Source organism: Streptomyces tuirus (genome assembly GCF_014701095.1).
Taxonomy (GTDB): domain Bacteria; phylum Actinomycetota; class Actinomycetes; order Streptomycetales; family Streptomycetaceae; genus Streptomyces; species Streptomyces tuirus.
The window spans coordinates 4903957-4961627 of sequence record NZ_AP023439.1; the positions used below are offsets into that span (position 1 = coordinate 4903957).

Consider the following 57671-nt stretch of genomic DNA (forward strand, 5'->3'; position numbering starts at 1 on the left):
CAGCACGTCCGTGCGCAGCAGACGCAGCGTCACCGGCCGCGAGGCGTACCGCACCGCGTTGGTGACGACCTCGCTGACGAGCAGCTCGACGGAGTCGCTGAGCTCCTCCAGACCCCAGCGCTGCAAGGCACGCCGGGCCAGCCGGCGGGCACGGCCCGGGGCGGCGTCCTCCGGCTCCAGGAACCAGTAGGCCACGTCGCTGGGCGCGATCCCGTCGAACCGGGCGGCGAGCAGCGCGATGTCGTCGTCCCGGTCGCCCGGGCCGAGCATGTCGAGCACCTCGTCGCACAGGGCTTCCAGGGGCGGCGGATGGTCCGGCCCGGTGAGCTGCGCCACCGCGGCCAGCTTCTCCCGCAGCTGCTCGATGCCGGTCCACACATCGCGCAGCCGCGACTCGACGAGGCCGTCGGTGTAGAGCAGCAGGGTCGCACCGGCGGGCGCGTCCAGCTCCACGGCCTCGAAGTCCACGCCGCCGACCCCGATCGGGGCACCGGCGGGCACGCGCAGCACCTCGGCACGGCCGCCCAGATGGAGCAGGACGGGCGGCGGATGACCGGCGTTGGCGATGGTGATGCGGTGCGATACCGGGTCGTACACGGCGTAGAGGCAGGTCGCCATGCGGTCCACGCCGAGGCGCTGGGCCTGTTCGTCGAGGTGGTGCAGGACCTCCTGCGGCGGCAGGTCGAGGCCGGCGAGGGTCTGGGCCGTGGTGCGCAGCTGGCCCATGATGGCGGCCGACGTCATGGAGTGGCCCATCACGTCACCGACGACCAGGGCGACCCGGCTGCCGGGCAGCGGGATCGCGTCGTACCAGTCGCCGCCGACCCGGGCCGTCTCCGCGGCCGGCAGATAGCGGGAGGCCAGCCGCACTCCCGTCGGGCGGGGCAGCGTCTCGGGCAGCATGGTGCGCTGCAGCTCGTCCGCGATGTAGGCCTCGCGGCCGTACAGCACGGCCTTGTCGATGCCGAGGGCGCTGTGCGTGGCGAGCTGGGCGGCCACCAGGAGATCGTCCGGCTCGAACGCGATGCGCTCGGGGCGGCGCAGGAACAGGGCGGCACCGATGACCCGGCGCCGGCCGCGCAGCGGGGCGAGGATCGCGCGCTGCCCGTCCGGCACGGCGAACTCGCCGCCGTCACCCAGCAGTTCCGGCAGTGCCGCGCGGGCCGCGGGGGCGTCGGTGAACACCGGGCGCACCCCGCGCAGCACCTCGGCGAGCGCGCTGCCGGGCCGCACTTCGCACAGCTCCGCGCCGACCGTGTCCAGCTCGCTCGGTTCGGGCTGGGCGGCCGGCTGGAAGCCGTTCTCGGTGTCACGCTCCGCCGGTATCCGGTCGGTGCGGCGCAGCCGCAGCAGCAGCGGGCCGGTCGGCCGCTCGTCGCCGACGGGCAGCGGGTCGCGCAGATAGACCAGAATCGCGTCGGAGAAGGTGGGCACGGTGGCCCGGCACAGCCCCATCACGATCTCGTCGAGGTCGATGCCGCGGGCGATCCGCCGGGTGGCGGCCCCCACGAACCTGAGCCGGTCGCCGTCCCGCCGCATGGGTGTGGGCCGGCCGGGCGGCAGGCTCTGGCCGCTGCGACGCTCCTGCCCGTCGGTGTTCATCCCGGGCCGGTCCTGTTCGTCGGCCGGCTGGACCGGAATGCCCTCGGGGGCGGGGCGCGGCCGAGGCGTGTCGCGCTCGGCAGTCTGCTCGGCACCCGGCTGGGAGTGCTCGAAGGCGGGGTCGCTCACGGTGTCCTTGCCCTTGCCGAACGGCGTGGAGGTGCCCGGCTCCGACGTGCCCGGCGTGCTGTGTGCCGTCGTGACCGGGACGGTGACATCGCCGCCGGGGCGGCCCTGTACCGGTAAGGCGCCGGGCGCACGCGCCGGTACCGGGGTATGCACGAACGCCCCGCGGGGATCCACGGGGTCGACGCCCGCCTGGGGGCGTTCGAAGGTCGGCTGCTCCGTCACGCGTGTCGAATCCATCCGTCCGGGGCTGCGCGCCGCGCACGCAGTTGGTCCCGCCGAAACTCCGATACCCGGATTACGTGCCCCAGGAACGGAATTCCCGCGTGGTCAGAGGTTGTTCCTGTGCCACCGGCGGACCGTCTGTGGCCCCCAGGGGCCGTCTGACGGCCCCTGGGGCCCGTGGCGCAGGCCCTGCCGGTGTTGCCCTCGTACCCCTCGCTCACGTCCTGCCGCCCCTCGGTGACGATCGGTCAAGCCCAGCGCGTGGTCGGGCAGTTGCCGCCGCGCGCACTTGCGGAGGACGATCCTACGTTTCTTGCCCGGGGGCGCATCAAGGGTCTCATGAGGACACATGCGCGGGCGTGCGATCCCAGTCCTCCGGGAGTGACGGTACCGCCCAGGACGGATCCGGGCGCCAGTGCTGCCAGCCTTCCGAGAACGGCGGCCCCCAGGCACGGATCACCTGCACCGCGTCCCGCCCCGCGGCCCGTACCCTTTCGGCCAGCCGGTCGTCCATCAGCCCGTCCCGCCGGGCCTGGGCGAACTCGTCCTCGTCCCGCCAGTGCCAACTGCGGTCGGGATGGACGGAGATGTCCAGGAAGTGGTCGACGGAGTCGACGCCGCCCTCCCAACGGGCCAGCGGCTCCTCCAGGTTCACGTACCAGTTCTTGAACTGCCAGCCCGGCTCCCAGAACAGCCACACCGACCAGGGCTCGCCGGGCCGGGCCAGCTTCAGCACACCCGTGCCGAACCACCGGTCGCGCTGCACGGTCCGCGGCCTGGTGTAGCGCGACTCCAGCGGCTCCAGATGCACGGGCGTGCCGTCGGCGAGCACGGGCTTCACACACTCGGTGCCGGGCGCCAGCCACACGGCGAGCAGATCGGCGTCGTCCCGGACGACGGTGACGGGGCGCGCGATGTGCACATGTGTGCCGCCGTTCTCCCGGTACCGCCACAGGATCCGGCTCCCGGGCGCCCAGAAGCCCGCCGCACCACCCGTTTCCACGCGTCTCATCGCTCCACCGTCTGCCATGAACAGATATTAGGTGCCGTAGGCATACGACGCTGCGGCGCGTGTCACGGTTCACGCGCCGGGCACACGAACGCGACCCTCCGTCACGGGTGTGTCATCCGCAGGACATCCAGCGCCTCGTCGAGCTGCTCCGCGGTCAGGTCCCCGCGCTCCACGTACCCGCCCTCCAGCACGACCTGACGGATGGTCTTCCGCTCGGCCAGGGCCTTCTTGGCGACCTTCGCGGCCTCCTCGTAGCCGATGTACTTGTTGAGCGGGGTGACGACGGAGGGGGAGGACTCGGCGTACTCCCGCGCCCGCTCGCGGTTCGCGGTGACGCCGTCGACGGTCCGGTCGGCGAGCAGCCGTGTCACGTTGGCGAGCAGCCGGACCGACTCCAGCACATTCTTCGCGATGACGGGCAGCATCACGTTGAGCTCGAAGTTTCCGGCGGCGCCGGCCGTGGCGACGGTGGCGTCGTTGCCGACGACCTGGGCGGCGACCATCAGCACGGCCTCCGGGATGACCGGGTTCACCTTGCCCGGCATGATCGACGAGCCGGGCTGGAGGTCGGGCAGGGCGATCTCGGCCAGGCCCGTGCGCGGCCCGGAGGACATCCAGCGCAGATCGTTGGCGATCTTCGTCAGTCCGACCGCGATGGTCCGCAGCTGCCCGCTGGTCTCGACGATGCCGTCCCGGGCGCCCTGCGCCTCGAAGTGGTTCCGTGCCTCGGTGAGGGGCAGCCCGGTCGTGCGGGCGACCTCCTCGATGACGGCGGCCGAGAAGCCGGGCGGGGTGTTGATGCCGGTGCCGACGGCCGTGCCGCCGAGGGGCAGTTCGGCGAGCCGGGGGAGCGAGGCCTCGAGACGCTCGATGCCGTACCGCACCTGGGCCGCGTACCCGCCGAACTCCTGGCCCAGCGTCACAGGCGTGGCGTCCATGAGGTGCGTCCGCCCGGACTTCACGACGTCGGCGAACTCCTCGGCCTTGCGCTCCAGGGAGGCGGCGAGGTGCTCCAGCGCCGGGACGAGGTCGCGCGTCACGGCGGCCGTGGCGGCGATGTGGATCGAGGAGGGGAAGACGTCGTTGGACGACTGGGAGGCGTTGACGTGGTCGTTCGGGTGCACGCCGCTGCCCAGGCGCTCGCTCGCGAGGGTGGCGATGACCTCGTTGGTGTTCATGTTGGACGAGGTGCCGGACCCGGTCTGGAACACGTCGACCGGGAAGTGCGCGTCCCACTTCCCCTCGGCGACCTCCCCGGCCGCCTCCTGGATCGCCCCGGCGATGTCCTTGTCCAGGACCCCCAGCTCGGCGTTGACCTTGGCCGCGGCCCCCTTGATGCGGGCCAGCGCCTCGATGTGCGCGCGCTCGAGGCGCTGCCCGGAGACGGGGAAGTTCTCCACGGCCCGCTGGGTCTGCGCCCGCCACTTGGCGTGCGCGGGCACCCGCACCTCGCCCATGGAGTCGTGCTCGGTGCGGTACTCGGTCCTGTCCTGCTCGTCGGTCATCGACGATCACCTCCACGTGTCACAGCGTCCGCGCCGCGACCACTGTTCCCCGTGGAGACGAATCATCACCCCCGCCGCCGGGCGAGTCGGGCCCGCGTACCGGAATGGACGTGAAGGGGGGAGGGGGGAACGAGCAGGGGCGGCGGGGGCGAAATCCTCCCGCCGCTCCGCCGCGCCCGCCGCGTCACGCCAGCCCGGGCCCCCTCACCGGGATCGAGGTGAACGTCGGCGCCGGCGCCGGGTTTTGGAAGAAGTCGTTGCCCTTGTCGTCGACCACGATGAAGGCCGGGAAGTCCTCCACCTCGATCTTCCACACGGCCTCCATGCCGAGCTCCTCGTACTCGACGACCTCGACCTTCTTGATGCAGTCCTGGGCGAGGCGGGCGGCCGGGCCGCCGATCGAGCCGAGGTAGAAGCCGCCGTGGGCGTCGCACGCGGCCGTGACCTGCTTGCTGCGGTTGCCCTTGGCCAGCATCACCTTGGAGCCGCCCGCCGCCTGGAACTGCTCCACGTAGGAGTCCATCCGGCCGGCCGTGGTCGGGCCGAAGGAGCCCGACGCGTAGCCCTCGGGCGTCTTGGCCGGACCCGCGTAGTACACCGGGTGGTCCTTCAGGTACTGCGGCATCTCCTCACCCGCGTCCAGCCGCTCCTTGATCTTGGCGTGCGCGATGTCGCGGGCCACGACCAGCGGGCCGGTCAGCGACAGACGGGTCTTCACCGGGTACTTGGTCAGCTCGGCGAGGATCGTGTCCATCGGCTGGTTGAGGTCGATCTTCACCACGTTGTCCTCGCCCGCGGAGAGGTGCTCGTCCGTGGTGTCGGGCAGGAAGCGCGCCGGGTCGGTCTCCAGCTGCTCCAGGAAGACGCCCTCGGCGGTGATCTTCGCGACGGCCTGGCGGTCGGCGGAGCAGGACACGGCGATCGCGACCGGGCAGGACGCGCCGTGCCGCGGCAGGCGCACCACGCGCACGTCGTGGCAGAAGTACTTGCCGCCGAACTGCGCGCCGATGCCGATCTTCTGCGTCAGCTCGAAGACCTTCTCCTCCAGCTCCTTGTCCCGGAACCCGTGCCCGAGCTCGGAACCCTCGGCCGGGATCTCGTCCAGGTAGTGCGCGGAGGCGTACTTGGCGGTCTTCAGCGCGTACTCGGCGGACGTGCCGCCCACCACGATCGCCAGGTGGTAGGGCGGGCAGGCCGCCGTGCCCAGCGAACGGATCTTCTCCTCCAGGAACTTCATCATGGAGGACTCGTTCAGCACGGCCTTCGTCTCCTGGTACAGGAACGACTTGTTGGCCGAGCCGCCGCCCTTCGCCATGAAGAGGAACTTGTAGGCGCCGCCGTCGGCCGCGTACAGCTCGATCTGGGCGGGGAGGTTGGAGCCGGTGTTCTTCTCGTCCCACATGGTGAGCGGGGCCATCTGCGAGTAGCGCAGGTTCAGGTTCTTGTACGCGTCGTAGATGCCGCGGCTGAGCGCCTCCTCGTCGCGGCCGGCCGTCAGCACGTTCTGCCCGCGCTTGCCCATCACGATCGCCGTGCCCGTGTCCTGGCACATCGGCAGCACGCCCGCCGCCGCGATGTTCGCGTTCTTCAGCAGGTCCAGCGCCACGAACTTGTCGTTGCCCGACGCCTCGGGGTCGTCGATGATGCGGCGCAGCTGCGCGAGGTGGGCCGGGCGCAGGTAGTGCTGGATGTCGTGGATGGCCTCCTCGGCGAGCTTGCGCAGCGCCTCCGGCTCCACCTGGAGGAAGGTCCGCCCGTCCGGCCCCTCGACCGTGGAGACACCCTCGGAGGTCACCAGCCGGTACGGGGTGGTGTCCTCTCCCTGGGGGAGCAGATCGGTGTACGCGAACTCAGGCATCTCGCCCATTCCTCACTCGACAGACGCGGCCCGCCTCCTTTGGCGGGCGCCAACCAGCGTAGAACCTGCCACTGAGGGCGAGCTTGTGAGGTAAGGCTCAGTTCGCCGCACCCGGTGCGGTTCAAGGGGGCGCGGCCGAGGGGTGTCGCGATCTATCGTGTTTCGGTACGCTGCTGCCGTGGACCTCTCGAAGCAGGACCTTCACAAGCAGGAGCCCGCCGGCGCCGCGCTCCGCGCCTCCGACGCGGCGCTGCGCGCCTCCGACGCCGAGCGCGACCGCATCGCCGACATCCTGCACGACGCCCTGGCCGAGGGCCGCCTCACCGCGGAGGAGCACGCCGAGCGCGTCGAGGGCGTGCTGCGCGCCAAGACCGTCGGCGAGCTGGAGGTCTTCATCCGGGATCTGCCCGCGGCCCACCGCCAGGGCCCCGGCCCCGCCCACGCCCCGGCCCCCCTGCGCCCCACGGCCGGCGCCCTCCCCATCGACCCTGACGACAACGTGGTCGCGGTCTTCAGCAGTGCCGTCCGCAAGGGCCGCTGGCGCGCGGGCCGCCGGATCCACGCGTACGCGATCTTCGGCAGTGTCGAGATAGACCTCAGCGAGGCCCTGTTCGACCACCAGCAGGTCGTCGTCAAGTCCTTCGCGGTCTTCGGCAGCGTCGACATCCGCGTCCCGGAGAACGTGTCGCTGCGCGGCACGGGCGGCGGCGTCCTCGGCAGCTTCGAGGTGGCCACCCTCGACTCGGGCGACCCGCAGGCCCCCATCGTCTACGTCGACGGCTGGGCCGTCCTCGGCAGCGTCGAGGCGCGGCCGAAGCGGGGCAAGGTCGTGGCGGACATCCTGGACCGGGTGCACCGCACGGTCGACAGGACTTTGCGCAAGCACCTGGGGCATTGACAGTCGCGAATCCCCCGAATCCGGCGGTTCGGAACTCAGTGCATAGGCGCGCGTACAGCGGGTAGGCCTTGCTGCATCGTCTCTCGCTCGCGAAGCCGTCGTCAGGAGTAGACCGTGCTGCAACCGCCGCATACGTCCGTGCAGGTAGCTGCCGTTCCGGCCCCGCGGGTGCCAGCGCGAGACAGGGACCAAGACGCCCCGTGGCACACCGAGGCGGTGTGCCGGCGTGACGAGGCCGGACTGTTCTTCGCCCCCTCCAAGGAGCCGACCGCCGCGCGGCTGTCCCGGGAGGAAGCGGCGAAACGGGTCTGTGCCCGCTGCCCGGTGATGGTCGAGTGCCGCGAACACGCCCTGCTCCAGCCCGAGCCGTACGGCGTCTGGGGCGGCCTCACCGCCGCCGAGCGCCGCGTGGTCCTGGCCCGGCGCCGCCGCCGCGACATGGAGCTGAAGAAGACCGCCCGCCCGGCGAACCGGATAGCGGCGGCAGGCTGACGGCCGAGCATGACGAAAAGGGCGCCCCCACCGCACCGGGGGCGCCCTTTCGTTGTGTCGGCCCGCTCCGCCCCGGGGCTACTTGCCCTTGTCGAAGTCGATCGCGCTGTAGGCCCGCAGCTTGCTCAGCCGGTGCTCGGAGGAGATCCGGCGGACCGTGCCCGACCGCGACCGCATCACGATCGAGTCGGTGGTGGCGGTCTCCGCACGGTAGCGGACCCCGCGCAGCAGCTCACCGTCGGTGATGCCCGTGGCCACGAAGAACACGTTCTCCCCGGTGACGAGGTCCTCGGTGGTGAGCACGCGGTCGAGGTCGTGCCCCGCGTCGATCGCCCGCTGCCGCTCCTCGTCGTCCTTGGGCCACAGCTTGCCCTGGATGGTGCCGCCCAGGCACTTCACGGCACAGGCCGAGATGATGCCCTCCGGCGTACCGCCGATGCCGAGCAGCAGGTCGACGCCCGTGCCCTCGCGCAGCGCCAGGATCGAGCCGGCCACGTCGCCGTCGGAGATCAGTTTGATGCGCGCCCCCGTCTCCCGGATCTCCTTGATGATGCCCTCGTGCCGCGGCCGGTCGAGGATCACCACCGTCACGTCCTCGGGCGCGGACCGCTTGGCCTTGGCGACCCGGCGGATGTTCACCGACACCGGGGCGTTGATGTCGACGAAGTCGGCCGCCTCCGGTCCGGTGACGAGCTTGTCCATGTAGAACACGGCGGACGGGTCGAACATGGACCCGCGCTCGGCGGCGGCCAGCACCGCGATCGCGTTGGTCATGCCCTTCGCGGTCAGCGTGGTGCCGTCGATCGGGTCGACGGCGATGTCGCACTCGGGCCCGGTGCCGTCGCCCACGCGTTCCCCGTTGAACAGCATCGGGGCTTCGTCCTTCTCGCCCTCGCCGATGACGACGACGCCGTTCATCGACACGGTGGAGACGAGGGTGCGCATGGCGCGCACCGCGGCGCCGTCGGCGCCGTTCTTGTCACCCCGGCCGACCCAACGGCCCGCGGCCATCGCCGCGGCCTCGGTGACCCGGACGAGCTCCAGGGCGAGGTTGCGGTCGGGAGCCTCGGAGGGCACATCGAGCTCGGACGGCAAGTGATGGTGCTCGGTCATCGGAGCGCACCTTTCTGTACGACGACGGCCGGATGAGGGTGTGTCGCCCGAATATATCTCCGAGTCGGCAAAATGAGCAGGGGCCCCCACGGATGAGCGCGGCAGGGACCTGCGACGATAGGGGGCGTGGCAGGCAAGAACGGCAAGCAGAAGACAGCGCGGGACATGGTCCTCTCCATGGGAGTCATTGTCCTCGTCGCGGGCTTCGTGTACCTCTTCATCCCGCACGACGACAGCGCGCCCGACGTGAAGGCGGTCGACTACCGGGTCGAGCTGCTCACGGCGCGCCGTGCGGCCTCCTACCCCGTGGCCGCGCCCGAGGGCCTGTCCGACGCGTGGAAGGCCACCTCCGTCCGCTTCCAGGGCGACAAGTCCGACGCCTGGCACCTCGGCTTCCACGATCCCGAGGGGGAGTACGTGGCGGTCGAGCAGTCCACTCAGCGGCGGCCCGTCTTCCTCGACGAGGCGACGCAGGGCGCTCGGGAGACCGGGAAGACCGAGAAGATCGGCGACGGCACCTGGACCCGCTACGAGGGCGGCCGGTACGACGCGCTGGTCCTGGAGGGCACCAAGGGCTCCACGACGGTCGTGACGGGCACCGCGTCGTTCGCGCAGCTGACGAAGATGGCCGAGGCGCTCCGGACGAAGTAGGCGCGTACGAGGAAGGCCCCCGGCAACTGCCGGGGGCCTTCGTCATGCGTGTGGGTCAGACGGTGGTGACGACCTGGTCGAAGTCCAGGCGCGGGGAGCGCGGGTACCAGGCGTCCGGGCCGGGGCGGCCGATGTTGACGACCATCAGCGGGGTGTGGTCGTCGTCCAGGAACTCCTTGCGGACGCCCTCGAAGTCGAAGCCGGTCATCGGCCCGGCGGCGAGACCGGCGGCACGGACACCGACGATGAAGTACGCGGCCTGGAGGGCGGCGTTCAGCGCGGCGGCGTTCTCGCGGACCGGGCGCTCGGCGAAGAAGATGTCCTTGATCTGCGGGGCCGCCGGGAACAGCTGCGGCAGCTCCTCGTGGAACTCGTTGTCCGCGGAGAGGATCGCCACCAGCGGGGCGCTCGCCGTCTTGGGCCGGTTGCCCTCGGCCATGTGCGCCACCAGGCGCTCGCGGGCCTCGGGGGAGCGGACCAGCGTGATGCGCAGCGGGGTCTGGTTGAAGGCGGTCGGGCCGTACTTGACCAGGTCGTAGATCGCCCGCACCTGCTCGTCGGTCACCGGTTCGTCGGTGAAGGTGTTGGCGCTGCGGGCCTCGCGGAACAGCAGGTCCTGGGCGGCGGGGTCAAGAACGAGGGACATGAATGCACTTTCTCGCGACGGTCGGTCCGGAAGATCGGCTGACGTCTCCGACCGTACGCGAGTGAAGTTCAACGTTCAACTAGTGCAAACGGGCTGGATCACCCGAACCGAACGGTCCCGGTCGGTCACTCCTCCTCCGCGTCCTCCGCGGCCTCCTGCGCCAGCGCCGCGTCCAGCCGCGCCCGGGCCCCGTCCAGCCAGCGCCGGCACACCTTGGCCAGCTCCTCGCCGCGCTCCCAGAGCGCCAGGGACTCCTCCAGCGTCGTACCGCCCGCCTCCAGACGCCGGACGACCTCGATCAGCTCGTCCCGCGCCTGCTCGTACCCGAGCGCCTCGCCGGTGCCCGGCGTCTCCTCAACCTCGCTGGTCATCCACCCACCCTATGTGTCCACTCGTACGGAGAACTCACCCTCGGAGACCCGCGCGCGCAGCGCCTCGCCGGCCTCCACCTCGCCCGGGTCGCGGACCGCGTGCCCGTCCGCCCTCTGCAGCACGGCGTACCCGCGCTTCAGGGTCGCGGCGGGAGAGAGGGCCACCACGCGCGCGTGCGTGTGCGTCAGCTCGGAGTCGGCGCGGTCCAGCTGGTGCCGCAGACAGCGCCGGCCCCGGTCGAGCAGGTCCGTCACCTGGTCGGCCCGCACGTCGATCATCCGGTGCGGATCCTCTATCGACGGCCGCGCGAGCGCGTGCGCCAGCCCGCGCTCCTCCCGCTCCACCAGCGCCGCCACACAGCGCCGCGCCCGGTCCCGCAGCAGCCGCACCCGCTCGTACTCCTCGCCGACGTCCGGCACGACCTTCTTCGCGGCGTCGGTGGGGGTCGAGGCGCGCACGTCGGCGACCTGGTCCAGCAGCGGGTTGTCCGGCTCGTGCCCGATGGCGGACACCACGGGCGTACGGCACTGCGCGACCGTCCGGATCAACTGCTCGTCGGAGAACGGCAGCAGGTCCTCCACACTGCCACCGCCCCGGGCGACGATGATCACGTCCACGTCGTCGATCGCGTCGAGCTCCTTCACGGCCTGCACCACCTGAGGCACGGCGTGCACGCCCTGCACGGCGACGTTGCGCACCTCGAAGCGGACGGCGGGCCAGCGGTGCCGGGCGTTCTCCAGGACGTCCCGCTCGGCGGCCGAGGCCCGTCCGCAGACCAGCCCGATCAGCTGCGGCAGGAACGGCAGCGGCTTCTTGCGCTCCGGCGCGAACAGCCCCTCGCGCGCGAGGGCCTTCTTCAGCTGCTCCAGGCGTGCGAGCAGCTCACCGACCCCGACGGGCCGGATCTCGGCGGCCCGCAGCGACAGCTGGCCGCGCGGGGCGTACCACTCGGGCTTCGCCAGGACGACGACCCGGGCGCCCTCGCTCACCACGTCCGCGACGGCGTCGAACACCTGCCGGTAGCAGGTGACGCCGACGGAGATGTCGTACGACGGGTCCCGCAGCGTCAGGAACACCACACCCGCGCCCGGCCGCCGCGACAACTGGGTGATCTGCCCCTCGACCCACACCGCCCCGAGCCGGTCGATCCAGCCCCCGATGAGCCGCGACACCTCGCCGACGGGCAGCGGTGCTTCCGGAGTCGTGTTCACAGCCATGCCGCGAGGGTAGTGGGCACCACCGACAACCCGGTTCAGCCGCCCTGGCCGGCACCGGCACGTCATGGGGGTGGCGGCGCGGCTCGCGGGCTTCCGGGGGCCGGCTTCTGTGCGCCGGCCCCTCACGAGAGCGGCGCGCCGCTCGCCGGGTCGGCTCCGCTCCCGCTGTAGGTCACTCGCGCCGCCCGATGTCAGTCTTCCCGGGGACTCCACACGGACGCGATCTTTGACCCGCCGAACGCGGCCTTACGATGGGACGCATGTCTGCTTCGCCTGGCCGCCGTGTCCTGCTCGCCGCCCCCCGTGGCTACTGCGCGGGTGTGGACCGCGCCGTGATCGCCGTCGAGAAAGCCCTGGAGCAGTACGGCGCTCCGGTGTACGTCCGGCACGAGATCGTCCACAACAAGTACGTCGTGCAGACCCTGGAGAAGAAGGGCGCGATCTTCGTCGAGCAGACGGAGGAAGTGCCCCCGGGCAACATCGTCATGTTCTCCGCGCACGGCGTGGCCCCCGTCGTCCACGAGGAGGCCGAGCGCGGCAAGCTCGCCACCATCGACGCCACCTGCCCGCTCGTCACCAAGGTCCACAAGGAAGCCGTCCGCTTCGCGAACGAGGACTACGACATCCTCCTGATCGGCCACGAGGGCCACGAGGAGGTCATCGGCACCTCCGGCGAGGCCCCCGACCACATCCAGCTCGTCGACGGCCCGGGCGACGTGGCGAAGGTCCAGGTCCGCGACCCGTCCAAGGTCGTCTGGCTCTCCCAGACCACGCTGTCCGTCGACGAGACCATGGAGACCGTCGACGCGCTGAAGGACAAGTTCCCGCAGCTCATCTCCCCGCCCAGCGACGACATCTGCTACGCCACGCAGAACCGCCAGCTGGCCGTGAAGCAGATGGGCGCCGAGTCGGAGCTGGTCATCGTCGTCGGCTCGCGCAACTCCTCCAACTCCAAGCGGCTCGTCGAGGTCGCCAAGCTCGCCGGTGCCCGCGAGGCCTACCTCGTGGACTTCGCCGACGAGATCGACGAGGCCTGGCTGGAGGGCGTGACCACGGTCGGCGTCACCTCGGGCGCCTCCGTCCCGGAGATCCTGGTCGAGCAGGTCCTGGAGTACCTCTCCACGCGCGGCTTCGAGGACGTCGAGATCGTCAAGGCGGCCGAGGAGTCCATCACGTTCTCCCTCCCCAAGGAGCTCCGCCGCGACCTGCGCGAGGAGGCCGCGGCCCTGACTTCCGAGCGGGGCGGCGCCGGGACCGGTGAAAATTCCGGGGAGTGATCGGGGACAGGCCGGGCAGCACCGCTGTCCGGCCTGTGACCGTCAGTCGTTCGTCGTAGCGTAGGGCCATGCAGATCTTCGGAGTGGACATCGGCGGATCCGGGATCAAGGGTGCCCCGGTGGACCTGGACAAGGGCGACCTCGCCCAGGAGCGCCACAAGGTCCTCACCCCGCACCCGGCCACGCCCGACGCGGTGGCCGACGGCGTCAAGCAGGTCGTCGACCACTTCGGCTGGACGGGCCCGATCGGGGTCACGTTCCCGGGCGTGGTCACCGACGGAGCCACGATCCGCACGGCGGCGAACGTCGACGACAGCTGGATCGACACCGACGCCCGCGCGCTGCTCGGCGAGCGGCTGGGCGGCGTGCCGGTGACGGTGATCAACGACGCCGACGCGGCGGGCGTCGCCGAGATGCACTTCGGCGCCGGCCGCGACCGCCGGGGCACGGTGATCCTGCTGACCCTCGGCACCGGCATCGGCAGCGCGGTCTTCGTCGATGGCGTGCTCGTCCCCAACACCGAGCTGGGCCACCTGGAGCTCGACGGGCACGACGCGGAGAAGCGGGCCTCCAGCAAGGCCCGCGAGGACCACGACATGACGTGGGAGCACTGGGCGGTGCACCGCGTGAGCAAGTACCTCGCCCACGTCGAGATGCTGTTCTCGCCGGAGCTGTTCATCATCGGCGGCGGCGTCAGCCGCAAGGCCCACAAGTTCCTGCCCCACATCCAGGGCATCAAGGCCGAGATCGTCCCGGCGCAGCTGCAGAACAACGCGGGGATCGTCGGCGCGGCGATGCGGGCGGCCGGACACTAGCCGCCTCGGACCGGGACAGGGGCGAGAGCTCAGACCGGCGGCCGGGCCCCTGCCGTCCGCCGCCGGTGCACCAGCCGGATCCGCCGCACGATCACGATCAGCCCGGCGATGAGAGTGCCGCCGTACAGCCAGCCGGCCTGCGTGGCGAGCGCCGTCACCAGGCCCATCAGCGTGCCGCCGGTCCCGTCCTCGCTGTCGGCCACCGGCAGCAGCCCCACGGCGAACGCGATCGGCACCACGACGGGCGCGGTCATCAGGTCCCCCCGGCGCACCCAGAGGGCGGTCAGCGCACTCACCGGCAGGAACAGCACGCCGTACGCCGTCAGGGACGCCCCGAACAGCGCGGAGCAGAGCGCGCCGAGCAGGAACATCGCCACCGCGCAGAACAGTCCGCTGCCCAGGCCGGTCAGCCGTGGGTTCGGCAGCCCTCTCGCGGCGGGCGCCGGAGCGGGCGCGGGCCGTCGTACCGGCGCGGGGCGGCGTCGCGGCCCAGGCGGGCGGGCCGCGCGCACGGGCTCGCCCCCCGCTCCCCGTCCCGCCTGCGACGGCACGGGTTGGCGGGGCGGCCTGGGCCGGTCCCGTCGCGGTCCGTACTGGGGAGATCGCGTCCTGTATTGCTCCACCGGACCAACTTAGGTCGTTCTATATGCCGAATAGGCCTTCAGACACGCCGTCGGCCACGGCTTGGCCAAGCGTTCGATACGTCGCCCGGGTGGTTCCGGACACGCCGTAGACTGGTGGATCGGCCGGTCCCCTGGCCCCCTGGCCCTCCACTCACGGGAAGTCGCAACGTGTCGCTCACGATCGGAATCGTCGGTCTGCCGAATGTCGGCAAGTCGACCCTGTTCAACGCCCTGACCAAGAACGACGTGCTGGCGGCCAACTACCCGTTCGCCACGATCGAGCCCAACGTGGGCGTGGTCGGCGTCCCGGACCCCCGCCTGACGAAACTGGCGGAGATCTTCTCCTCGCAGCGGGTCCTTCCGGCCACGGTCGACTTCGTCGACATCGCCGGCATCGTGCGCGGCGCCTCCGAGGGCGAGGGCCTGGGCAACAAGTTCCTCGCGAACATCCGCGAGTCCGACGCCATCTGCCAGGTCATCCGCGCCTTCAAGGACGAGAACGTCGTGCACGTGGACGGCAAGGTCTCGCCGAAGGACGACATCGAGACGATCAACACCGAGCTGATCCTCGCGGACCTGCAGACCATCGAGAAGGTCCTGCCGCGCCTCCAGAAGGAGTCGCGCATCAAGAAGGACATCGCACCGAAGGTCAAGGCCGTCGAGGAGGCCAAGGAGATCCTGGAGAAGGGCGACACGCTGTTCTCCGCGGGCATCGTCCAGGGCTCCGGCAACGAGGAGCTCCTGCACGACCTGCACCTGCTCACCACCAAGCCGTTCCTCTACGTCTTCAACGTCGACGAGGACGAGCTGACCGACGAGGACTTCAAGAACGAGCAGCGGGCCCTGGTCGCCCCGGCCGAGGCGATCTTCCTCAACGCCAAGCTGGAGGCGGACCTCGCCGAGCTCGACGAGGACGAGGCGCTGGAACTCCTTCAGTCCGTCGGCCAGGAGGAGCCGGGCCTCGCGACCCTGGCCCACGTCGGCTTCCGCACGCTGGGTCTCCAGACGTACCTCACCGCCGGTCCCAAGGAATCCCGCGCCTGGACCATCAAGAAGGGCGCCACGGCCCCCGAGGCCGCCGGCGTCATCCACACCGACTTCCAGAAGGGCTTCATCAAGGCGGAGGTCATCTCCTTCGACGACCTGGTGGAGACGGGTTCGGTGGCGGAGGCCCGCGCGAAGGGGAAGGCGCGGATGGAGGGCAAGGAGTATGTGATGCAGGACGGGGATGTGGTGGAGTTCCGGTTCAATGTGTGACCGCTGACCTGTCGCCACGTCGCTGATCCGGCAAACATGCAGGTCAGGGAGTGCCCGTCTCTTCGGAGGCGGGCTCTTCGTCTTCCAGTGCCGGGTTGGTGTGCGGCGCGCCCGGGCCGCGTCGTGTTGCCCTGGTGCTCAGGTGTCGTAGACGCGGGAGCGGTGCCCGACGTGCACGGCCCAGACCACCAGCTCCCCGTTGTCGATCGTGTAGATCACGCGGTAGTCGCCTACCCGCAGGCGGCGTCGGTCGGGCTGGGAGACGAGGGCCGTGGTGTTGAACCCCAATGGGTCGCTCTCCAGCTCGGCCAGCTTGGCCAGAATGCGGAGGGCCGTGTCCCGCGGCACCTTGCGGAGCTCGGCCTGAGCCTCGGGACGGAAGACGGTGCGGTACTCACTCACTGCGTGCCCGCGTCTCCCTCATGATCTCTTCGATCGGGATGCCGGGTGCCGGGTTGGCCATGCGCTCGTCGATGATCCGGTTGATCTCGCGCTCTTCCCACTCCTGGTACTTCCGGAGCACGTCGATGGACACCACGGCAGCCACCTCCTTGCCTCTGCGCGTGATCACCGTGGGTACGTCGTCGCGGTCAGCCCGCTCCACGACCTCGGCCAGGTGTGCCCGGACATCGCGGATTGACTCTGTGGGCAGCGGCTGTGTCATGCGCCCAAGAGTACCGAGTGGCGCATGTGTACACAACGGCGAGGGTGCTCGGGGCGTCGGTGTCCCTTCGGCCCCGAGCGCGTCATTCGCGGCTACCGGGGCGGTCCTGGCGGCGAGCCCTGGGGTGCACGAGCTTCGAGCGCTCGGGCAGGTACCGGTGGGCGATGCCGGCGGCGGCAGCGAGTGCGAGCAGGGCGAGAAGGGCCCGCTTGCGGTGGTCCGGGGTGCCGGTGTGCGGCCCGGGTGGTGCCGTTTCCGTGGAGAGGCCGCGGTCGATCCGCTTCCAGACCCGTGCCGGGGGCGTCGTCGGCAGGTCCGCGAGCTGTGCGGTGCGGGCCGCCGTCACCAGGCGGGTCAGCATGCCGAGCTCGTCGCGGCAGCGTGCGCAGTGTTCGATGTGGCGCAGGGCCTCCGCGTCGGCGTCGGTCGGGGAGGCGTTGTGCAGTGCCAGTTCCACCAGGTGTGCGGACTCTACGTGGGCCACTGCGTCCTCCCGACGGGTTCCGCCGTGACGACGAGGTTGGATACGTAGCCGCCCCGCTCGGGGTCGTACGGGGGCGCGCAGGTGATGAGGGTGAGGGTCGGGGGGCCGGCGCGGCGGAACGTCGAGGGGGGTAGGGCTTCTTTCGGCACCGTGAAGCGGGTGGCGACCTGGTAGGTCACCGGCTCGGCCCCGGCGCGGCGCACCTCGATCCGGTCTCCGCGCCGCATGCCGTACAGCGCCAGGAACTCGCCGAGGGCGCCGGTCTCGGTGTCGACGTGACCGACGACGACGGCCGAACCACGGGCGCTGCCGGGTGCGGGGCCGTGGCGGTACCAGCCGGCCACGGACGGGTCGTCGGGGACGGTCATGGTCCCTCGGGCCGTCACGCCCACCGGGCTGATCCGGGCGTCGAGGCCGGTGCGGGGGGCGAGCACGCGGCGGGGTGGTGGAGGATCCTGCCCCGCGCGCGGGGCCGCAGCGCCGGGGGGTGTCGTCGGGGCCGCCGCCGGCCCGTGTTCCGGCGGCTCCGACGTGAAGCCGGGTGGAGGTACGGCCCGGTCCGACGGCGTGGGCGGAAAGCCGAGGACGGCTGCCAGAGCGGCAGCCGCCACCATCGGGCCCGTCAGCCGTCGTGTGCCGTCAGCCACGCCGGCGGGCGAAGCGGCGGGCCACCAGCACGCCGGTCACCGCGACCGCTCCGGCCCCGGCGGCGAAAGCCGGCCCCAGGTCGGAGGAGTTCGTCGCGGCGGCGGCACCGCTGCCGCCCGCGGGGACGCCACGGGGCGACGACTCCATGCCGCTGAACGACTGGGTCGCCAGGGCCAGGTTCTTGTCGTCGGCGCTGCCCCAGGCGTAGACGACGTTGCTGGTGCCCTCACTGAGCTTCAGGTCGGCCGGACCGATCGCCACGGTGTCCGTACCGGCCAGCACCACATCGGTGTTGAGGGTGCCCGCGTCGACCTCGGCGGTGTCCTCCTTGGGGTTGGTCAGGTCGTTGAAGACCGGCTGTCCGCCGGCCCGGACGTCGACGGCGGGCGCGGCGGCGACATGGCGGACCGTCAGACGGGCCTTGCCCGCGTCGACCTGGGAGACGTCGTTGGTGAAGGCCGTCAACTCCGGTTTGCCGTCGGCCGAGAGATGGGCGGCGACCGTGGCGTTCCCGCCCTCGGGCACCTCGATCTTCTTCTCCAGGGCCGGAGTTCCGTCAGGACTCCGGCCCGCTTCGAAGATCTGGATCTCGTAGGTCCCGGCGTCGAGGGACTGGGGGTCCGTCACGGTGCCGGGCTTGAAGTCGCCGATCAGTTCGTCGCCGTTGGCGTACACGTCCACGGTCATGCCGGGGATGCCGTGGAAGACGGACACCATGGCCTTGTCCTGCTGGTCGGCCAGGGCGGGCGCGCAGACGCCGAGGGCCAGGCCGCAGGCACCGGCCGAGGCGGCGAGGGCGAGGCGGGTGTGAGAGGTCATGGGAATCATCCCTTCGAACGGAGTCTCCGTACGGTGCGGAGCCTCGGTCCTGTTTTCGGGTGTGGGGGCCGTCGCGGATGCGCGTACGGCGTCACCGCTAAAGGCCCGCGTCGGGGACCGGGGGCTGCTCGATCACCAGGCGCAGCCGGTGCAGGCCGCGGCGGGCGTGGCTCTTGACCGTCCCCAGGGGCATGCCGGTCCGCTCCGCGATCTGCGCCTGGGTCAGGTCCTCGTAGAAGGCCATGCACAGCACCTCGCGCTGGTGCCGCGGCAGCCGTGCCAGGGCGTCGATCAGCAGCACCCGGTCCAGGACCCGGTCCGGGGCCGCCTCGTCGGGCCCGGTGGTGTCCGCGTCGCGGCCGGCCGAGTCGATCAGCGTCAGCCGCCGCGTCCGCGCCGCCAGCGCGTCGACGATCTTGCGGCGCGTGATGCCGACCAGCCAGGCGCCGAGCGGGCCCCGTTCGGGACGGAACCCGGCACGGCCGTGCCAGGCGCCGAGGAAGACCTGCTGGGTCACGTCCTCCGCCTCGTGGGTGTCACCGAGCAGTCGGGTGGCCATGGTGTGGACGAGCGAGCCCCAGCGCCGGTAGATCGCGGCGAACGCCTCCTCGTCGGCGGCGACGAGGCCACGGGCCAGCTCCTCCTCGTACCGCGTTTCCTCCGCCGGAACGGTGGGGGCGGCGGGCGCGGCGGGGGTGGTGAGTCGCGTGTTCGTGATCATGGCCTGGTTCCTCCTGCAGTGCGTCGTGCGGGGACGGAAGGCCGTCTGCCGAACCGCACCGGTCGCGCTGTGCGGAGCCGCGACCATGCGCTCGGAGCCAGTGTTCGGCGCACAAACGACGCGACTCAACATGCGTCGTTTGTGCGTCGTACAGTCGGAGGTATGGGTACACACGAACGGGACGATGAGGACCGCGGACGCGGGGGCGTGCCGCTCGGTGGCGGGCTGACCACCGGCGAGGTGGCCAGGCGGCTGGGGGTCGCGCCCACCACGGTCCGCACCTGGGACCGCCGCTACGGCCTCGGTCCCGACGCCCACACCGGTGGCCGGCACCGGCGGTGGACGGCGATGGACGTGGCACGGCTGGAGCGGATGTGCGCCCTGACGGCGACCGGGATACCGCCCGCCGAGGCGGCCCGCACGGTGCTCGGCGAAGCGACGCAGGAGGCGGGGCCTGACGCGGGGCCTGACGCGGGCCCTGATGCGGGCCTGGTCGGACGGACCGCCCCGGCATCACCGGACACGCCCCCGCGGGCGCACGTCCCAGCCCGTCGACCCTCCGAGACGCCACCGCTACCGCCCGCCCGCCCCCGCAGCCGCGCGGGCAGCGGGCTGCGTCTCGGTGACGTCCGTCAGGAGTGCAAGGGCATCGCTCGTGCCGCTCTGCGCCTCGACGCCGTCGCGCTCGACGAGCTGCTCGAGGCCGCGATCGTCGAGCACGGGCTGGTGGCCGCCTGGACCGAGGTGATCATGCCGACCCTCCAGGCGGTCGGCCGCAAGTGGGAGAGCTCGGGCGAGAAGTACGTCGAGGTCGAGCACTTCCTGTCCTGGCACGTCTCCGGCGCGCTGCGGCGCGGTGCCCCGCCCTCGGCCGCCGACCGACCGGGCGCGACCGTCGTGCTCGCCTGTGTGCCTGGGGAGAACCACACGCTGCCCCTGGAGGTGCTGGCCGCCGCGCTGGCCGAACGCGGTCTGCCCGTGCGCATGTTCGGCGGCGCCCTGCCCGTGGAGTCCCTGGTCACGGCCGTACGCCGGACCGGGCCTGCGGCCGTGGCGCTGTGGGCCCAGTCCCGGACGACCGCCAGCCGGCCGCTGGCCCAGCACGTGGCGGCGATGGAGTGGGGGGTGCGGGGCGCCCGCCGCAAGCCGGTGGTCCTGACGATCGGGCCCGGCTGGAGCGGCCGGACCGTGACCGGTCTGCCGCGTCCGACGGGGCTGGCCGAGGCCGTCGCGGTTCTGGAGTCGGTGGTGTCGCGTTAGGGGGACGCCGCATCGCGCCCGGGCGCTGCTGCATCCGAACACGCTCATCCGCCGGAAGCGTTGAACGGACAGAACACGACGGGCGGGGAACAGCCGACCGGGTGGCCGGGAGCGGAGTACGGAGATGAGCGGCGCGTGGTGGGCCCGGTGAGCGGGGAACCCGGCGGCACGTCGGACGTGGTGGTCGTCGGAGGCGGTGCCGCCGGCCTCAGCCTCGCGTACCGGCTGGTCGAGACGGGCGTCGCGACCGTGACCGTGGTGGAGCCGCCGGACGGTCCCGCGCGCCCCGCCGAGCGGACCTGGTGCTACTGGGATCAGCGCGAAGGCGACGGCCACAGCGGAGCGGACGACGATTTCGAGGAGGCCGTCACCGCCACCTGGCCCCTGCTGCGGGTGCACGGCCCCGACGGCAGCCCGCTCACCGTCGACCCGGCCCCCTCGCGCTACCGCATGGTGCGTTCCACGGCGTTCGAGCGGCTGGTGCACGCCCGGCTGGAGCGTTCGCCCGGCGGGCGGGTCCTTCGGGCCACGGCGGACTCGGTGCGCGACGTACCCGGAGGCGCGGAGGTCCGCTGCACCGCACCGGACGGCCGCACACTGACGCTGCGCTCCCGGTACGTGTTCGACTCGCGGCCCCTGCGCGCCCTGCCCCCGGCCCGGACGCGGTTGTCGCAGCACTTCCGTGGCTGGTTCGTGCGCACCCGCACCGACCGGTTCGCCCCGGCGGTGGCCGACCTCATGGACTTCCGGGTCCCCCAGCCGGGGCACGGGCTCGCCTTCGGCTACGTCCTGCCGCTGGCCCCGGACCGGGCGCTGGTCGAGTACACCGAGTTCTCCCGCACCCCGCTGACCACCGCCGCCTACGAGGCGGCGCTCCGCCACTACGCCCACCAGGTGCTGCGCCTGGGCGAGTTCACCGTGGACGCGGCCGAGCAGGGCGTCATCCCCATGACCGACGCCCGCTTCCCGCGCAGGGCCGGAGCGGCCGTCTTCCGTATCGGGACCGCGGGCGGTGCGACCCGCCCCGCCACCGGCTACACCTTCGCGGCCGTCCAGCGGCACAGCCGGGCCATCGCCACCGCCCTGCGGGACGGCCGCGGGAGTGTGCCCGCACCGCACGGGCGCCGGGCGCTCGCCATGGACGCCGTGCTGCTGCGGGCCCTGGACACCGGGCGGATCGACGGCCCCGCGTTCTTCACCGGGCTTTTCCGCCGTACGCCCCCACAACGCCTGCTGCGCTTCCTCGACGGCGCCACCTCGGTCCGGGAGGAGTGGGGCATCGGACTGCGCACCCCCGTGGGCCCGATGCTCCGCACCGCACTCGAACTGCCCTTCCTGCCCCGCCGCCCCCACCCCGCCCCAGGAACCGGAGAGAGCCCCCGATGACCCTGCTGCGCGACCGCGACCTGGCCCACGCCTTCGACCACGCGTCCCGCACCTACGACCGCCTGACCGGCCTGAACCCGGGCTACCGCGCCGACCTGCTGCGCTCGGCCCGCCGGCTGAGGCTCTCCGGGGAGGGGGCCGGACTGCACCTGCTCGACCTCGGCTGCGGCACCGGTGCCTCCACCCGGGCCCTGCTGCGGGCCGCACCCCGGGCGCGGATCACGGCGGTGGACGCCTCCGCGGGCATGCTGCAGCGGGCGCTGGCCAAGCCGTGGCCCGACAGCGTGCGGTTCCTGCACCTGAGCGCCGAGGAGCTCGACGCGGCCGGCGAAGGCCCCTTCGACGCGGTCTTCGCCGCCTACCTGTTCCGCAACGTCTCCGACCCGGACGCGGTCCTCGCCACCGTGCGGACCCTGCTGCGGCCGGGCGGGCGCCTCGCCGTCCACGAGTACAGCCTCGGCGGCTCGCCCGCGCACCGGGCGCTGTGGACGGCCGTCTGCCAGGGAGTGATCATCCCGGCGGGCACGCTCACCGGGGACCGGGCCCTGTACCGGCACCTGTGGCACAGCGTCCTCGACTTCGACACCGCCGCCGACTTCACCGGGCGGCTGACGCGCGCCGGATTCACGGGTGCCCGCGCCCTTCCCCTCGCCGGGTGGCAGACCGGCATCACCCACACGTTCGTGGCCACGGCGGGGGAGGCCGGCCGATGAGCCGTCCGACACCCGCGCGAACCGCCGCCCGCCGCGGCCGGGACCGCAAGGCCGAGGTCCTGATGCCCGCGCCCGGCCGGGACCGGTTCGCGCCCGGGGACGCACCCTCCGTCGCCGTGGTGGGCGGCGGCATCGCCGGACTCGCCGCGGCCACCGGACTCGCCGAGCGCGGCGCCCGGGTGACCCTCTACGAACGCGAGGAGTCCCTGGGCGGTCGCCTCGCCGGGCACCCCACCCGGCTGGCCGACGGCTCCGAGGTGACCATGAGCCGTGGCTTCCACGCCTTCTTCCGCCAGTACTACAACCTGCGCGGCCTGCTGCGGCGCACCGACCCGGCCCTCAGCCGCCTCGTCCCGCTGCCCGACTACCCCCTGCGGCACAGCGGCGGACTGACCGACAGCTTCGCCCGCGTCCCGCGCACCCCGCCCCTCAGCGCCCTCGGCTTCGCCGTCCTCAGCCCCACCTTCGGCCGCCGCGACCTCGCCGCCCTGAACGCGCGGGCGGCGCTGCCCCTGATGGACGTGCGCGTGCCCGACGTGTACGCGCGCTTCGACCGGGTCGGCGCGACCGCGTTCCTGGAGCGCGTCCGCTTCCCCGAGGCCGCCCACCACCTGGCCTTCGAGGTGTTCTCGCGCAGCTTCTTCGCCGACCCGCGCGAACTGTCCGCCGCGGAACTGATGCTGATGTTCCACATCTACTTCCTCGGCTCCTCGGAGGGGCTGCTCTTCGACGTGCCCGACGAGCCCTTCCCCCAGGCCCTGTGGGAGCCGCTCGGCGACTACCTCCAGCGCCTCGGCGCCACCGTCCGCACCGGCACGGCCGTAGGGAGCGTGGAGCCCGACGGCGGCGCCGGAGCCGAGGTACGCACCGCCGGCGGCACCGACCGGCACGACGCGGTGGTGCTCGCCCTCGACACCGGCGGACTGCGCGGGGTCGTCGCCGCCTCGCCCGGCCTGGGCACCGCCCCCTGGCGCGACGGCATCGCCGCCCTGCGCACCGCCCCGCCGTTCCTCGTCTCGCGGCTCTGGCTCGACCGGCCGGTGAACGCCGACCGCCCCGGCTTCCTCGGCACCAGCGGCTACGACGGCCTCGACAACATCAGCGTCCTGGAACGCTACGAGGGGGAGGCAGCCCGCTGGGCCGCCAAGAACACCGGCTCGGTCGTGGAACTGCACGCCTACGCCGTCGGCCCCGGCGCGGACCGGGAGGGCGTGCAGGACGCGCTGCTCGGGCAGTTGCGGCGGATCTACCCGGAGACCCGGGAGGCGCGCGTGGTCGACGCCCGGCACGAGTGGCGCGCGGACTGCCCGCTCTTCCCGGCCGGCACCCACCACCGGCGCCCGACCGTGAAGACCCCGCACCCGTGGCTGACGCTGGCCGGCGACGGGCTGCGCTGCGACCTGCCCGTGGCCCTGATGGAACGCGCCGCCACCACCGGCTTCCTGGCGTCCAACGCGTTGCTCGCCCGGTGGGGTGTGCGTGGCCAGGTGCTGTGGACCGTGCCACGGGCGGGCCGCTCCCGGGTGCTGCGGGCACTCGCCGGGCTCGCCGGGCGTCGGGTACGCCGGTGACGCGGGGCCGCCGGACGGGCCCGGGCCGCTCCGCGCAGGCCCGTCCGGCGGGGTCGGGTCAGCCGGGGAACCGCCCGCTGCTGCGCAACTCCCAGCGCCTCTCGGCGTAGGCGAGGTCGTCGCGCCACAGGCGCCCGGCGGTGCGCCGCATCAGGGGGCGCAGCACGGGGGCGGCGGCCCGGGCCAGGGCGAAGCCGCGCCGGTCCGAAGCGGCGACGACCGCCTCGATCACGGCGGTCCGCGGCCGCTCGGCGTCCGCGGCGGTCAGGGGCGTGGCATGGGTCTCCACCACGGACGTGGCGCCCTCGCCGTCGGTGATGCGCATGACGACGGTGCGCGGCTCCGGCGCGGTGAACTCGGCCCGCACGGGCACCACCAGACGGCCCGCCACCCGGAAGGAGACGTCCACCTCGAAAGCGTCGCCCTGGCCGTCCTCGTCGCCCCGCGGCTCCCTCACGACCGTCAGATCGACGAAGGAGTACGGGTGGAACCAGGACCCGTGCCACGGATCGAGCCGGTTGGCCACCACGTCCTGCGGCTCGCACCGCCCGACGGCCGTGTACACGGCGTCCACCCCGCTGCCCGGTGCGGGACGGTCCGGGATCACGGGCCGCTCCGCCGGCTCCTCACCGCCGACCGCGTCCAGCCGTACCCACACCAGCACCCCGTCGTCGTGCGCGGGGTACGGCTGCCAGCCGGCGAACGCGGAGCCGTCCAGGGCCAGTCCGTGCCAGTGGCACACCAGCGTGCCGCACACCACCCGGCTGTCCCGCAGCGGTGCGCCGAGGTGCGGGCATGCCCCGGGACCGGCCCGGAGGTCGCCCGACCGCGAGCGCCACAGCACCACTTCGGCACCGCCGACGGTCCTGCCGCAGGGGCTGCCCGGGCGCACCTCCCGGGAGGCACCGGCCACGAACCAGTTGCCGGAGGGCCGGGCGGACGCGCGTTTGAGGGCGTCGGCGATCAGCGGCGGCCGGGCCGCACGCCAGGTCGGTGTCTGCTCCGCCCAGCCGGGGCCGCGGCGCCGCCGCAGGGGTGAGGTCCAGCGTGCCTTGTCCGCCCGGTCAGCCACGGCCCGGTCCTTTCCGTCCAAGTGCGGGGTGGGCCGCCGCGGGCGGCGCCTGCCACCGGGCGCGGGCCACCTTGAGGACACCGGCCGCGGCGATGGCCGCCCGGCGCCGGCGGGGCACCACAGCCCGGCGGTGCAGCACGGTGTAGTCCTGCCGGGCGATCGCGTCGAGGATGCCGCCGTACAGCGTGAACGCGGTCCTGACACAGGGGCGTACCCGCGGGTCGAGCATCGCGATGCCCGGTTCCGCATCCCGGTACACGTCCCTGGTCAGGGCCTCGGCGGCGACGAGCGCCGCCCGGATGCGCGGGTCGCCGCGGCCGCTGCGCCTGCTCCACTCCAGGAGCGGCCGGTCCACGCCGTGGGCGGCGAGCAGGTCGGCGGGCAGGTAGACGCGTCCGCGGTCGAGGTCCTCGCCCACGTCCCGCAGGAAGTTGGTCAGCTGGAACGCCACGCCGAGGGCCGCCGCGTGCGGGGCCGCCTCCTCGCGCGGGACGACCGTGCCGAGCACGGGCAGCATCTGCAGACCGATCACCGCGGCCGAGCCGTGCATGTAGGCCCGCAGATCGGCGTAGGCCGGGTAGTCCGTGACGGTCAGGTCGGCGCGCATCGAGGCGAGGAAGTCGGCGAACAGGTCCACCTCGATGCCGTGCCGGTCGGCGGTGTCGGCCACGGCCCGGACCACCGGCTCGGCCCCGCCGCCGGTGCGCAGCGCGTGCGTGAGATCGCCCTCCAGCCGCTTCAGCAGCAGGTCCCGCTCGTCGGGGGTCAGGCGCCGGTCCAGGTCGTCGACGATGTCGTCGGCCCAGCGGGCGAAGCCGTACAGCGCGTGCACCGCGCAGCGGCGTTCCAGCGGCAGCAGGCGCGTGGCCAGGAAGTAGGTCCGGCCGTGCCGGGCGTTGAGCCGCCGGCACACGCCGTAGTCGCCGCGCAGGCCGGGGTCGGTGATCCCGGCGGCGTCCAGTTCACGACGGGTCATGGGCACCTGCTCCGGTCGGCGTGGTCGGGCGGCGGTCCGGGGGGCGGCTCGCCCGGGCCGCCCGGGTGCGGTCGCCGGTGACGCGGGCGGCGGCGAGTTTCCCGCTGATGAGCACGGTCGGTACGCCGACTCCGGGGGTGGTTCCGCAGCCGGCGAGCACCACGTTGTCCACACCGCGGACGAGGTTGCGCGGCCGGAAGGGACCGGTCTGGGCGAAGGTGTGGGAGACGGAGAAGGGGCTGCCCGCCGCGTGGCCCTGGGCCGTCCAGTCGAGCGGGGTCACCAGCAGCTCCTCCTGGACACTGTCGCCGAACCCGTCGAGGCCGCGGCGTTCCAGCTCGGCGACCAGGGTGTCGCGGTAGCGCGGGCCGAGGTCGCGCCAGGCGGTGGCGGAGGGGCCGACGGCGGTGTTGGGGCAGGGCGCCAGGACGTAGTGGAGGTGGCGGCCCGGCGGCGCCAGGGAGGCGTCGTGCGTGGTCGGGCGGGTGATCAGCAGGGACGGGTCGCTCATCAGCGTGCCCGAGCGGGTCAGTTCGTCGAAGGTGCGCTCCCACGCGGCGCCGAACGACAGGGTGTGGTGGGCGAGGTGGGGCCAGGTGCGGTCGGTCCCCGCGTGCAGGACCACCGCGGAGGGCGAGTGCCGCAGCCGCACCGGGCGGCGGGGTGCCCGGCCCAGCAGCCGGTGCGCGGCGGGCAGTTCGCAGGTCAGTACCACCGCGTCGCACGGGATCCGCTCGCCCGAGGCGAGGCGGACGGCCCGCACCCGGCCCGCCGGGCGTTCCAGCGCGCTCACCTCGGCCGACCAGCGCAGCTCGGCACCGGCCCCGGCGGCCACGTCCGCCATCGCACGCGGCAGCGCGTGCATGCCGCCCTTGGGGAACCAGACGCCGGCGACGGTGTCCATGTAGGCGATCACCGCGTAGGCCGCCAGCGCCCGGGCCGGTGCCACCCCGGCGTACAGGGCCTGGAAGGAGAAGACGCGGCGCAGGCGGGCGTCGGAGAGGAAACGGCCGATCGCGCCGTCGAGGCGCCCGAAACCGCCGAGGGCCGCCAGCCGGGCCAGATCGGGGTGCGCCAGCCGCAGCGGCGAGTCGAAGTTGGTGTCGATGAAGCGGCGCATCTGCGCCCGGTACAGCCGCTCCAGCCACTTCCGCAGCCTGCGGTAGCCCGCGGCCTCCGCCGGTCCGGCGAAGCGCCGCACCTCCGCCTCCATGGCGTCGCCGTCGGTGTGCACGTCGAGCGAGGTCCCGTCCGCGAAGCCCGCCCGGTAGGCGGGATGCAGGGGCAGCAGCCCGACGTGCCGGTCGAGGCTCTCCCCGACGGCCGCGAACGCCTCGTCGGCCAGATGGGGCATGGTCAGCACGGTGGGACCGGTGTCCACCAGGTAGTCGCCGAGCTCCAGCCGCCCGGCCCTGCCGCCCGGTCCGGTGTCCCGCTCGACGAGGGTGACCCGGCGGCCCGCGCCCAGCAGATGCAGGGCGCAGGCGAGCCCGGACAGGCCGGCGCCCACCACGACGACATGGTCCGTGGGCCCCGTCACCGTCCTCATACCAGCTCCTCCGCCTGCTGCGGGGCGACGCCCGAGGCCCGCTCGACCAGCGCGGCGAACTCCCGCCGTACGCCGGGCGCGGCGCCGGTCGCCTCGAAATGCCGCAGACCGGAGGCCGCCAGGCCGGCGATCCTCGCCTCCACCTCGGCCCGGGCGCCCGTCCGCTCCATCGCCGCCCGCATCCGCTCGACGGTGTGCCCGGGCCGGGCGTCCGCGCCGGGGGCGAGCACGGCGGCGGCGTCCCGGTCGCCGGTGGTCCGCGCGAGCCGGACGGCGACGGCGAGCAGAGGGGTGAGCTTGCGGGCGCTCAGGTCCTCGTCGGCCGGTTTGCCGGTCAGCGCCGGGTCCCCGAACGCGCCGAGGAGGTCGTCGCGCAGCTGGAAGGCCAGCCCCGCGCACCGGCCCGCGGCCCGCAGCGCGCCCAGGGTGCGGGCGTCGGCACCGGCCAGCGACGCGCCCAGCGCCAGGGGCCGCGCGACCGTGTACCGGGCGCTCTTCAGGACGGCGATGGTCAGCGCCTCCTCGGCGCCGGACGAGCCGCTCGCCTGCGCGCGCAGGTCGCGGTACTGCCCGGCGACCATCTCGGTGCGCATGGCCCGCCACTCCTCGAACAGCCGCGGGCCGTGCGGCGAGGCGAGCGCCGTCTCGGTGAGCAGGTCGTCCGCCCACGCCAGCGCCAGATCGCCCGCGAGGACGGCCGCCGACGTCCCGAACGACTCGGCGGACCCACCGGTGCGGCCGGCCCGGTCTCCGCGGGCGAAGTCCACGTGCATCGCGGGAGCGCCCCGGCGCAGCGGTGACCCGTCCATCACGTCGTCGTGGATGAGGGCGCAGGCCTGGAGCAGTTCGAGGGCGGCCCCCGTGCGCAGGACCGCGCTCGCGTCACCCGAGCCGCCCGCGGCCCGCCAGCCGCACCACACGAACGCCGTCCGCAGCCGCTTGCCGCCCCGCCGGACGTACGCGGCGAGACGGTCGGCCATGTCCAGGGCGAACACCGCGTCGGTGTCGCGGGCCTGCCGCAACCGCGCCTCCAGCACCCGCTCCAGGACCGCCTCCATGGCGCGGGTGGCCCCGGCAGCGGTGAGCGGGGCGTGGTTCGTCTCCGCCGGTCCGGCCACCGTCGGCCGCCGTCCAAGCATGCGCAACCCCTTCTCGCTTCCGGTCATCCGCACATCAGTGCTTCCGCGCACGGGGCCGTTTCGGATGCGCCGGATGGCTGGCTCTCAGTCGCGGCCCCTGGCCTGCCGGAAGCGGGCCAGGCCCTCGCCGAGGTCGAGCAGCGGCGCCGGATAGCGCAGCCGGGCCCGCTCGTCCTCCGGCAGCCGCCAGGGCTCGTGCACCGCGGCGCCGCTCACGTCGGCCAGTTCGGGCACCCAGCGGCGTACGTAGGCGCCGTCCGGGTCGTAGCGCTTGCCCTGGAGGACGGGGTTGAGGACGCGGTGGGGGCGGGTGTCGGTGCCGGTGCCGGCGACCCACTGCCAGTTGAGCTGGTTGTTGACGAGGTCGCCGTCGACCAGGAACCGCAGGAAGTGCCGGGCGCCGATCCGCCAGTCCACGTACAGCGTCTTGGTCAGGAAGCTCGCCACCAGCAGCCGGGCCCGGTTGTGCATCCAGCCCTCGTGGCGCAGCTGGCGCATGCCCGCGTCGACGACCGGGTAGCCGGTGCGGCCCTCCCGCCACGCGGCGATCTCCTCGGCGGCGTCCTCCTCGCCCCGCCACCGGTCGTCCCGGGAGCGGTAGTCCCGCACCGACGCCTCGGGCCGGGCCGCGAGGACCTGGTGGTGGAAGTCGCGCCAGCACAGCTGACGGACGAACGCCTCCGCCCCGGCGCCGCCCTTCGCCCGGGCCCGCCGGACCACCTCCACCGGCGACAGCGCCCCGAAGTGGAGGTAGGGCGACAGGCGTGAGGTCGCGTCACCGGCCAGGTCGTCGTGCCCGTCCTCGTACCGGGCCAGGCCGGTGTCCGCCCACCGGGCGAACCTGTCGCGCCCCGCCGACTCGCCGCCGGCCGGGAGATCCGCCGACACGTCCGCCACCCCGGCGCGGGACGGCAGCTCCTCCCCGCGTACCGCCTCGGGGACCCGCACGGCACGCGGGGCGGGCAGGGGGTCGCGCAGCGGCTCCTTCGACCAGCGGCGCATGTACGGCGTGAACACGGCGAAGTGGTCCGAGCCCTGCGGGGTCACGGCCCCCGGCGCGACGGCGGTGACCACCCGGTCGTGCACGCGCAGCGCGACACCGTCCGCGTCCAGTTCCTTGCGCAGCCGCTCCTCACGGCGGTGGGCGAAGCCGGTGACCCCCGCGGCCATGTGCACCTCGGCGGCACCGCACGCGGCGGCGACCGCGCGGACCTCCCGGGCGACCGGCCCGGTGCGCACGACCAGCCGCCCGCCGCGCCGGCGCAGCGAGGAGTCGAGGTCGGCCAGGCAGTCGGCGAGGAACGCGGCCCGGTTCGGCACGTCGAATCCGACGGCGTGGACGGCCGGGTCGCGGACGAACAGGGGCACCACCTCGTCCGCCGCCTTCGGCGCCGCGTGCAGGGGCGGATGGTCGTGCAGACGCAGGTCCGAGGTGAACAGGACGACCGCGACGGTCATGGCGTCACTCCTGGTGCGGTGGTGCGGATTGCGTTCGTTGCTCCCGGACACTTCGCCGCTCACGGGCCCGTCGGATGCGCGAGGCGCTCCGGCGTCCGCTCGTGCCCTCGGACGCCGCCCGCGCGATGTTGCGCGCCATGCCGCCGAACACGGCGGAGTGGAACGGGGCGACGCTCCACCAGTAGGCGTGGCCCAGCAGGCCGCGCGGGTGGAACAGGGCGCGCTGCCGGTAGCGGGTGCGGCCCGCCTCGTCGGTCTCGGCGTACATCTCCAGCCAGGCGAGGCCGGGCAGCCGCATCTCGGCGCGCAGCCGCAGCAGGTGACCCGGTTCGATCTCCTCGACCCGCCAGAAGTCCAGCGAGTCGCCGACCCTCAGCCGCTCGGTGTCCCGCCGTCCGCGGCGCAGCCCGACCCCACCCGCGAACCGGTCGAGCCAGCCCCGGACCGCCCAGGCCGGCGGGGAGGAGTACCAGCCGTTGTCGCCGCCGATGCCCTCGACCACCTTCCACAGCTCGGCCCGGGACGCGTCGACCGACCGCTGCCGTTCGTCCTGGTAGAGACTGCCGCCCGCCCAGTCGGGGTCGGTGGGCAGCGGGTCGCTGGGCGCCCCGGGCACCGAGGCGGAGGACCAGCGCGTGGAGACCTGCGCCTGGCGCACCCGGCGCAGCGCCAGGGCCAGCGCCTCGTCGAACGGCAGCGGCCGGCCCGGGAGGTCGGGCACGTACCGGGCGATGTCGTGCTCGTGGCAGACGACCTCGTGCCGCAGCGACTCCGTCAGCGGACGGGCGAGCGAGGCGGGCACCGGCGTGACCAGGCCGACCCAGTGGCTGGACAGCCGTGGCGTGAGGACCGGCACCGGCACGATGAACCGCCGCGGCAGCCCGGCGACGGCGGCGTAGCGCAGCATCATGTCCCGGTAGGTGAGGACGTCCGGGCCGCCGATGTCGAAGGCCCGGTCGACGTCGTCCGGCATGGTGGCCGACCCGACGAGATAGCGCAGCACGTCCCGTACGCCGATGGGCTGGGTGCGGGTGTGCACCCAGCTGGGGGTGACCATGACGGGCAGGCGTTCGGTGAGGTAGCGCAGCATCTCGAACGACGCCGAGCCCGAGCCGATGACGACGGCCGCGCGCAGCACGGTCGCGGGCACGGGCGAGTCGAGGAAGATCTCCCCCACCTCGGCCCGGGACCGCAGGTGCGGGGAGAGCTCCCCCTCGGGGACGTCACGCGGCGTCAGTCCGCCGAGGTACACGATCCGCCGTACGCCGGCCGCCCGGGCCTGCTCGGCGAAGATCCGGGCGGCGGCGCGGTCGGTGTCCTCGAACCGGGAGCCGGAGCCCAGGGCGTGCACCAGGTAGTAGGCGACATCCACCCCGCGCATCGCCGAGGCGACCGACTCCGGGTCCGTGACGTCCCCCCGGACCGCCTCGGCGTGCGCGGCCCAGGGGTGGTCGCGGAGCTTGCCGGGGGAGCGGGCGAGGCACCGGACGCGGTGGCCCTCCTGAAGCAGTTCCGGCACCAGGCGCCCGCCGATGTAGCCGGACGCCCCGGTGACCAGGCAGTGCAGCCGCCGCCCGTCCGTCGTCATGGTCGTGCCTCCGTCCTCCGACACCGTCGCCGTGCTGTCGGATCACGGCCGGCCCTGACGCGAACACTTCCCGCCCGGGCCCCTCGGCGGATGCACGACACCCGGCAGCACCGGCACGATGACCGTCCGGTCCCGGGCGGCTGGGTGCCCGTACGGGCAGGGGCCGGACTCGTACGAGCCCGGCCCCTGCGTTCAGTCGCTGCGGTCACCGGGGAGCAGGCCGGGCGTCACCGGCCCGGCGCCCCGCGCTCAGCCGGTGGAGGCCTGTTCCAGTACCTCCACCGGCAGGGCCCCACCCGCACCGATCACCTCGATGCCGAGCAGCCGCCCCGACGCGTCCACGTCGAGGAACACCTCGGCGTCCGCCCCGACCCCGTCGACGGGGATCTGCCGGACGGCGGCGCCGTCCGCGACGTGCGCGACGAGAGAGACATACGCGGTGTCGTTCTCGCGGTCGTAGTCGATGTGCATGCTTCGCCTCTCGGGAACGGGCTCAGTTGCGGCCGACGGACACGACGTTGCCGGCCTTGTTGATCACGACCCAGATCTTTCCGGTGGTGTACTTCTACGTGCCCGGCGACTTGCCCTTGGTCTTCTTGCCGGTCTTCACCGTACGCGCGACCATCTCCTGGCTGATGCCGCGCTGGGCCATGCGCTGGGCCGCGTGCTTGGAGATGCTCTTGACGCCCTGGGAGAGCAGCAACCGCCCGGCGACGGCTCAACCGGGTGCAGGCGGCGGTGGTAGCGGACCGGGCGGACCTGGTCGGCACGGGACCGGGGCCGCGATGAGCGGAGTACCGGCGTCCGCTCTGCCCTCGGTCGCGCCAGGGGGCGACGGGCCGCAGGCCCCCGCTGCCCTACGGCGGTTCGCCTCCGGGGCGCTGCCGGTGCTGGTCGCCCTGGTGGACGGACTGGTGGTCAACGGCCTCACCCCGGGACACGGGACGTGGCTGGCGCTGGTCGCCGCCGGTGCGCTGCTGCTGCGGCGCCCGGCTCCCGAGGTCGCCGTGCTCGCCGGCCTGCCCGGGCTGTACCTCGGACACATCGCCTTCGCCCCGCTGATCGCGCTCTACTGCGTCGCCGTCCGGCGCGGGCACGCCCTCGTCGGCGTGGCAGGCGCGGCGGCGGTCGCGGTGGCGTGGTTCCTGCCCCACCCGGCGGCCGGCGTCTCCTCCCTCGCCCTCGACCGGGAGACCGCGCTGCTGGCCCTGGACTGCTGCGGGGTGGCGGCGGGCGTCGTCGTCCTCGGCCGGTCGGTCCGTTCGCGGCAGGAGCGCCTGCGGGCGGCGATGGAGCGGCGGGCCTGGGAGAACCAGGTCCTGACCGAACGGGTGCTGGCCACCGAACGCAACCGGCTGGCCCGGGAGATGCACGACATCGTCGCCCACAAGGTGAGCCTGATCAGCCTCCAGGCCGGTGCGCTGCAGGTGGGCCGGCCCGGAGACACGGACGTGCGGACGACGGCCCGCACGATCCACGAACTGTCGGTCCAGACTCTCACCGAACTGCGCCATCTCGTGGGGGTGTTGCGCACGGCGGGAGACCCGGGCGCACAGGGCGCCCCGGGGGCCGGACTGGCCGGTCTCACGGACCTGGTCCGCGACAGCGGCCTGACGGTGGACCTCGACGTGTCGGTCCCTCCGCTCCCGGTGCCGGAGCCGGTCGAACGCGCCGCGTACCGCACGGTGCAGGAGGCGCTGACCAACATCCGCAAGCACGCCCCGGGCGCGCGGGCGCGGGTACGGGTGCGCTGCGCGGCCGGCCTGCACGTCGAGGTGCACAACACCGCCCCCGGCCACCGCCCCGCCGGGCCGGCCCTCCTCGGCGGCGGCCACGGCCTGGTGGGCCTGCGCGAACGGGCACACCTGCTGGGCGGCGCCTTCCACGCGGCCCCCACGCCCGACGGCGGCTTCACGGTGAAGGCGGTCTTCCCGGTGGGGTGGACGGGCACGCGTCATGGCACGGGGACGTCCGCGATGTAGGCGTCCTCGCTCGGCGGACCGTCAGTCGGCGTCGCCCGGAACTTGCGTGCCACCGCCCCCGCCTGACAGGCCGACAGGCCGACAGGCCCAGCGTCTCCTCCAGCTCCTCGCGGACGAGCCCACCGCCCCGTCCGCGAGGAGCGCCGAACGGCCGGAGCCGCCGCCGAGAACACCGTGCCCGCGCGGACCTTCGATGCCCAGGGCCGTCAACGGGTTCGCCGCCCGTACCGCCGCGTACATCGACCACATTCCGCCCCCGATGCCCCGCCCCCTACGATGCGCCCAGCCGTACGACGGACCCGCCCACCGCCTCAGCCAGGAGCACCGCACCCGTGTCGATACCCCCGCCCCCCGGGAACCAGCGGCCCCCGGACCCGTACGGCCCGCCTCCGGCCGACGGGCCGCAGACCTACCGTCCCTACGGCCCCGCGGGGCGTCCGTACGGCACCCCCGTCTCCGTCAACGCCCTGGCCGTCGCCGCCCTCGTGCTCGGCGTCCTCTGCTTCCTGCCCGCCGCGGGCCTCGTGCTGGGGCTGATCGCGCTGTGGCAGATCCGGCGGTCCGGGCAGAGCGGGCGGGGCCTGGCGATCGCGGGGGCCGTGCTGTCGGTCGTCGGGATCGTGCTGTGGGTGGCCGTGCTGTCCACGGGCGCCGCGTCCGAGGTCTGGGAGGGGGTCAAGGACGGGGCGCGGCGGGGCAACGAGGTCCTGTCGCTGGACAAGGGCGACTGCTTCGACGCGCCCGGCGGGCTGGAGGGGGACACCTACGACGTCGACCGGGTGCCGTGCGAGGGCCGGCACGACGCCGAGGTGTTCGCGGTCGTCAGGCTGCCCGGCGGTGCCTTCCCGGGCGAGGGGAAGATCACCGACATCGCCGACGAGAAGTGCTACGCCCTCCAGGACCAGTACGCGATGGACACCTGGGCGATGCCGGCCGATGTCGACGTGTACTACCTGCTGCCGTCCAGGATGAGCTGGCGTTACGGGGACCGCGCGATCACCTGCCTCTTCGGCGACACGGAGGCGCAGGTCAAGCTGACCGGTTCGCTGCGCACCGACCCCACCACCCTCGACACCGACCAGGTCGTCTTCCTGTCGACCGCCAACGCTCTCGACACGGCGCTCTACGAGGAGCCCGAGAAGAGCCCCGAGGACGACCTCGCCGCCCACCGGGCCTGGGCCGGCCAGGTCCACGACGTGCTCGGCGAGCAGATCGAGGCCCTGCGCGGGCACTCCTGGCCGGCCGGCGCCCGTGGGCCCCTCGCCGGCCTGGCCGGGGAGATGGAGGACGCCCGCGAGGAGTGGCGCAGGGCGAGCACCGCACGCGACGTGGACACCTACTTCGCGCACTACGACAAGGCGTACGGATCCGTGGACGGCCCGGCGACCGTCACGGCGCGCAAGGCCCTCGGTCTGGCGGCGACGCCGCCCGCCTCCGGGGAGGACGAGCCGGGCACCTCCGAAGCGCAGGTGTGACGGCGGCCATAGCGGGGAGAAACTGCCTGCGTAAAGCCCTCAGGGCCGCTGTGTCATCACATCGAGTGATTCTCTGGCCTTTGCTTGCACCGCACAACCTACGGTTGCCAGGCTGTTGCTGTCTGTACAACCTGATGGGAGCGGCCAGTGACATTCGGTGAGCAGCCGGCGTACCTGCGCGTCGCGGGTGATCTACGCAAGAAGATCGTCGACGGTCAGCTGCCACCGCACACCCGCCTCCCCTCCCAGGCCAGAATCCGCCAGGAGTACGGGGTCTCGGACACGGTCGCGCTGGAGGCCCGCAAGGTCCTCATGGCGGAAGGCCTGGTCGAGGGCCGCTCCGGCTCGGGGACGTATGTGCGCGAGCGGCCCGTGCCCCGGCGCATCGCCCGCTCCGGCTACCGTCCGACCGGAGGCGCCACGCCGTTCCGCCAGGAGCAGGCCGACGGCGAGGGTCGCGGCACCTGGGAGTCGAGCAGCGAGCAGTCCGAGGCGAGCGTCGCGGTCGCCGAGCGGCTGGGCATCGAGCCGGGCGAGCGGGTCATGTGCACGCGGTACCTCTACCGCGAGGCCGGCGAGGCGATGATGCTCTCCACGTCCTGGGAACCCCTCACCGTCACGGGGCGTACGCCCGTGATGCTGCCGGAGGAGGGCCCGGTCGGCGGCATGGGCGTCGTCGAGCGCATGCGCGCCATCGACGTGATCGTGGACAACGTCACCGAGGAGGTCGGCGCCCGCCCCGGCCTCGCCGAGGAGCTGCTCGTCCTGGGCGGTGTGCCGGGCCATGTCGTCCTGGTCATCCAGCGCACGTTCTACGCCTCCGGGCGCCCCGTGGAGACGGCCGACGTGGTCGTCCCGGCCGATCGGTACCGGGTCGCCTACCACCTTCCGGTCAAGTAGCGACCGCTCACATCCGTCCCGCGGCGCGCACCCCGCGCGCCCCGCTCACACGCTCGCCGTGCGGATGGCCGTGGGCGGGTGCGGCGCGTGCCTCGCGACCGGCCGTCGTTTGCCCAGGTCGACGGTCACATCTGCGGTATGCCCCGGACCGGTTGCGCCGAGGTGCGCCGACGGCGCGTTCGTGGGCGTGCGCCCCCTGAGTTCTGGCTGGTTGCGTACCTCTTTGTGAAAAGCCGTATTCGCTGCGTGAAGGTTAGGCGTAGGGTCGGGCATATGCGCATTGCGGTTTCCTTAGCGGGTGGGGCACGGCACAGGCCGCGGGTGGGAAGTGGAGGGGCGCGATGAACGACAGCACGGTCACTCTTCCCTGGCTCGTGATCCGAGAAGACGACAACGGCAACCGCTACCGCGTGGGCCGGTACGCGACCAGGGCCGAGGCCCAGAAGATCGCGGACAGCCTCGACGGTCGCGGCCACAAGCAGCTGTACTGGGTCGAGCGGCTCGGTCAGAGCGGGTCGGCCGTGGCCCACGACTGACCGTCGTGACGGGGTGCACGACCGGCCGTCGTAATGGGGTACACGACCTGCCGTCGTGACGGGGTGCGCGACCGACCATCGCGCAGGACCCGGCGAGGCCCCGGAGTCCCGGCGGGGCTCCCGTAGGCTCCCCGCATGAGTGAGCGGATCGTCGTGGGGGCCGCGCTGGTCGACGACGGGCGGCTGCTGGCCGCCCGGCGCAGCGCGCCCGTCGAGCTGGCCGGGCGCTGGGAGCTGCCCGGCGGCAAGGTCGAGCCCGGGGAGACGGCCGACGCGGCGCTCGCGCGGGAGCTGCGCGAGGAGCTCGGCGTCGACGCCGAGGTGGGCGAGCGCGTCCCGGGGGAGTGGCCCCTCAGAGCGCCGTACGTCCTGCATGTGTGGACCGCCCGGCTGCGACCCGGCTCCGCCGCCCCCGAACCCCTCCAGGACCACGACGCACTGCGCTGGCTCGGCCCCGGCGAGATCTGGGACGTGCCCTGGCTCGACCAGGACGTCCCGGCCGTACGGCAGTCCCTCGCGCATCTGGGAGCCGCGGAGGGCCTCCCCTCGCGCGACCCCGGCTCCGGCGGGCCGCAGGCGCCCGGCGCCTGAAGCCCGCCGGAGGCGTGCGGCTCTCGTCGCACGGGCGAAAGCGCGCCCCCTACGCCTTTCGTGCCACAGTGCGCCGCCTCGCGCGATACTCCGCCCCGGATATCGGGTATGTGCCCATTAACCCCATGAAACCGGACATGGGCGGGGCTCCTGCCTGGGAAGTGATCGGCGTGATCGACACCGAAGGTGACTGCGCCGAGTGGAGCTTTCCCGCCGACCCGGGTGCCGTGCGCACCGCCCGCCAGGCCGTGCGCGGCCAACTCCGGCGCTGGGGCCTCGAGAGCCTCGCCGACCTCGCCGCCCTGCTGGTGAGCGAGCTGGTCACCAACGCCCTGCGGCATGCCACGGGCCCCATCGGGGTCCGCCTGGTACGCCCCTCCGGCCTGGGCGGCGTCCTCCGGGTCGAGGTCTCCGACCCGCTGCCGGACCCGCCCCGCGAGCGCGCCGCCCGCCCGGAGGACGAGAGCGGCCGCGGACTGTACCTGGTGGCCTCCTCCTCCCGCCGCTGGGGCACCCGGCCCGGCGCCGGGGGCAAGACCGTGTGGTTCGAACTCGCGGTGCCGGAGTGAAAATCCGGTGTACGTACGTCTTACCGCTGTAGAGCGGATGGTTCAGGCCAGTGGCGGTTGCCGGCCGACGGGATTCGATGACGTGTTGCCTGGTTAGAAGACTGGAAGTGTTGTCACGGTCCGGACCGAAAACCATCGGGACCGTGCTGTGATCGTGAACACCGTGTTGTGCGGCACCGTAGTGCTGGATACTGCGGGCAGCCGCCCCCGGTGACCGGTGCCGGACGCGGTGAGCTGGAGGGGACGGTTCGCGTGAGCGAGATACCAGCGAAGGCCACGGAGTCCGAGGACCCGTCGGAGGGCGCGAGGGCGGGGGCTGCCGACGGCTTGGCCTCCGCGGTGGGCGGTGCGCTCGCGGCCGACGGCGTGCGCACCGGGGACGCCATGTGGCAGAGCAGTCCCCCGGGATCCATCTACGACTACATCAAGGTCGCGTCCTTCTCCATCGGGCCCGACGGACTGGTCGAGCAGTGGAGCCTGCGTGCCGAGCACCTCTTCGGCATCCCCGCCGACCGCGCCGTCGGCATGGACCCCATCGAGGCGTTCATCGACCCGCGCCATCGCGAGCGCGGCATGCGCAAGATGGCCGAGATCCTCGACGGCCGCGAGTGGACCGGAGTGGTGCCCTTCCGGATGCCGAGGGGCGTCAAGGGGGAGTGCGGCCACGAGGGGCTCGCCGAGGTGTACGTCATGCCGACGCGCACCGAGGAAGGTGAGAAGGCCGCCGTCTGCATCGTCGTCGACGTCCGCACCCTGCGCAGCATCGAGACCGACCTCGCCGCCTCGCAGGCCATTTTCAGTCAATCCCCGTTCGGATTCCTGCTGATCGATCCCGATCTGCGGGTCCGTCGCGTCAACCAGCGGTTCGCCTCCATCTTCGGCGGCACGCCCGACGACCACCACGGCAAGGGCGTCCACGACTACCTCCAGCGCGGCGAGGCCGAGCGGGTCGCCGCCACCCTGCGCCGGGTGCTGGAAACCGGCAGCTCCATCACCGACATGCACGTCACGGGCTTCGTGCCGGGCTCCGACGAGCGCCGCCACTGGTCCGTCAACCTCTACCGCGTGCACAGCGGTTCGGGCCGCCCCATCGGGATCGCCTGGCTCGGCATCGACATCACCGCCCGCCGCGCCGCCGCCCGCGAGGCCGCCGCCGCCCGGCGCAATCTCGCCCTGCTGAACGAGGCGGGGGCCCGCATCGGCAACTCCCTCGACCTGGAGACCACGGCCCGCCAGCTCCTCGACGTCGTCGTCCCCGGCTTCTGCGACCTGGCCACGGTCGACCTCTACCAGGGCCTGCTGGCCGGCGACGAGACCCCGCCCGGGCTCGCCGACGGCAGCGCCGAGCTGCGCCGTGTGGCCTTCGCCAGCGCGGTCTCCGACGCGCCCTTCACCGGTACCGGCGTGCCCGTCGCGGTCGGCGCCGTCCACCACTACCCGTTCAACTCGCCCTGCGCGGACGCCCTGCGCACGGCCCGCCCGCAGACCGTCCCGGGCGAGGACGGCGGGCTCGTGCAGTCCACGCTGGCCGTGCCGATGGTCGCCCACGACACCGTCGTCGGGCTCGCGCAGTTCGCCCGTACGAAGGGCAGCGAGCCGTTCGGCGACCGGGACCGCGACCTCGCCGTGGAACTGGCGGCGCGGGCCGCGGTCTGCATCGACAACGCACGCCTCTACCGCCGCGAGCACGAACGCGCGTTGATACTGCAACGGTCCCTGCTCCCGCCCGGCGACCCGGAGGCCTCCGGCCTCGACATCGCCTGCCGCTATCTGCCCGGCAACGTCAACACCGGCCGGCCCAGCGAGGTCGGCGGCGACTGGTTCGACGTCATCGAACTGCCCGGGCACCGCACCGCGCTGGTCGTCGGCGACGTCATGGGCCGCGGCCTGCGCGCCGCCGTCGCCATGGGCGAACTCCGCACGGCGGTCCGCACCCTGGCCCAGCTCGACCTGGAACCGGCCGAGGTGCTCTCCCAGCTGGACGAGATCGCCCGCGGCCTCGGCGCCCCCGGCGGCGTCCAGCAGGCGACCAGGGCGGCCCGCCGCCCCCGCGAGGCCGACCTCTCGGAGGTGTACCTCGCCACCTGCGTCTACGCCGTCTACGACTCCGTCACCCGGCGCTGCACGTTCGCCAACGCGGGCCATCTGCCGCCCGTCCTGGTCGAGCCGGGCGAGCAGGCGCTGATGCTCGACGTGCCGCCGGGCATGCCGCTCGGCGTCGGCGGCGAGCCCTTCGAGGAGGTCGAGGTCGAACTGCCCGAAGGCGCCCTGCTCGCGCTCTACACCGACGGCCTGGTCGAAAGCCGCGACCACCCCCTGGACGAAGGTCTCCAGGCCTTCGTCAGCGCGCTCGCCGACCCGGCCCAGCCGCTGGAGGACGTCTGCGACCACGTCCTCAACACCCTCGACACCCATCACGGCGAGGACGACATCGCGTTGCTGATGGCACGTGTACAGGGGCTGCCCACGGAGTCCGTCGGCGACTGGACCCTGCCGCGTGAGCCGCGCAGCGTGGGCCGGGCCCGCGAGTACGCCCGCGCCCAGCTGCTCGCCTGGGACATGGAACCCCTGGTCGACACCACGGAGCTCCTGGTCAGCGAACTGGTCACCAACGCCCTGCGCTACGGCGAGGGCGAGATCCGGCTGCGCCTCCTGCTCGACCGCACCCTGGTCTGCGAGGTCTGGGACTCCGGCCTGGTCCAGCCCCGCCGCCGCCGGGCCCGCGACACCGACGAGGGCGGCCGCGGCCTCCAGCTCGTCGGCCTCCTCAGCGCCGCGTGGGGCTCCCGCCGCACCCCCCGGGGCAAGACGGTGTGGTTCGAACTGCCCCTGCCCGGAGGCGACACGAGCCTGACGGACCCGGCGGAGGCGCTGCTGAGTCTGTTCTGACGGCAACCGAACGCGCGTGCTGATCGTCCTCCCCGGCAACACCATCCGCATCACCGGGGGAGACGGCATGGACCACGCGGACGGCACCACCCCGACCGAGGCGGTGGCCGAGGGCGCCGCGCAGGACGCTCCCGCACCCGGCAGCGGGCAGGGCAGGCGGCGCCGGCGCCGGCTCGTACGCGCGGCGCTCGCCGTGGTCCTGGCCATGCTGGTCCCGCTGCTGTCCGTGCTGACAGCCCTGCGCGTCAACTACACGGGCGACCCGGCGGACGGCACGTACACCAGGAACCGCGACGCCCTCTGGCTCGGCCACGCCTGGGTCGACGGGCGCAAGAAGGACGCCGACGTCACCGCCCTGGCCCGGCGCCTGCGCGGCACCGGCATCCGCGACCTGTACGTCCACTCGGGCCCGCTGGAGCACGACGGCACGCTCCCCGAGTCGGTGTATCCGAGGGCCCGTTGGTTCATCGACGCCGTGCACGACAAGCTCCCCGGCGTCCGGGTCCAGGCGTTCCTGGGCGACGTCCTGGCGACCGAGGGCGACGAGGGCATGCGCCTGGAGAACCCGAAGACCCGCGCCGCCGTCCTGCGTTCCGCCGGCCGGATCCTGGACACCGGCTACGAGGGCGTTCACCTCGACCTCGAGCCGATGCACTCCGGCGACCGGAACTTCCTGACCCTCCTCGACGCCCTGCGCCGCGAGACCCGCTCCCGGGACGCCCGGCTCTCCATCGCCGCCCACCAGATCGATCCGCTCCCGGCCTTCCACACCCTGTGGGGAAGCGTCACCGGCCACCCCAAGTGGTGGTCCCAGGAGTTCTTCGGCCAGGTCGCCCGCCGCGTCGACCAGATCGCCGTGATGTCGTACGACACGATGCAGCCGCTGCAGAGCACCTACGGCGGCTACGTCGCCCAGCAGACCTCCCTGGCGCTGGAGGTCACCCCGCCGTCCACCGACCTGCTGATGGGCCTGCCCTTCTTCCACGAGAACCGCTTCGGGCACTGGAACCACGCCGAGACCGTCCCCGCGGCGGTCCGCGGTGTCCGCCTGGGCCTGTCCCGCACGGACGCGGACCGGGCCCGCTTCGGCGTCGCGCTCTACATCGATTTCGCCGCCACCGAGGCGGACTGGCGTTCCTACAGGGAAGACTGGGTGCGGTGACGACGACCCGCCGCCCCCTCACCACCGCCGACCTCGCCCCCCTCGCCCGCGCCGCCCTCGGCCGGTCCCGCACCCTCACCGGCGTGGAACGCCTGCGCGGCGGCACCAAGAAGGGCGTCTACCGCCTCACCCTCGACGACGACTCCACCGCCGTCGCCTACGTCTGGTCCGCCGACGAGGACTACTGGGGCCGGCCGGACCCCGACCCCCGGGACGTCCTCTCGCACGGCACGGGCCTCGGCCTGTTCACGGCGGCCCACGACCGGCTCGCCGCCGCCGGCGTCCGCACCCCCCGCCTCCGGTACGCCGACTCCACGCACACGCACCTGCCCGCGGACGCGGCCGTCGTCGAGGACCTCACCGGAGGCAGCCTGGGGGACGCCCTGGCCCGCGACCCTGAGGCGGCTCCGGAGGCCATGGAGCGGATGGCCGGGCTGCTCGCCACCCTGCACGGCCATACCGGACCCCGGTTCGGGAAGGTCGCCGTCGTCGACAACGGCGGTTCCTCGTACGGAGCCTCCTGCGAGCAGCGCGTCACCGAAGGGGCCCTGCGCGCCGTGGCCGAAGCCGCCGCCCGCGAGCCCCGCGCCGCCGCCGCACGCCGGGAGCTGGAGGAGGAGATCCACGCCCTGGCCGCCGAGGTCCGGCCCCGTGACCGCCACACCCTCGTCCACGGAGAGCTCGGGGCCGACCACGTCCTGCTCACGCCCGACGGGCATCCGGCGCTCATCGACATCGAGGGCCTGATGTACTCCGACGTGGAGCACGAACACGTCTTCCTGCGGCTCCGCTTCGGCCCCCACTACGACGCCCTGCGCGCCCCCGGCCTGGACGAGGCACGCCTGCGCCTGTACCGCCTGGCGATGCACATCGGACTGGTCTCGGGCCCGCTGACCCTGATCGAGGGCGACTTCCCGCACCCGGACCGGATGCGGGAGATCGCCGAGCACAACCTCCACCAGGCGCTCAGCCTGCTGAAGAGCGCCTCCTGATCTTCGAGCCCAGCCACACCAGCGGGTCGTACTTGCGGTCGACCACCCGCTCCTTCAGCGGGATCAGCGCATTGTCCGTGATCTTGATGCCCTCGGGGCAGACCTCCGTACAGCACTTGGTGATGTTGCAGTAGCCGAGGCCGTGTTCGTCCTGGGCGGTGGCCCTGCGGTCCAGGCCCGCCTCCGACGCGGCGTCCAGCGGGTGCATGTCCAGCTCCGCCACCCGCATCAGGAAACGGGGCCCGGCGAAGGCCTGCTTGTTCTCCTCGTGGTCACGCACCACATGGCAGGTGTCCTGGCACAGGAAGCACTCGATGCACTTGCGGAACTCCTGCGAGCGGTCCACGTCCTCCTGCATCATCCGGTACTCGCCGGGGCCGACCCCGGCCGGCGGCACGAAGGACGGGACCTCCCTGGCCTTGGCGTAGTTGAAGCCGACGTCGGTGACCAGGTCGCGGACGACCGGGAACGCCCGCAGCGGCGTCACCGTGACGGTCTCCTCCCGGCCGAACACCGACATGCGCGTCATGCACATCAGCCGCGGACGGCCGTTGATCTCCGCCGAGCAGGAACCGCACTTGCCCGCCTTGCAGTTCCAGCGCACGGCGAGGTCGGGCGCCTGGCCGGCCTGGATGCGGTGGATGATGTCGAGCACCACCTCACCGTCGTTGACCTCGACCTCGAAGTCCTCCAGGCCGCCGCCGCCCACGTCCCCGCGCCACACCTTGAAGTGGGCCGTATAGCCGCTCATTCGTGGAGCTCCTCTTCGGCGAGGTACTTGACCAGCTCCTCCTTGTCGAACAGGGCGAGCAGGTCGTCACGGACGGGTTCGGTGGTCTCACGGGTGAGGGTGATCTGGCCGCGGACCGGGTCCGTCGCCGCCAGGCCGCCCGTGGGATCGGTGAGCGCGCACAGCAGATTGATCCGGCGCCACCCGCGGTCCATCGCCGGATGGTCCTCACGCGTGTGCCCGCCGCGCGACTCGGTGCGCTCCAGCGCCGCGCGCGCCACACACTCGCTGACCAGCAGCATGTTCCTGAGGTCCAGAGCGAGGTGCCAGCCCGGGTTGAACTGACGGTGCCCCTCGACCCCGGCCCGGCGCGCCCGGAGCCGCAGCTCGGCCAGCTTCTCCAGGGCCTGCTCCATCTCCGGCTCCCGGCGGATGATGCCGACCAGGTCGTTCATCGTCTGCTGGAGTTCCTGGTGCAGGGTGTACGGGTTCTCCGGCGGGCCGCCCCTCGGCTCCTCGATCTCCGCCTCGGCCGAGAAGGGCCGCAGTGCCTCCGCTGCCGCGGCGTCGACCTGGACGTCGTCCACCACGGGCCGCGCCCCGGCCGCCCCCGCCGCGTACTCGGCCGCGTGCCAGCCGGCCCGGCGCCCGAACACCAGCAGGTCGGACAGGGAGTTGCCGCCGAGCCGGTTGGAGCCGTGCATGCCGCCGGCCACCTCACCGGCCGCGTAGAGACCGGGCACCCCGCGCGCCGCCGCCGTGTCGGACTCGACCGCGATCCCGCCCATCACGTAGTGGCAGGTGGGCCCGACCTCCATCGCCTCGGCCGTGATGTCGACGTCCGCCAGCTCCTTGAACTGGTGGTACATCGACGGCAGCCGGCGCTTGATGACCTCGGCGGGCATCCGGGTCGACACGTCGAGGAACACGCCCCCGTGCGGGGAGCCGCGCCCCTCCTTCACCTCGGCGTTGATCGCCCGCGCGACCTCGTCGCGGGGGAGCAGCTCGGGCGGGCGGCGGTTGTGGTCCGGGTCGTCGTACCAGCGGTCGCCCTCCTCCTCCGTCTCGGCGTACTTGTCCTTGAAGACGTCGGGGATGTAGTCGAACATGAACCGCTTGCCGTCGGAGTTGCGCAGCACACCGCCGTCGCCGCGCACCGACTCGGTGACGAGGATGCCCTTCACCGACGGCGGCCAGACCATGCCGGTCGGGTGGAACTGCACGAACTCCATGTTCAGCAGGGGAGCACCGGCGAGCAGGGCCAGCGCGTGGCCGTCGCCCGTGTACTCCCACGAGTTCGACGTCACCTTGAAGGACTTGCCGATGCCGCCGGTGGCGATCACCACGGCGGGTGCCTCCAGCACGAAGAAGCGGCCCGACTCGCGCTCGTAGCCGAACACCCCGGAGACCCGGCCGCCCGCGGCGGAGCCGCCGCCGGACACCGTCTTCAGCACGCGCGTGACCGTGCACTCCTGGAAGACCTTCAGCCGGGACTCGTAGTCGCCGGTCTCCTTGAAGTCCTCCTGCTGCAGTGCGACGATCTTCTGCTGGAGCGTGCGGATCAGCTCGAGGCCCGTGCGGTCGCCGACGTGGGCGAGGCGCGGGTACTCGTGGCCGCCGAAGTTGCGCTGGGAGATCCGGCCGTCCTCGGTACGGTCGAACAGCGCCCCCCAGGTCTCCAGCTCCCACACCCGCTGCGGTGCCTCCTGGGCGTGCAGTTCGGCCATCCGCCACTGGTTGAGGAACTTGCCGCCGCGCATGGTGTCGCGGAAGTGCACCTGCCAGGAGTCGTTCTCGTTGGCGTTGGCCATCGCCGCGGCGATGCCGCCCTCGGCCATCACGGTGTGCGCCTTGCCGAACAGCGACTTGCAGATCACGGCCGTACGGGCGCCCCGCTCACGGGCCTCGATGGCGGCGCGCAGGCCCGCGCCGCCCGCGCCCACCACGACGACGTCCCACTCCTGCCGGTCGACCACGGACATCAAAAGGCCCCATCCCTCTAGAAGAAGCGCGGATCGTCGAAGGCGCCGGACGCGACCAGGTAGACGTAGAAGTCGGCGAGCGCCACGCTCACCAGGGACGCCCAGGCGAGCTGCATGTGCCGGGCGTTGAGCTTCCCCGCCCACTGCCACATCCGGTAGCGCACGGGATGCCGGGAGAAGTGCTTGAGCTTGCCGCCGACGATGTGCCGGCAGGAGTGGCAGGAGATCGTGTACGCCCAGATCAGCACGATGTTGACCAGGAACACCAGGGTGCCGAGCCCCATGTGGCCCCAGTCGTAGTTCTCGTCGCGGAAGGCGAGCACGGTGTCGTACGTGAGGATCCCGGCGACGGCCAGCGCGGCGTAGAAGAAGTACCGGTGGATGTTCTGCAGGATCAGCGGGAAGCGGGTCTCACCGCTGTACTTCTTGTGCGGCTCGGCCACCGCGCAGGCCGGCGGGGACGCCCAGAAGCCCCGGTAGTAGGCCTTGCGGTAGTAGTAGCAGGTCAGGCGGAAGCCGAGCGGGAAGATCAGGATGATGATCGCGGGCGAGATGCCCCACCAGCTCCCGAAGATCTCCCAGTTCGGGCCGGACCGCATCGGCTCGCAGTTCTCCGCCAGACAGGGGGAGTAGAAGGGCGAGACGTAGGGCGCCGCGTAGTAGTCGGTGTTGGCGAAGGCCCGCCAGGTCGAGTAGACGATGAAGGCCAACAGACCCGCGGCGGTGCCGGCCGGGGCCAGCCACCAGCGGTCGGTGCGCAGGTGCGGGGCGGCGATCGCGGCCCGCGCGGCGCCCCGCACACCGCCGCTCTCAGGTCTGGGTTCGGTGGCAGGGGGTTCCGTACCAGTGGCCACGTGACGACTCCGGTCGGGTTCGGGGGAGGTGCCGGTCGCGCTCGACTCCTCCCCGGGTCAGGGAGCGCGCCGGTCCCGGGCGCCGAGCCCCTCGTCGTCCGAGTCGCTCCACAGGGCGGAGTCGTACGGCGCGTCCGAGATCGTGACCAGCTCGGGACGGGTCGGCGCGGCCGGTGACGCGGCGGCGTCGCGCAGCAGGGCGACGCTCTCGCGCAGGTGATTGGCGTCGGCACGGACGCGGCGCATCTCCAGGCCACCGGTGCCGAGCTGCTTCTCCAGGCGTCCCAGCGATCGGAACACTTCGTCGAGACTGCGCTGGACTGACGTCAGTTCGTCGTGAACGGACATGACTTGCCCTCACTTCCGCGGGTCCTTCATGGCCCAAGGCGGCAACGTTCATGCGCCTGCGAGTGTTGCGCGTCACACCTTGTGCTGTGAAGGGATGTGCATCGATTGGCCGAGGCGTGTGGGTGCACCGTGCGGTGCATTGAGCCGCATGGGTGGCTTCCCGCCCGTGACCGCCGTGTCGCCCTGTGTTGCCGAACCCTTTCCTCTTCAGTGGCCGCATACATCAGATGAACTCCAAATACCGCCAAAAGTGATCATAACGCCCGCGGCTTCCCGGAGGTAGCACAGATGTCCCAGCACGGCGTCGGCCCGCGTGCGGTCACGCGCTCGGTCGCCTTCCTCACCGCGGGCGTGCTCGCGGTGCCCGCGCTCGCCGGATGCGGTTCCGAGGACCCGTCCGGCAAGCCGCTCGCCGGGCAGGACATCCAGCCCGCGCCCCGCGACCGGATCACCGACGGAGGCACCCTGCGCTGGGCCGTCGACTCCGTACCCGACACGCTGAACACGTTCCAGTCGGACGCCGACGCCACCACCACCCGCGTCGCCCAGGCCGTCCTGCCGTCGATGTTCCGCATGGACGCCTCCGGCCGCCCGGAGCGCAACGCCGACTACCTGGAGTCCGCCAAGGTCGTCGACACCGAGCCCAAGCAGGTCGTGCTGTACAAGCTGAACCAGCAGGCCGTCTGGAGCGACGGCCGGGAGATCGGCGCCGCCGACTTCGCCGCCCAGTGGCGCGCCCTGTCCGGCAAGGACACCGCGTACTGGACCGCCCGCAACGCCGGCTACGACCGCATCCAGAAGATCGAGCGCGGCGACAGCGCCCTGGAGGTCCGGGTCACCTTCAGCCGCCCCTACGCGGACTGGCGCTCGCTGTTCTCGCCGCTGTACCCGAAGGACGTCATGGGCACCCCGGACTCCTTCAACGACGGGGCGCGCAAGAAGCTCAAGGTCAGCGCCGGACCCTTCACGGTGAAGAAGACCGACCGCGAGGACGGGGAGATCACCCTCGCCCGGAACCCGCGCTGGTGGGGTGAGCCGGCCAAGCTCTCCGAGATCGTGCTGCGCACCGTCCCGCGTGACAAGCGGGCTTCCGAGCTGGCCGCCGGCACCCTCGACCTGGCCGAGATCGGCCCCGCCGCGGCCCGCCGCATCACCGTCGCCGCCCGCCCCCAGGCCTCCGGCAGCCCGCTGATGGGCCCCGGCGCCGACCGCTCCGCCGCGGACGCCCTGGAGTCCTGGGCCGTCGCCAACGGCTCCGACGAGGACGCCGCCGACGAGGAGACCGTCGCCCGCAAGAAGCTGCGCAAGGCCGCCGTCCGGTACGCCCGGCAGCAGCAGGCCCTCGGCGGCTTCGAGGTCCGCAAGTCCCTGGAGCCGGCCTACACCCAGCTCGCCCTGAACGGCGCCGAGGGCCCGCTCACCGACGAGCGCGTCCGCAGGGCCGTCGCCCGCGCCTTGGACCGCAAGGAACTGGCCCGGGTCGTCCTCAAGCCGCTCGGCCTGCCCGCCGTCCCGGTCGGCAGCCATCTCGCCCTGTCCGGCCAGGCCGCCTACGCCGACAACAGCGGCGCCCTCGGCGACCAGGACACCAAGGAGGCCCAGGCGCTGCTCGCGGACGCCGGGTGGGTGCGCGGCGGCCCGGTCAAGGAGGAGAAGAAGAAGGAGAAGGCCGCCGGCCCCGAGGGCGGGAAGGCCGACGACACCGGCGAGGACGGCAAGGCACACGACCCCGGCGAGGACGGCAAGGCACACGACCCCGGCGAGGACGGCAAGGCCCACGACCCCGCGGGGCACCTCGCCCAGGACGGCAAGCAGTACAAGGCCCCGCACCAGGGTGGTGCCCCCGGCGCGTACGCCCCCGGGGGCACCGCGGCGCCGGCGAACCAGGAGGCCGCCCCGCTCGCCAAGAACGGCAAGCCCCTCACACTGCGCTTCGTGCTCCCCTCCGGGCCCGGCTCTCAGACGCTGCGCACGGTCGCGGACCGCATCTCCCGGATGCTGGAGCGCGTCGGCATCGGCACCGCGATCTCCAAGGTCTCCGACGAGTCCTACTTCAAGGACCACATCGCCTCCGGCCAGTACGACCTCGCCCTGTACTCCTGGCCCGCCACGGCCTACCCCGCCACCGACGCCCGCCCCGTCTACGCCAAGCCCGTCCCGGCCGCCGACGGCTCGCTGAACGTCGAGCAGAACTACACCCGCGTCGGCACCGACCAGGTCGACCAGCTCTTCGACGAGGCCGTGGCGACGCTCGACGAGGGCGAGTCCCGCTCTCTGATCCGCAAGGCCGACTCGCGCATCTGGGCCGCGGCCGGCTCGATCCCCCTCTTCCAGCGCCCCCAGCTCCTCGCGGCCCGCAAGAACCTGGTCAACGCCGGCGCCTTCGGCTTCGGCACACCGGTCTACGAGGACATGGGCTTCCTGAAGAAGGGCGCGAAGCCCGCGTCCGGCCCGTCGGCGAAGGGCTCCACCGCTCCGTAGCTCCGGCATCGCTCAAGAGCTCCGGCAACGCTCAAGCGCCCCGCCCGGCGTCCGCACCATGACCTCGGCAACGATCATGGTCCGGACGCCGGGCGTTCGCATACCCGGGCGCCCGGCCCGCCCGGGCCCCGGCACCGGTGCCGAGGCCCCCCGAAGCAGGCCTGACCTGCAGCGACGTATCCCGGCTAACCCCTGCGGCCGCAGCCCCGTACCATGGGACGTGGCCGTGGCATGTTGAGCCCGGCAGGGCCCGCGCACCGCAGACGTCCGCGCAGGGCATTCCTCACACTCCGGGAGAACGCCGCAATATGGCCACGCGCCACGACATCCGCAACGTCGCTATCGTCGCCCACGTCGACCACGGCAAGACCACCATCGTCGACGGCATGCTGAAGCAGGCCGGCGCCTTCGCCGCGCACCAGCTCGAAGGCGTCGACGACCGCATGATGGACTCGAACGACCTGGAGCGTGAGAAGGGCATCACGATCCTGGCCAAGAACACGGCGGTGAAGTACCACCCGAAGGACGGGGGGGACGTCATCACCATCAACATCATCGACACCCCCGGTCACGCCGACTTCGGCGGCGAGGTCGAGCGCGGTCTGTCGATGGTCGACGGTGTCGTCCTGCTCGTGGACGCCTCCGAGGGCCCGCTTCCGCAGACCCGCTTCGTGCTGCGCAAGGCGCTCCAGCAGCGGCTGCCCGTCATCCTCTGCATCAACAAGACGGACCGCCCGGACTCCCGGATCGACGAGGTCGTCAACGAGACGTACGACCTGTTCCTCGACCTGGACGCCGACGAGGAGCAGATCGAGTTCCCGATCGTCTACGCCTGCGGCCGCGACGGCATCGCCTCGCTGACCAAGCCGGAGAACGGCACGGTCCCCGCCGACTCCACCAGCCTGGAGCCGTTCTTCTCCACGATCCTGGAGCACATCCCGGCCCCGACCTACGACGAGGAGGCCCCGCTCCAGGCCCACGTCACCAACCTGGACGCCGACAACTTCCTCGGCCGTATCGCGCTGCTCCGCGTCGAGCAGGGCGAGCTGCGCAAGGGCCAGACGGTCGCGTGGATGAAGCGCGACGGGTCCGTCAGCAACGTCCGCATCTCCGAGCTGATGATGACCGAGGCGCTCACCCGCAAGCCGGCCGAGATGGCCGGCCCCGGTGACATCTGCGCGGTCGCCGGTATCCCGGACATCATGATCGGCGAGACCCTGGCCGACCCGGAGAACCCGGTCGCGCTGCCGCTGATCACGGTCGACGAGCCCGCGATCTCCATGGTCATCGGCACCAACACCTCCCCGCTGGTCGGCCGTGGCGCCACCGGCAAGGGCGCCGACAACAAGGCGGCCGTCAAGGACCGCAAGGTCACCGCCCGCCAGGTCAAGGACCGCCTCGACCGCGAGCTGATCGGTAACGTCAGCCTCCGCGTGCTCGACACCGAGCGTCCCGACGCCTGGGAGGTGCAGGGCCGCGGTGAGCTGGCGCTGGCCATCCTGGTCGAGCAGATGCGCCGTGAGGGCTTCGAGCTGACCATCGGCAAGCCGCAGGTCGTCACCAAGGAGGTCGACGGCAAGACGTACGAGCCCGTCGAGCGCATGACGATCGACGTGCCCGAGGAGCACATGGGCGCCGTCACGCAGCTCATGGGCGTCCGCAAGGGCCGCATGGACAACATGTCGAACCACGGCTCCGGCTGGGTCCGCATGGAGTTCGTGGTGCCGTCCCGCGGTCTCATCGGCTTCCGGACCGAGTTCCTGACGCAGACCCGCGGCACCGGCATCGGGCACTCCATCCACGAGGGCTTCGAGCCCTGGTTCGGCACCCTGCAGACCCGCAACAACGGCTCCCTGGTCGCCGACCGCTCCGGTGCCGTCACCGCCTTCGCGATGACGAACCTCCAGGAGCGCGGCGTGCTCTTCGTGGACCCCGGCACCGAGGTGTACGAGGGCATGATCGTCGGCGAGAACTCGCGCTCCGACGACATGGACGTGAACATCACCAAGGAGAAGAAGCTCACGAACATGCGGTCCTCCTCGGCCGACTCGTTCGAGGCGATCGTCCCGCCGCGCAAGCTGTCCCTGGAGCAGTCCCTGGAGTTCTGCCGGGACGACGAGTGCGTCGAGGTCACCCCGGAGGCCGTGCGCATCCGCAAGGTGAACCTGGACGCCCGCGAGCGCGCTCGCGCCGCGAGCCGCGCCAAGCACGGCTGACGCTCCTCACAACGGCACCGGGCACCCCGCATGGGCGGGGTGCCCGGTGCCGTGGTGTGAAGGGAAAAGCGCAAAGAAAAGGGGTTGTTACTGCTGCCGCTTGGTCGAGCGTAGGCGTGTATGAGCGAGTGTGAGTGAGTGCCGGTACTGCCGACGACGGGATGCAGTCGGCTTCGGAGTCAGGGGAACGGAAGTTTGCGTGTCGAATGGGTGACCTTTACGGCTGGGGCTCGTTGGATGCGGTGACGGATCTTCGATGTCGGGCCGGGGGTGACGGGGTGGGCGGGCTGCGGAAGGTGGCAGCGCCGTTTGTGGTGCCCGGCCCCTCGGGGGTGGCGGTCCGGGCCCGGTTGCGGGTCTCGGAGACGGACGCGGCCGTATTGGCCGAGGTCGGTACGTTCCTGGGCGCGCTGGCATCCCGGGATCTCGCGGTGCGCTCCCGCCAAGGGCTGGCCCATGATGCCGCCACGTGGGCTGCTCGTAAGCGGGAGCTGACCGGGGACTCGTCGGCGCGGTGGGCGGGCAGCGTCACCAAAGCCACCCATGACCAGTGGGCGTTGGCCCGGCGCGGCCAGATGGCGGAGTTGGCGTGGCTGCGTGGGCAGATCACCGCGATCGAGGCCCGGCTGGCCCGCCCGCTGGGCGCCAAGGCGAACAAACACGAAGGGCTGGTGCGCGGGTACGGCTCGCGGGCGGAGTGGCACGCCAAGGCCCGCCGCCTGCACACGCTGAAAGCCCGGCTGACGGCTGTGGAGGCGGACTGGGCGGCGGGCCGGGTGCATGTGGTGCGTGGCGGCAAGCAGCTCGCGCGCCTGCGTCACCACCTGGGCCAGGCCGGGCTGGATCAGGCGGCCTGGCGGGATCGGTGGGAGGCGGCGCGGATGTTCCTGGCCGCCGACGGGGAGTCCGGCAAACGCTTCGGCAACGAGACCATCCGCATCACCGGCACCGGGCAAGTCTCGATCAGGCTGCCGGCCGCCCTGGCCCATCTGGCCAACGCCCCGCACGGCCGCTACGTCCTGGACGCCGCCGTGGTGTTCAGGCACCGGGGCGAGGAATGGGCGGACCGGATCAGCGTGAACCGGGCGGTGGCCTACCGCATCCACCAGGACTCGGTCCGCCGCCGCTGGTATGTCACCGCCTCCTGGCAGCGCGCAGCTGTCCCGGTCCTGCCGATCGACGCGGCCCTGGCCAAGGGGGTGGTGGCAGTGGACATGAACGACGACCACCTCGCCGCCTGGCACCTCGACATCCACGGCAACCCCGTCGGCGAACCCCAGCGCTTCTTCTACGACCTGTCCGGTAATACCTCGCACCGGGACGCCCAGATCCGCCATGTGCTGACCCGGCTGCTGCACCACACCCGCCGCCGCGGGGCTGCCGCCATCGCGATCGAGGACCTCGACTTCACCGACGGCACCAGCCGGGAGAAGCACGGCCGTAACAAGCGGTTCCGGCGTCTGATCTCCCGCTTCCCCACCGCGAGGCTGAAGGCGCGGCTGGTGTCGATGGCCGCCGAGCAGAACATCGCGATCGTCGCGGTGGACCCGGCCTACACCTCCCGATGGGGTGCCCAGCACTGGCAGCAGCCCCTGACCACACCCCACCGTGACACCACTCGCCACGACGCGGCAGCCGTGGCGATCGGACGGCGCGCCCTTGGGCATCCGATCCGGCGACGGACGGCACCGCCCCCGCACGACCAGAGTGATCGTGCGGGGCATCGGACCGTCCAGGCCCGACCGGAGACCCGACGGCGCGAGGAAACCCGCCCCCGCATTCCCGGACCACGATCACGAGTCGTGCCGCCCGGACGCGGAGCGAAAACGGGTGACCAGCGTGCCCAACACCGTTCGGAGCACGCGGCTGAGCATGAGCCCTGGCAACAGGACTCACTCCCGCTCAGTCTTTAGGAACGGTAGGGAAAACCCTCGATTTGCCGGTGGCAGCCGTCAGGGGCGGTTTTCTCCCACTACCCTGCTCCGGAAGCGCCAGGCCTCCCCGTTCCCGGGGAACGCTCAACGGCCTTGCCGCACAAGCTCCTTGAGCACGCGACAGGCTCCGGTGGCACCCTGCACGGGACCCACGGTACGTCGCAACCGGTTTTTCTCACTCTCGCGTCCGGAATGCGGACAGCCGACACCGATAGATGTGTAACAAGTCCGTTTCGCAGGGATCTTTCACCAAACCCTTTGTCCGGATTTTGGAAGATGTAGGCGAGAGCTGTGATCGAACCGAGACCTCGAGAGTGTGGTTCGGTCCTGGCGTTTGGCAGATAGTTAGGCGCGTAGAGCTCGGATGTACGGGTCAGTAGCCGGCAGCGGCGCGACTCACGAGCGCGGGGGCACTCGACGAATTCCGGCACCGGCGACGGGCGGGGGCCGTGATGTGTCGTGTGCTCCCTTCGCGGTGAACCAATGACTTCATAGGAGGAACCCATGCGCGGTGCCAAGAGCGCCAAGTGGGTCGCGGGTGCGATAGTCGTCGCCCTGGCTGCCACTGCCTGCGGCGGCGGCGGTGACGACGAGGGGAAGAGCAAGGGTTCCGGCCCTGCGGGATACGTCTCGATCGACGTCGGCGAGCCGCAGAAGCCGCTCATCCCGGCTGACACGAACGAGAGCAACGGCTCGTACGTCATCCAGTCCCTCTTCACCCAGCTGCTGGACTTCGACTCCAAGGGTGACATCGTCTACACGAACGCCGAGTCGGTCACCACCGACGACTCGAAGACGTGGACGGTCAAGCTCAAGAAGGGCTGGAAGTTCCACAACGGCGAAGAAGTCACCTCCAAGTCGTACATCGACGCCTGGAACTGGTACGCCAACATCAAGAACAACCAGCAGAACTCCTTCTGGTTCCAGGACATCAAGGGCTACGACGATGTCCACCCGGAGAAGGGTGACCCGAAGGCCGAGACCATGTCCGGTCTGAAGGCCGTGGACGACCACACCTTCACCATCGAGCTGAAGTACACGATGCCGTACTTCAACTACAAGCTCGGCTACACCACCTGGGCCCCGCTGCCCAAGGTCTTCTACGACGACCCGAAGGCCTTCGGCCAGAAGCCGGTCGGCAACGGTCCCTACAAGTTCGAGAAGTGGGACCACAAGAAGCTCATCCAGGTCAAGGCCTGGGACGAGTACCAGGGCCCGAACAAGGCGAAGAACAAGGGCGTCCAGTTCAAGGCGTACACGACCCTCGAGGCCGCGTACAAGGACGTCGTCTCCGGCAACCTGGACATGATCCGCCAGGTCGGCCCGACGGACCTGCCGAAGTACAAGCAGGACCTGGGCGACGGCGCCATCGAGCAGCCGTACGCGGCCATCCAGACGCTGACCCCGGCGTTCTACTCCAAGACCTTCAAGGACATCGACCCGAAGGTCCTGCAGGGTCTGTCGATGGCGATCGACCGCGACACGATCACCAAGACGGTTCTGAACAACACCCGCACGCCGGCCAAGGGCTTCACGCCGCCCGGTGTCAAGGGCAACCAGAACCTGGACACGGACGTGTTCACGTACAACCCGACGAAGGCCAAGCAGCTCATCAAGGAGGGCGGTGGCGTTCCGGGCAACAAGTTCACCGTCCAGTACAACACCGACGGTGGGCACAAGGAGTGGGTGACCGCGGTCTGCGAGTCCATCCGCAAGGCCACCGGTGTCGACTGCACGGGTGACCCGAAGCCCGACTTCGCCACGGACCTCGAGGCCCGTGACAACGACCAGGTGAAGGGCATGTACCGCGGTGGCTGGGTCGCCGACTACCCGGTCAACGCCAACTTCATGAAGGAGCTGTACCACACCACCGCCGAGGCCAACAACGGTCGCTTCTCCAACAAGGAGATCGACGGGCTGATGAACAAGGCGGACAACGCCAAGTCCCTCGACGCGTCGGTGAAGGCCTTCCAGGAGGTCGAGAAGAAGCTGGTCGAGCACATGCCGGCCATCCCGCTCTGGTACTACCGCATCAACGGCGGCCACGGTAAGAACGTCGACAACGTCAACGTCGACTTCCACGGTGACCTCGAAGTGTGGGCCGTCACCACCAAGTAAGAGGAGCCCGTCGGGCTCTTCCCACTCGGCCGTAGACCCGCCGCCGCTCCGGCGGCGGTGGGAGGTACGGGGGGCCGTCTCGCCGATCGGAGACGGCCCCCGTACCTGCGTTAACCCCTCACGGAGGCACCTATGGGGCGCTATGTCGCACGACGACTGCTCCAGATGATCCCGGTGTTCATCGGATCAACCCTGCTCATCTTCTGCATGATGTACGCCCTGCCCGGCGATCCCGTCCGGGCGATGATGGGGGATCAGGCGTACGACCCGGCGGTGGTCGCGAGCATCAAGAAGGAGCTCGGGCTCGACCAGCCGCTCCTTCAGCAGTACGTGAACTACATGACGGGCCTGTTCCAGGGCGACTTCGGTACCCAGATCGCCAGCCAGCGGCCCATCGCGGACATCATCAGCGATGCGTTCCCGGTGACGATCAGACTGACGATCTTCTCGTTCACCTTCGTCACGGTCGTGGGCATCGGCCTCGGCATCGTCGCGGGCCTGCGCCCCGACACGCTGCGGGACCGCGGACTGCTGACCCTGACGCTGTTCCTCGTCTCGATGCCGTCCTTCGTGCTGGGCTTCCTGCTGCAGTACCTGCTCGCCTTCAAGTGGTCGGTCACGACTCCCACGGTGACCGACTCGACGGACTTCTCCCAGCTCTTCCTGCCGGCCACCGTGCTGGCGTCGCTCTCGCTCGCCTACGTCGCCCGGTTGACCCGCACGTCGATCGCGGAGAACCTGCGGTCCGACTACATCCGCACCGCCGTGGCGAAGGGGCTGCCGCGCCGCCGTATCGTCGGCGTCCACCTGATGCGCAACTCGCTGATTCCCGTCGTCACCTTCCTCGGCATCGAGATCGGCAGCCTGATGACCGGCGCCATCGTGACCGAGGGCATCTTCAACGTTCGCGGCATCGGTATCGAGATCTACGAGGCCCTCAGCCGGCGTGAGGGCGCCACCGTCGTGGGGATCGCCTCCCTCATGGTGGTCATCTACCTCGTTGCCAGCTTGATCGTCGACCTGCTTTACGCGGTCCTGGACCCGAGGATCCGGTATGCCTGACAAGACCGTCGTGAAGAAGGTCGAAGCCCTTCCCGGTGACACGGTGAGCACCGCGGGCGTGGTCGTGACCGACGCGGGACCGGCTCCCGAGAAGGCGCGCAGCCTGTGGTCCGACGCCTGGCACGACCTGCGGCGCAACCCGCTCTTCCTGATCTCGGCCGTGCTGATCGTGTTCCTGCTGGTGATGTCGGTCTGGCCGGGACTGTTCACCAGTGCCTCGCCCCGCGACGCCGATCTGGCCAAGCACTATCTGGGGAAGCCGAACTGGGGCCATGTCTTCGCCCCGGACTGGCTCGGCTACGACGTCCAGGGCCGTTCCGTCTACGCCCGTGTCGTCTACGGTGCCCGTGCCTCGATCACCGTCGGCGTGGGTGTCACCCTCGCCGTCACCGTCATCGGCACGATCATCGGCATGATCGCCGGCTACTTCGGCGGCTGGACCGACACCCTGCTCTCGCGGGTGACCGACATCTTCCTCGGCATCCCGTTCCTGCTCGGTGCCCTGGTGGTGCTCAACTCCTTCGACGACCGCACCGTCTGGGTCGTCATCATGGCCCTCGCCTTCCTCGGCTGGACCCAGATCGCCCGAGTCGCCCGCGGTGCCGTGATCACCATCAAGCAGGCCGACTACGTCGTGGCCGCCAAGGCGCTCGGCGCCTCGACCTCGCGGATCCTGTTCCGGCACATCCTGCCCAACGCGCTCGCGCCCATCATCGTCGTGGCGACCATCGCCCTCGGCGGCTACATCGCGGCCGAGGCCACCCTGTCCTTCCTGGGCGTGGGTCTCGGAGACACGGCGGTAAGCTGGGGCGGCGACGTGGCGCGAGGACGTGAGCAGCTCCGTATCGCCCCGCACACCCTGATCATCCCCTCGGTGATGGTCTCGATCACGGTGCTGTCGTTCCTGATGTTCGGCGATGCGGTACGCAACGCCCTCGATCCCAAGCTGCGCTGAGGGAGGCGTACGTGACCATCATCGATGAAGTGGCCGAGAGTCCCGCACCGGACGGCTCGGAGGGCACGGACCGCCCGCTGCTCGAAGTCCGCGACCTGCACGTGGAGTTCCACACCCGCGACGGCGTGGCCAAGGCCGTCAACGGCGTCAACTACTCC

53 protein-coding genes (2 of these 53 only partly in view) are annotated in these 57671 nt (G+C 72.1%); 26 read left to right on the plus strand and 27 right to left on the minus strand.

Translation table 11 applies throughout. The features are described 5' to 3' along the window. From IGS69_RS22685 to IGS69_RS22700, 4 genes are all read right to left on the minus strand, one after another. On the minus strand, window positions 1–1968 hold the 5' portion of the coding sequence (locus IGS69_RS22685; RefSeq protein WP_190902373.1) for a SpoIIE family protein phosphatase. The gene continues 168 nt to the left of window position 1, outside the view; only the first 1968 of its 2136 coding nucleotides appear in the window; the start codon lies at window positions 1966–1968; its stop codon lies beyond the left edge, outside the window. Window positions 1969–2290: 322 nt separating this feature from the next. Next, window positions 2291–2983 (minus strand): cytidylyl-2-hydroxypropylphosphonate hydrolase, encoded by a 693-nt coding sequence (gene fomD, locus IGS69_RS22690; RefSeq protein ID WP_190902374.1) that lies wholly within the window; start codon window positions 2981–2983, stop codon window positions 2291–2293. Window positions 2984–3066: 83 nt separating this feature from the next. Further along, the gene (locus tag IGS69_RS22695; RefSeq protein WP_190902375.1) at window positions 3067–4470 is read right to left on the minus strand and encodes a class II fumarate hydratase; all 1404 of its coding nucleotides are present in this window, start codon (window positions 4468–4470) and stop codon (window positions 3067–3069) included. Window positions 4471–4654: 184 nt separating this feature from the next. After that, on the minus strand, window positions 4655–6337 hold the full coding sequence (locus IGS69_RS22700) for a fumarate hydratase (RefSeq protein ID WP_269783179.1): 1683 nt from the start codon (window positions 6335–6337) through the stop codon (window positions 4655–4657). Between the two features lie 169 nt (window positions 6338–6506). On the opposite strand from IGS69_RS22700, the gene IGS69_RS22705 reads away from it, so the two are divergent. Beyond that, window positions 6507–7226, plus strand: coding sequence for a DUF1707 SHOCT-like domain-containing protein (locus tag IGS69_RS22705; RefSeq protein ID WP_190902377.1), 720 nt, complete (start codon window positions 6507–6509; stop codon window positions 7224–7226). A gap of 114 nt (window positions 7227–7340) precedes the next feature. Continuing rightward, window positions 7341–7718, plus strand: a complete 378-nt coding sequence (locus tag IGS69_RS22710; RefSeq protein ID WP_190902378.1) for a WhiB family transcriptional regulator — start codon at window positions 7341–7343, stop codon at window positions 7716–7718. A gap of 78 nt (window positions 7719–7796) precedes the next feature. Here the strand turns inward: IGS69_RS22710 and glpX are convergent, their stop codons facing one another. Further along, window positions 7797–8831, minus strand: coding sequence for a class II fructose-bisphosphatase (gene glpX / locus IGS69_RS22715; protein ID WP_190902379.1), 1035 nt, complete (start codon window positions 8829–8831; stop codon window positions 7797–7799). Window positions 8832–8957: 126 nt separating this feature from the next. On the opposite strand from glpX, the gene IGS69_RS22720 reads away from it, so the two are divergent. Continuing rightward, on the plus strand, window positions 8958–9482 hold the full coding sequence (locus tag IGS69_RS22720) for a DUF4245 domain-containing protein (protein WP_190902380.1): 525 nt from the start codon (window positions 8958–8960) through the stop codon (window positions 9480–9482). A 55-nt stretch (window positions 9483–9537) separates the two neighbouring features. Here IGS69_RS22720 and IGS69_RS22725 read toward each other — a convergent pair whose 3' ends face one another. The 3 genes from IGS69_RS22725 to xseA all read right to left on the minus strand — a co-directional run bounded on the left by IGS69_RS22725 (window position 9538) and on the right by xseA (window position 11717). Continuing rightward, entirely contained in the window at window positions 9538–10128 is a 591-nt protein-coding gene (locus IGS69_RS22725) for a malonic semialdehyde reductase (protein ID WP_190902381.1), read from the minus strand. 125 nt (window positions 10129–10253) lie between these two features. Then, on the minus strand, window positions 10254–10499 hold the full coding sequence (locus IGS69_RS22730) for an exodeoxyribonuclease VII small subunit (RefSeq protein WP_190902382.1): 246 nt from the start codon (window positions 10497–10499) through the stop codon (window positions 10254–10256). Window positions 10500–10508: 9 nt separating this feature from the next. Then, entirely contained in the window at window positions 10509–11717 is a 1209-nt protein-coding gene (gene xseA, locus IGS69_RS22735) for an exodeoxyribonuclease VII large subunit (protein ID WP_190902383.1), read from the minus strand. 251 nt (window positions 11718–11968) lie between these two features. On the opposite strand from xseA, the gene IGS69_RS22740 reads away from it, so the two are divergent. After that, the gene (locus IGS69_RS22740) at window positions 11969–12994 is read left to right on the plus strand and encodes a 4-hydroxy-3-methylbut-2-enyl diphosphate reductase (RefSeq protein ID WP_190902384.1); all 1026 of its coding nucleotides are present in this window, start codon (window positions 11969–11971) and stop codon (window positions 12992–12994) included. Between the two features lie 68 nt (window positions 12995–13062). Beyond that, window positions 13063–13809 carry a polyphosphate--glucose phosphotransferase gene (ppgK, locus tag IGS69_RS22745; RefSeq protein WP_190902385.1) on the plus strand — a complete coding sequence of 249 codons (747 nt, stop codon included), beginning with the start codon at window positions 13063–13065 and terminating at the stop codon, window positions 13807–13809. Window positions 13810–13838: 29 nt separating this feature from the next. Here ppgK and IGS69_RS22750 read toward each other — a convergent pair whose 3' ends face one another. Next, a complete protein-coding gene (locus IGS69_RS22750) occupies window positions 13839–14432 on the minus strand; it encodes a DUF6542 domain-containing protein (RefSeq protein ID WP_190902386.1) in 594 nt (197 codons plus the stop codon). 168 nt (window positions 14433–14600) lie between these two features. Here IGS69_RS22750 and ychF point away from each other — a divergent pair, with 168 nt between their 5' ends. After that, window positions 14601–15689, plus strand: coding sequence for a redox-regulated ATPase YchF (ychF, locus tag IGS69_RS22755; protein WP_030842729.1), 1089 nt, complete (start codon window positions 14601–14603; stop codon window positions 15687–15689). A 138-nt stretch (window positions 15690–15827) separates the two neighbouring features. On the opposite strand, the gene IGS69_RS22760 is transcribed toward ychF, so the two are convergent. From IGS69_RS22760 to IGS69_RS22785, 6 genes are all read right to left on the minus strand, one after another. Beyond that, a complete protein-coding gene (locus tag IGS69_RS22760; RefSeq protein WP_190902387.1) occupies window positions 15828–16091 on the minus strand; it encodes a type II toxin-antitoxin system RelE family toxin in 264 nt (87 codons plus the stop codon). Then, window positions 16084–16353, minus strand: a complete 270-nt coding sequence (locus tag IGS69_RS22765) for a type II toxin-antitoxin system Phd/YefM family antitoxin (protein WP_190902388.1) — start codon at window positions 16351–16353, stop codon at window positions 16084–16086. Before IGS69_RS22765 ends, IGS69_RS22760 begins: the two co-directional genes overlap by 8 nt. An 82-nt stretch (window positions 16354–16435) precedes the next feature. Further along, window positions 16436–16837, minus strand: coding sequence for a hypothetical protein (locus IGS69_RS22770; protein WP_190902389.1), 402 nt, complete (start codon window positions 16835–16837; stop codon window positions 16436–16438). Next, window positions 16825–17271 carry a class F sortase gene (locus tag IGS69_RS22775; RefSeq protein ID WP_232543616.1) on the minus strand — a complete coding sequence of 149 codons (447 nt, stop codon included), beginning with the start codon at window positions 17269–17271 and terminating at the stop codon, window positions 16825–16827. The genes IGS69_RS22770 and IGS69_RS22775 overlap by 13 nt, the downstream gene beginning before the upstream one ends. A gap of 205 nt (window positions 17272–17476) precedes the next feature. Further along, entirely contained in the window at window positions 17477–18304 is an 828-nt protein-coding gene (locus tag IGS69_RS22780) for a DUF4397 domain-containing protein (protein WP_190902390.1), read from the minus strand. A gap of 97 nt (window positions 18305–18401) precedes the next feature. Next, window positions 18402–19025: a sigma-70 family RNA polymerase sigma factor gene (locus IGS69_RS22785; RefSeq protein WP_190902391.1), complete on the minus strand. Its 624-nt coding sequence runs from the start codon at window positions 19023–19025 to the stop codon at window positions 18402–18404. Between the two features lie 162 nt (window positions 19026–19187). On the opposite strand from IGS69_RS22785, the gene IGS69_RS22790 reads away from it, so the two are divergent. The 4 genes from IGS69_RS22790 to IGS69_RS22805 all read left to right on the plus strand — a co-directional run bounded on the left by IGS69_RS22790 (window position 19188) and on the right by IGS69_RS22805 (window position 23955). Next, window positions 19188–20285 carry a MerR family transcriptional regulator gene (locus IGS69_RS22790; RefSeq protein WP_190902392.1) on the plus strand — a complete coding sequence of 366 codons (1098 nt, stop codon included), beginning with the start codon at window positions 19188–19190 and terminating at the stop codon, window positions 20283–20285. 147 nt (window positions 20286–20432) lie between these two features. Beyond that, window positions 20433–21671 carry an FAD-dependent oxidoreductase gene (locus IGS69_RS22795; RefSeq protein ID WP_232543617.1) on the plus strand — a complete coding sequence of 413 codons (1239 nt, stop codon included), beginning with the start codon at window positions 20433–20435 and terminating at the stop codon, window positions 21669–21671. Then, complete coding sequence (locus tag IGS69_RS22800; protein ID WP_190902393.1) at window positions 21668–22384, plus strand: class I SAM-dependent methyltransferase; 717 nt, start codon at window positions 21668–21670, stop codon at window positions 22382–22384. The genes IGS69_RS22795 and IGS69_RS22800 overlap by 4 nt, the downstream gene beginning before the upstream one ends. After that, complete coding sequence (locus tag IGS69_RS22805; RefSeq protein ID WP_190902394.1) at window positions 22381–23955, plus strand: FAD-dependent oxidoreductase; 1575 nt, start codon at window positions 22381–22383, stop codon at window positions 23953–23955. The genes IGS69_RS22800 and IGS69_RS22805 overlap by 4 nt, the downstream gene beginning before the upstream one ends. A gap of 58 nt (window positions 23956–24013) precedes the next feature. Here the strand turns inward: IGS69_RS22805 and IGS69_RS22810 are convergent, their stop codons facing one another. The 8 genes from IGS69_RS22810 to IGS69_RS22845 form a co-directional block, all read right to left on the minus strand. Further along, window positions 24014–25027 carry a DUF5914 domain-containing protein gene (locus IGS69_RS22810; RefSeq protein WP_232543618.1) on the minus strand — a complete coding sequence of 338 codons (1014 nt, stop codon included), beginning with the start codon at window positions 25025–25027 and terminating at the stop codon, window positions 24014–24016. Then, window positions 25020–26003 (minus strand): phytoene/squalene synthase family protein, encoded by a 984-nt coding sequence (locus IGS69_RS22815; protein WP_190902395.1) that lies wholly within the window; start codon window positions 26001–26003, stop codon window positions 25020–25022. Before IGS69_RS22815 ends, IGS69_RS22810 begins: the two co-directional genes overlap by 8 nt. After that, window positions 25990–27552, minus strand: coding sequence for a phytoene desaturase (locus IGS69_RS22820; protein ID WP_190902396.1), 1563 nt, complete (start codon window positions 27550–27552; stop codon window positions 25990–25992). The genes IGS69_RS22815 and IGS69_RS22820 overlap by 14 nt, the downstream gene beginning before the upstream one ends. Beyond that, window positions 27549–28691, minus strand: coding sequence for a polyprenyl synthetase family protein (locus IGS69_RS22825; RefSeq protein WP_190902397.1), 1143 nt, complete (start codon window positions 28689–28691; stop codon window positions 27549–27551). Before IGS69_RS22825 ends, IGS69_RS22820 begins: the two co-directional genes overlap by 4 nt. Before the next feature lie 84 nt (window positions 28692–28775). Further along, entirely contained in the window at window positions 28776–30149 is a 1374-nt protein-coding gene (locus IGS69_RS22830; protein ID WP_190902398.1) for a cryptochrome/photolyase family protein, read from the minus strand. A 4-nt stretch (window positions 30150–30153) separates the two neighbouring features. Then, the gene (locus IGS69_RS22835; RefSeq protein WP_190902399.1) at window positions 30154–31737 is read right to left on the minus strand and encodes an SDR family oxidoreductase; all 1584 of its coding nucleotides are present in this window, start codon (window positions 31735–31737) and stop codon (window positions 30154–30156) included. Between the two features lie 249 nt (window positions 31738–31986). Beyond that, window positions 31987–32208 carry a DUF2283 domain-containing protein gene (locus IGS69_RS22840; RefSeq protein WP_190902400.1) on the minus strand — a complete coding sequence of 74 codons (222 nt, stop codon included), beginning with the start codon at window positions 32206–32208 and terminating at the stop codon, window positions 31987–31989. Between the two features lie 94 nt (window positions 32209–32302). Then, a complete protein-coding gene (locus tag IGS69_RS22845) occupies window positions 32303–32440 on the minus strand; it encodes a DUF4258 domain-containing protein (protein ID WP_190902401.1) in 138 nt (45 codons plus the stop codon). Between the two features lie 82 nt (window positions 32441–32522). Between IGS69_RS22845 and IGS69_RS22850 the strand changes: the two genes are divergently transcribed. The 9 genes from IGS69_RS22850 to IGS69_RS22890 all read left to right on the plus strand — a co-directional run bounded on the left by IGS69_RS22850 (window position 32523) and on the right by IGS69_RS22890 (window position 42833). Further along, window positions 32523–33719, plus strand: coding sequence for a sensor histidine kinase (locus IGS69_RS22850; RefSeq protein WP_190902402.1), 1197 nt, complete (start codon window positions 32523–32525; stop codon window positions 33717–33719). Window positions 33720–34051: 332 nt separating this feature from the next. Beyond that, window positions 34052–35194: a DUF4190 domain-containing protein gene (locus IGS69_RS22855; protein ID WP_190902403.1), complete on the plus strand. Its 1143-nt coding sequence runs from the start codon at window positions 34052–34054 to the stop codon at window positions 35192–35194. A 147-nt stretch (window positions 35195–35341) separates the two neighbouring features. After that, complete coding sequence (locus IGS69_RS22860; protein WP_190902404.1) at window positions 35342–36094, plus strand: GntR family transcriptional regulator; 753 nt, start codon at window positions 35342–35344, stop codon at window positions 36092–36094. 341 nt (window positions 36095–36435) lie between these two features. Next, a complete protein-coding gene (locus IGS69_RS22865; protein WP_097219970.1) occupies window positions 36436–36630 on the plus strand; it encodes an SPOR domain-containing protein in 195 nt (64 codons plus the stop codon). Window positions 36631–36765: 135 nt separating this feature from the next. Further along, entirely contained in the window at window positions 36766–37221 is a 456-nt protein-coding gene (locus IGS69_RS22870; protein ID WP_190902405.1) for a (deoxy)nucleoside triphosphate pyrophosphohydrolase, read from the plus strand. 125 nt (window positions 37222–37346) lie between these two features. Beyond that, entirely contained in the window at window positions 37347–37790 is a 444-nt protein-coding gene (locus tag IGS69_RS22875) for an ATP-binding protein (protein ID WP_190902406.1), read from the plus strand. A 252-nt stretch (window positions 37791–38042) separates the two neighbouring features. Further along, the gene (locus tag IGS69_RS22880; protein ID WP_190902407.1) at window positions 38043–40679 is read left to right on the plus strand and encodes a SpoIIE family protein phosphatase; all 2637 of its coding nucleotides are present in this window, start codon (window positions 38043–38045) and stop codon (window positions 40677–40679) included. 16 nt (window positions 40680–40695) lie between these two features. Then, window positions 40696–41841, plus strand: a complete 1146-nt coding sequence (locus tag IGS69_RS22885; RefSeq protein WP_190902408.1) for a glycoside hydrolase family 18 protein — start codon at window positions 40696–40698, stop codon at window positions 41839–41841. Further along, a complete protein-coding gene (locus IGS69_RS22890) occupies window positions 41838–42833 on the plus strand; it encodes a phosphotransferase family protein (RefSeq protein ID WP_190902409.1) in 996 nt (331 codons plus the stop codon). Before IGS69_RS22885 ends, IGS69_RS22890 begins: the two co-directional genes overlap by 4 nt. Here the strand turns inward: IGS69_RS22890 and IGS69_RS22895 are convergent. From IGS69_RS22895 to IGS69_RS22910, 4 genes are read right to left on the minus strand one after another with little or no spacing between them, the layout of a single operon-like run. Then, window positions 42808–43584: a succinate dehydrogenase/fumarate reductase iron-sulfur subunit gene (locus IGS69_RS22895; RefSeq protein ID WP_190902410.1), complete on the minus strand. Its 777-nt coding sequence runs from the start codon at window positions 43582–43584 to the stop codon at window positions 42808–42810. The genes IGS69_RS22890 and IGS69_RS22895 overlap by 26 nt on opposite strands. Further along, window positions 43581–45545, minus strand: a complete 1965-nt coding sequence (locus IGS69_RS22900) for a fumarate reductase/succinate dehydrogenase flavoprotein subunit (protein WP_190902411.1) — start codon at window positions 45543–45545, stop codon at window positions 43581–43583. Before IGS69_RS22900 ends, IGS69_RS22895 begins: the two co-directional genes overlap by 4 nt. 17 nt (window positions 45546–45562) lie before the next feature. Beyond that, window positions 45563–46399 (minus strand): hypothetical protein, encoded by an 837-nt coding sequence (locus tag IGS69_RS22905; protein ID WP_190902412.1) that lies wholly within the window; start codon window positions 46397–46399, stop codon window positions 45563–45565. A gap of 57 nt (window positions 46400–46456) precedes the next feature. Next, on the minus strand, window positions 46457–46747 hold the full coding sequence (locus IGS69_RS22910; protein ID WP_190902413.1) for a hypothetical protein: 291 nt from the start codon (window positions 46745–46747) through the stop codon (window positions 46457–46459). Window positions 46748–47035: 288 nt separating this feature from the next. Here IGS69_RS22910 and IGS69_RS22915 point away from each other — a divergent pair, with 288 nt between their 5' ends. From IGS69_RS22915 to IGS69_RS22945, 7 genes are all read left to right on the plus strand, one after another. Then, complete coding sequence (locus IGS69_RS22915) at window positions 47036–49228, plus strand: ABC transporter family substrate-binding protein (protein ID WP_190902414.1); 2193 nt, start codon at window positions 47036–47038, stop codon at window positions 49226–49228. A 308-nt stretch (window positions 49229–49536) separates the two neighbouring features. After that, entirely contained in the window at window positions 49537–51444 is a 1908-nt protein-coding gene (gene typA, locus IGS69_RS22920; RefSeq protein ID WP_190902415.1) for a translational GTPase TypA, read from the plus strand. A gap of 278 nt (window positions 51445–51722) precedes the next feature. After that, window positions 51723–53357: a transposase gene (locus IGS69_RS22925; RefSeq protein ID WP_190902416.1), complete on the plus strand. Its 1635-nt coding sequence runs from the start codon at window positions 51723–51725 to the stop codon at window positions 53355–53357. Between the two features lie 525 nt (window positions 53358–53882). Further along, a complete protein-coding gene (locus IGS69_RS22930) occupies window positions 53883–55496 on the plus strand; it encodes a peptide ABC transporter substrate-binding protein (RefSeq protein WP_190902417.1) in 1614 nt (537 codons plus the stop codon). Window positions 55497–55628: 132 nt separating this feature from the next. Further along, window positions 55629–56558 (plus strand): ABC transporter permease, encoded by a 930-nt coding sequence (locus IGS69_RS22935; RefSeq protein WP_190902418.1) that lies wholly within the window; start codon window positions 55629–55631, stop codon window positions 56556–56558. Then, a complete protein-coding gene (locus IGS69_RS22940) occupies window positions 56551–57513 on the plus strand; it encodes an ABC transporter permease (protein ID WP_190902419.1) in 963 nt (320 codons plus the stop codon). The genes IGS69_RS22935 and IGS69_RS22940 overlap by 8 nt, the downstream gene beginning before the upstream one ends. Before the next feature lie 11 nt (window positions 57514–57524). After that, on the plus strand, window positions 57525–57671 hold the beginning of the coding sequence (locus tag IGS69_RS22945) for an ABC transporter ATP-binding protein (RefSeq protein ID WP_190902420.1). The gene runs 912 nt beyond the window's last position; the window shows 147 of its 1059 coding nt (coding positions 1–147); its start codon is at window positions 57525–57527; its stop codon lies off the right edge, out of view.

Coding starts and splice junctions, on each gene's coding strand:
- fomD (WP_190902374.1), bottom strand. CDS start 2,983: ATGGCAGACGGTGGAGCGATGAGACGCGTGGAAACGGGTGGTGCGGCG.
- IGS69_RS22695 (WP_190902375.1), bottom strand. CDS start 4,470: ATGACCGACGAGCAGGACAGGACCGAGTACCGCACCGAGCACGACTCC.
- IGS69_RS22700 (WP_269783179.1), bottom strand. CDS start 6,337: ATGGGCGAGATGCCTGAGTTCGCGTACACCGATCTGCTCCCCCAGGGA.
- glpX (WP_190902379.1), bottom strand. CDS start 8,831: ATGACCGAGCACCATCACTTGCCGTCCGAGCTCGATGTGCCCTCCGAG.
- IGS69_RS22725 (WP_190902381.1), bottom strand. CDS start 10,128: ATGTCCCTCGTTCTTGACCCCGCCGCCCAGGACCTGCTGTTCCGCGAG.
- IGS69_RS22730 (WP_190902382.1), bottom strand. CDS start 10,499: ATGACCAGCGAGGTTGAGGAGACGCCGGGCACCGGCGAGGCGCTCGGG.
- xseA (WP_190902383.1), bottom strand. CDS start 11,717: ATGGCTGTGAACACGACTCCGGAAGCACCGCTGCCCGTCGGCGAGGTG.
- IGS69_RS22740 (WP_190902384.1), top strand. CDS start 11,969: ATGGGACGCATGTCTGCTTCGCCTGGCCGCCGTGTCCTGCTCGCCGCC.
- ppgK (WP_190902385.1), top strand. CDS start 13,063: ATGCAGATCTTCGGAGTGGACATCGGCGGATCCGGGATCAAGGGTGCC.
- IGS69_RS22765 (WP_190902388.1), bottom strand. CDS start 16,353: ATGACACAGCCGCTGCCCACAGAGTCAATCCGCGATGTCCGGGCACAC.
- IGS69_RS22780 (WP_190902390.1), bottom strand. CDS start 18,304: ATGACCTCTCACACCCGCCTCGCCCTCGCCGCCTCGGCCGGTGCCTGC.
- IGS69_RS22785 (WP_190902391.1), bottom strand. CDS start 19,025: ATGATCACGAACACGCGACTCACCACCCCCGCCGCGCCCGCCGCCCCC.
- IGS69_RS22790 (WP_190902392.1), top strand. CDS start 19,188: ATGGGTACACACGAACGGGACGATGAGGACCGCGGACGCGGGGGCGTG.
- IGS69_RS22800 (WP_190902393.1), top strand. CDS start 21,668: ATGACCCTGCTGCGCGACCGCGACCTGGCCCACGCCTTCGACCACGCG.
- IGS69_RS22805 (WP_190902394.1), top strand. CDS start 22,381: ATGAGCCGTCCGACACCCGCGCGAACCGCCGCCCGCCGCGGCCGGGAC.
- IGS69_RS22815 (WP_190902395.1), bottom strand. CDS start 26,003: ATGACCCGTCGTGAACTGGACGCCGCCGGGATCACCGACCCCGGCCTG.
- IGS69_RS22820 (WP_190902396.1), bottom strand. CDS start 27,552: ATGAGGACGGTGACGGGGCCCACGGACCATGTCGTCGTGGTGGGCGCC.
- IGS69_RS22825 (WP_190902397.1), bottom strand. CDS start 28,691: ATGCTTGGACGGCGGCCGACGGTGGCCGGACCGGCGGAGACGAACCAC.
- IGS69_RS22830 (WP_190902398.1), bottom strand. CDS start 30,149: ATGACCGTCGCGGTCGTCCTGTTCACCTCGGACCTGCGTCTGCACGAC.
- IGS69_RS22835 (WP_190902399.1), bottom strand. CDS start 31,737: ATGACGACGGACGGGCGGCGGCTGCACTGCCTGGTCACCGGGGCGTCC.
- IGS69_RS22840 (WP_190902400.1), bottom strand. CDS start 32,208: ATGCACATCGACTACGACCGCGAGAACGACACCGCGTATGTCTCTCTC.
- IGS69_RS22850 (WP_190902402.1), top strand. CDS start 32,523: ATGAGCGGAGTACCGGCGTCCGCTCTGCCCTCGGTCGCGCCAGGGGGC.
- IGS69_RS22865 (WP_097219970.1), top strand. CDS start 36,436: ATGAACGACAGCACGGTCACTCTTCCCTGGCTCGTGATCCGAGAAGAC.
- IGS69_RS22870 (WP_190902405.1), top strand. CDS start 36,766: ATGAGTGAGCGGATCGTCGTGGGGGCCGCGCTGGTCGACGACGGGCGG.
- IGS69_RS22875 (WP_190902406.1), top strand. CDS start 37,347: ATGAAACCGGACATGGGCGGGGCTCCTGCCTGGGAAGTGATCGGCGTG.
- IGS69_RS22895 (WP_190902410.1), bottom strand. CDS start 43,584: ATGAGCGGCTATACGGCCCACTTCAAGGTGTGGCGCGGGGACGTGGGC.
- IGS69_RS22900 (WP_190902411.1), bottom strand. CDS start 45,545: ATGTCCGTGGTCGACCGGCAGGAGTGGGACGTCGTCGTGGTGGGCGCG.
- IGS69_RS22910 (WP_190902413.1), bottom strand. CDS start 46,747: ATGTCCGTTCACGACGAACTGACGTCAGTCCAGCGCAGTCTCGACGAA.
- IGS69_RS22915 (WP_190902414.1), top strand. CDS start 47,036: ATGTCCCAGCACGGCGTCGGCCCGCGTGCGGTCACGCGCTCGGTCGCC.
- typA (WP_190902415.1), top strand. CDS start 49,537: ATGGCCACGCGCCACGACATCCGCAACGTCGCTATCGTCGCCCACGTC.
- IGS69_RS22930 (WP_190902417.1), top strand. CDS start 53,883: ATGCGCGGTGCCAAGAGCGCCAAGTGGGTCGCGGGTGCGATAGTCGTC.
- IGS69_RS22935 (WP_190902418.1), top strand. CDS start 55,629: ATGGGGCGCTATGTCGCACGACGACTGCTCCAGATGATCCCGGTGTTC.
- IGS69_RS22940 (WP_190902419.1), top strand. CDS start 56,551: ATGCCTGACAAGACCGTCGTGAAGAAGGTCGAAGCCCTTCCCGGTGAC.